The following is a 57,671-nucleotide window of genomic DNA, read 5'->3' as shown; positions in this document are numbered from 1 at the left end:
AGTGGTTTGGCGTGGCGCTGGAGGGCAGGCGGTTTATTGCCGGTGAATGGACGCAAGGGCAGGTCACGTATCCGGGTTATGAACACGTGTTGTGGAATGTGCTGATCGAGCGGGTCGAGCCGCAGCAGTTGTTCTCGTTTCGCTGGCACCCGTATGCGGTGAATCCGAAGATCGACTATTCCCAGGAACCGACCACATTGGTCAGGTTCGAGCTGCAGGATTACGAGGCCGGCACACTGCTCAAGGTTTCCGAGTCAGGTTTCGCGCATATCCCCGATATTCGCCAGAAAGAGGCTTATTTCATGGACAGCCGCGGCTGGGAGGAGCAACTGAGCCGACTTGAACAGTTCCTGACCGAAAGTGCCAAGGCCCGAGCGCGTGACGGTGGCTGACATTTTCCAACCGTGGCTGCAGCGTTGGTCATTGGTGCCGGACGGCGAACCGATCATTACGCTGGGCAGCCGTTTGCTGCCAGTGCGCGTGGGCGATACACCTGCGATGCTCAAAGTGGCGATGGATGTCGATGAAAAAATCGGCAACCAACTGATGTCCTGGTGGGACGGCAATGGCGCCGCGCAGGTGCTGGCGCATCACGAGGATGGCTTGCTGATGGAACGGGCTATGGGCCGGCGTTCGCTGATGCACATGGCGCTGAATGGCGAGGACGACCAGGCCAGCCGGATTCTGTGTGCGGCGCTGGCAAGGCTGCATGCACCGCGCGCGACGCCACCGCCGCCGTTGGTGGAGCTGGGGCCGTGGTTTGCTTCGCTGCGAATCGCTGCGGCCCAGCATGGCGGTCTCTACGGCTTAAGCCTGGAAACGGCAGAAACATTGCTCGCCAACCCGCAAGACGTGGTGGTGTTGCACGGCGACATGCATCACGACAATGTTCTGGATTTCAGCGAGCGTGGCTGGCTGGCCATCGACCCGAAGCGGGTCACGGGCGAACGCGGTTTTGACTACGCCAATTTGATTTGCAACCCCGATCTGCCCTCCGCCACCAATCCCCAACGTTTCCGCCGACAGCTTGAGGTGATAACCGACGCCGCCGGGCTGGATCGCCAAAGACTGCTGCAATGGGTGCTGGCGTTCGCCGGATTATCCGCCGCATGGTTTTTGGAAGATGACGCACTGGAGCAGGCCTCAGGGCAGCTGAAAGTTGCGCAGATTGCCGCTTCCATGCTCGACGCCTGACACGTCTAAGGGTTTTCGGAAGGGTCGCTATGGCGAATGTCCTACACGCGATGGTAGCTATGTCGACTATTGCCGATTGGATCCCACGGTTAATCTAGCCACATCAACTGAGACACAGGGAGTGTTTCAGGATCACGGATGATCGACCATTTGCAAGGATCGCTGCCGACAGGGAGTCGATAATGGTCTTGGGAAAAACCCGCTTCGGCGGGTTTTTTTTTGCCTATGGAAAATCACAGGGAATTTGAGGCGAATGACATTGTGGTGAGGGGATTTATCCCCGATGGGTTGCGAAGCGACCCCCAAAAGAAGGGCCTGCTGCGCAGTCCATCGGGGATAAATCCCCTCGCCACAGGTATAGCGTCAATCAGGAAGCGATGAGTTGGCGCAGGACGTAATGCAGGATCCCTCCTGATTTGAAGTACTCCACCTCATTCAACGTATCGATCCGGCACAGCACCTCGATTTTCTCCTGACGCCCATCTTCGCGCGTAATCACCAATGGCAAATTCATCCGCGGTGTTAGTTCAACCCCGGTCAAACCCTTGATCTCGAACGTCTCCTTGCCCGTCAGATTCAGGCTCTTGCGGTTCTGATCAAGCTTGAACTGCAGCGGCAGCACGCCCATACCCACCAGATTGGAACGGTGAATCCGCTCAAAACTCTCGGCAATCACCGCTTTCACGCCCAGCAGATTCGTACCCTTGGCCGCCCAGTCACGACTTGAACCGGTGCCATATTCCTGCCCGGCAATCACCACCAGCGGCGTGCCCGAGGCCTGATATTTCATGGCCGCGTCGTAGATTGCCAGTTTCTCGCCGGTCGGAATGTAGATGGTGTTGCCACCTTCTTCACCGCCAAGCATCTCGTTACGAATACGGATGTTGGCGAAGGTGCCGCGCATCATCACTTCGTGATTGCCGCGGCGTGAGCCGTAGGAGTTGAAGTCCCGCGGTTCCACGCCTTTTTCACGCAGATACTCGCCGGCGGGGCTGTCAGCCTTGATGTTGCCGGCGGGGGAGATGTGGTCGGTGGTCACCGAGTCGCCGAGCAAGGCCAGAACGCGAGCGCCTTTGACGTCTTTGATTTCCGGCAACGGCCCGGAAATATCGTCGAAAAACGGTGGATGCTGGATATAAGTCGAATCGTCCTGCCAGACATAGGTGGCGGCTTGCGGCACCTCGATGGCTTGCCATTGCTCATCACCGGCGAACACCTCGGCATATTCCTTGTGGAACATCGCGGTGTTGACCTGGCTGACCGCGTCGGCGATTTCTTTGCTGCTTGGCCAGATATCGCGCAAGTACACCGGATTGCCTTGCTTGTCCTCGCCCAACGGTTCGCTGCTGATGTCGCTGCGCACGCTGCCGGCCAAGGCATAGGCGACCACCAGCGGCGGCGAGGCCAGCCAGTTGGTTTTCACCAACGGATGCACACGACCTTCAAAGTTACGGTTGCCGGACAGCACCGAGGCGACGGTGAGATCGGCTTTCTGGATGGCTTTCTCGATCGGCTCGGGCAACGGCCCGGAGTTGCCGATGCAGGTGGTGCAGCCGTAGCCGACCAGCGAAAACCCGAGCTGGTCGAGGTACTGCGTCAGACCGGCAGCCTTGTAGTAGTCGGTAACCACTTTCGAGCCCGGTGCCAGCGAACTCTTCACCCATGGCTTGCGGGTCAGGCCTTTTTCCACGGCTTTTTTCGCCAGCAGACCGGCCGCCATCATCACGCTCGGGTTGGAGGTGTTGGTGCAGGAGGTTATTGCCGCGATCACCACCGCACCGTTTTTCAGACGATAGGTGTGGCCTTCGTATTCATATTCGGTTTCGCCGACCAGATCGGCATTGCCCACCGCCACGCCACCACCGCCCTCACTTTCCAGGCGTCCTTCATCTTTACTGGTGGGTTTGAATTGCAGATCGATGAAGTCGCTGAAGGCTTGCGGCACATTGGGCAGTGACACACGATCCTGCGGACGTTTCGGCCCGGCCAGACTCGCTTCGACGCTGCCCATGTCCAGCGCCAGGCTATCGGTGAACACCGGTTCCTGACCGGGCAGACGCCACAGGCCCTGAGCCTTGGTGTACGCCTCGACCAGTTTCACCGTTTCCGGCGGACGCCCGGACAGACGCAGATATTCCAGCGTCACGTCGTCGACCGGGAAGAAACCGCACGTCGCGCCGTATTCCGGGGCCATGTTGGCGATGGTCGCGCGGTCAGCCAGCGGTAGGTCAGCGAGGCCGTCGCCATAGAATTCGACGAATTTTCCGACAACGCCTTTCTTGCGCAGCATCTGCGTAACCGTCAGTACCAAGTCAGTGGCAGTAATGCCTTCTTTGAGTTTGCCGGTCAGTTTGAAACCAATCACTTCCGGAATCAGCATCGACACCGGTTGCCCGAGCATCGCCGCTTCCGCCTCGATCCCGCCGACGCCCCAGCCGAGTACGCCGAGGCCGTTGATCATGGTGGTGTGGGAGTCGGTGCCGACCAGTGTGTCCGGGAAGGCATAGGTGCGGCCGTCTTCATCCTTTGTCCACACGGTGCGGCCGAGGTATTCAAGGTTGACCTGGTGGCAGATGCCAGTGCCCGGCGGGACGACGCTGAAGTTGTCGAAGGCGCTCTGGCCCCAGCGCAGAAAGGCGTAACGCTCGCCGTTGCGCTGCATTTCGATATCGACGTTCTGCTCGAATGCGCTCGGCGTGGCGAATTTGTCGACCATCACCGAGTGGTCAATCACCAGATCCACCGGTGACAGCGGGTTGATTCGCTGCGGGTCGCCGCCGGCCTTGGCCATCGCCGCGCGCATGGCGGCGAGGTCGACCACGGCGGGAACCCCGGTAAAGTCTTGCATCAATACGCGGGCAGGGCGGTACTGGATTTCCCGATCGGAGCGACGCTCCTTGAGCCATGCGGCAATCGCCTTGAGGTCGGCGCCGGTGACAGTTTTTTCATCTTCCCAGCGCAGCAGGTTTTCCAGCAGGACTTTCAACGACATCGGCAACTTGTCCAGATCGCCCAGGCTTTTGGCGGCATCCGGCAGGCTGAAATAGTGGTAGGTCTTTTGGTCAATCTGCAGTGTTTTGAGGGTCTTCAGACTATCGAGGGACGGCATTACGATCACTCCTTTGAATCCGCACGGCTACGGATTGAGGGGACGGGCAGAGCTATCAACGTAGCCCTGTTTTCATTAGCTGGCTAATAACTGGACTCTATGGGCAAGTCCAAGGTTCCGACATCGGCTATCATGCGCCGGTTTTCGTGACAGGCTTTGCTTCAACGCAAGGCTTGAGCATCGCGCAGGGGCCGAATGATCGCCCGCTGCCCAGGAGTAAGAATGAACACCCTATTCATGCATTGCCGGCCAGGCTTCGAAGGCGAAGTCTGTTCGGAAATTTCCGACCTCGCCGCCCAGCTCAACGTGGCCGGTTACGCCAAGGCCAAAGCAGCCACCGCCTGCGCCGAGTTTGTCTGCACCGAAGAAGACGGCGCCGAGCGCCTGATGCGCGGCCAGCGTTTCGCCGAGTTGATCTTCCCGCGCCAATGGGCGCGCGGCGTATTCATCGATCTACCGGATACCGACCGCATCAGCGTGATCCTTGCGCACATGGCCGATTTCCCGGTGTGCGGCAGCCTGTGGCTGGAAGTCGTCGACACCAACGACGGCAAGGAACTGTCGAACTTCTGCAAGAAATTCGAAGGCCCGCTGCGGAAGGCGCTGACCGGCGCCGGCAAACTGGTCGACGACGCCAGTAAGCCGCGCCTGCTGCTGACTTTCAAAAGTGGCCGAGAAGTGTTTCTGGGTATGGCGGACGCTGGCAACTCGGCGATGTGGCCAATGGGCATTCCGCGCCTGAAGTTTCCGCGCGAGGCACCAAGCCGTTCGACGTTGAAGCTGGAAGAAGCCTGGCACCACTTTATCCCGCGTGATCAGTGGGAAGATCGTCTGCACAGTGACATGACCGGCGTCGACCTTGGCGCAGCGCCGGGCGGCTGGACCTGGCAACTGGTCAATCGCGGCATGCTGGTGACGGCGATCGACAACGGCCCGATGGCGGAAAGCCTGATGGACACCGGTCTGGTGCAGCATTTGATGGCCGACGGTTTCACCTTCAAGCCCAAGCAACCGGTGGACTGGATGGTCTGCGACATCGTCGAAAAGCCTGCGCGTAACGCAGCGATGCTCGAAGAGTGGATCGGCGAGGGGCATTGCCGCGAGGCGGTGGTCAACCTGAAGTTGCCGATGAAGCAGCGTTATGCCGAAGTGAAGCGTTTGCTTGAGCGCATCGCCGATGGCTTCAAAGCGCGCGGGATCAAGGTCGATATCGGCTGCAAACAGCTGTACCACGACCGTGAAGAAGTGACCTGCCACCTGCGCCGTCACGACATCAAGAAACCAAAATCCCGCTGATTCTCCCTGTAGGAGCTGCCGAAGGCTGCGATCTTTTGATCTTGTTTTTGAAGATCCAGATCAAAAGATCGCAGCCTTCGGCAGCTCCTACATAGGATGCGGTTTAACGCTATAGATGACCGAACACCCGGCATTGCGCGACAATGCCGGCCAGTTTCAGGAGTAAATCATGAGTGAAATGATCGATACCCCGGTCGACGGCACCCTCGACGCCACCGGCCTTAACTGCCCGGAACCGGTAATGATGTTGCACCAGCACATCCGTGACCTGGTGCCCGGCGGCCTGCTCAAGGTGATTGCCACCGATCCGTCGACCCGTCGCGACATCCCGAAGTTCTGCGTGTTTCTCGACCATGAACTGGTCGGCCAACACGAAGAGGCCGGCACGTATCTGTACTGGATCCGCAAGAAACACGGCTGACTCCAAGACAAACGCATAACCAAATGTGGGAGCGGGCTTGCTCGCGAATGCGATGTACCAGTCACCATAAATATCGACTGTTACACCGCATTCGCGAGCAAGCCCGCTCCCACATTTTTACCTTGCGTCAGGCCTTAACCTGCCGAACGACTGATCCGAATCCGCTTGCGCGCACTGCGCGTCAGGCGGATCGACAGCATCAACGCCGCGCAGCTCAGGCCGACGATCAAACCCTGCCACAACCCGCTCGGGCCACGTGGCTCGCCGAGCCAGTCGGTCAGGCCGAGGGCGTAACCCACCGGCAAACCAATGCCCCAATACGCAAACAGCGTCAGAATCATCGTCACCCGAGTGTCCTGATAACCGCGCAGCGCACCGGCGGCAGTAACCTGAATCGCATCGGAAAACTGGAACAGCGCCGAGTACACAATCAGCATCGCCGCGATGTGAATCACCGTCGGGTCGGCGGTATAGATCGCCGCAATTGGCTCGCGCAGTAACAGCATCATGCTCGCCGACAGGCAGGCGTAGGCCAGCGCCGTGCCCATGCCGACGCCAGCAGCAAAACGCGCTTCACGCGGCTCTTCACGGCCCAATGCCTGACCGACCCGTACAGTCACGGCCATGCCCAGCGAATACGGAATCATGAACACCAGCGAGCTGACGTTCAGCGCAATCTGATGCCCGGCCACCACCGTGGCGCCGAGGCTGCCGATCAACAGAGCGATCACCGCAAAGATGCTCGATTCGGCAAACACCGCAATGCCAATCGGCAAACCAATCGCCAGTAAACGCTTGATCACCGCCCACTGCGGCCAGTCGAAACGGCTGAACAGTTCGCTCGAACGATAGGCCGGCGCCCAGCGCTCATAACCGGCCAGACCCAGCGCCATCACCCACATCACGATTGCCGTGGCCCAGCCGCAGCCGACGCCGCCCATCGCTGGCACGCCGAAGTGGCCATAGATGAAGATGTAGTTCAGCGGAATATTCAGCGCCAGACCGCACAGACCCAGCACCATCGCCGGGCGGGTTCGGCCGATGCCGTCACTGGTGCAACGCAGCACGTGATAAAACGCTACGGCCGGCAAACCACTGGCGATGCCGTGCAGGTATTGCATGCACGGGCCGATCAGCTCCGGGTCGACCTTCATCAGGTGCAGCACTGGTTCGGCGGCCACCAGCATCGCAGTCGCGATCAGGCCAACCACCAACGCCAGCCACAACGCCTGACGCACGATCGGGCCGATCTCGCTGTGCTTGCCGGCGCCAAAGCGCTGGGCGACTTTCGGCGTGGTGGCGAGCAGGGTGCCGGTCATTAACAGAAACACCGGCACCCAGATCGAGTTGCCCAATGCCACTGCCGCCAGATCCTTGGGCCCGACGCGCCCGGCCATCACCGCATCGACGAAGCCCATGGCCGTGGTCGCCAGCTGCGCGATGATGATCGGCAGCGCGAGGGCGAGCAGGTTTTTGAACTCCAGACGAATCCGCGCGGGGCGGGTCAGGGAGACGGCGACAGGTTGGTCAGTTACAGAATTCACAGGCAAAGCGTCCACAAAGGTTGATGCGCAAGGCGCCGCATTCTACGCGGCTGACGTTACAGTCAGGAAAAATCCTCTGTTGCGGATTTGTAATCGGGTAGGAGCTGCCGCAGGCTGCGATCTTTAGGTTTTTAAGATCACCATCAAAAGATCGCAGCCTGCGGCAGCTCCTACAGTTAAACTGCCGATCCGCCCAAGGAGCCCGCCATGCTGATTGTTGCCGACGAAAATATCCCGCTGCTCGATGCCTTTTTTGCCGGTTTCGGCGAAATCCGCCGGGTGCCGGGCCGTTCCATTGACCGTGCGACGGTCGAGCAGGCCGATGTGTTGCTGGTGCGTTCGGTGACCAACGTCAACCGTGCGCTGCTTGAAGGCAGCAAAGTGCGTTTTGTCGGCACTTGCACCATCGGCACCGATCATCTGGATCTGGAGTATTTCAACGAGGCCGGCATCACCTGGTCCAGCGCGCCCGGCTGCAATGCCCGGGGCGTGGTCGACTATGTGCTCGGCAGCCTGATGACCCTCGCCGAAATCGAGGGTGTCGATCTGACTAAACGCACTTACGGGGTGATCGGCGCCGGTGAGGTTGGCGGTCGCCTGATCAATGTCCTCAAGGGCTTGGGCTGGAACGTCAAAGTCTGCGATCCGCCGCGTCAGGCAGCAGAGGGCGGCGATTACGTCAGCCTCGAACAGATCATCGAGCAGTGCGACGTGATCAGCCTGCACACTCCGTTGACCCGCAGCGGTGACGGCGCGACCTGGCATCTGTTCGATCAGCAGCGTTTGCAGCAACTCAAACCCGGCGCCTGGCTGATCAACGCCGCGCGCGGCCCGGTCGTGGATAACGCGGCCCTGCGCGAAGTGCTGCTGGAACGTGAAGACCTGCAAGCAGTGCTGGATGTCTGGGAAGCAGAACCAGAAGTCGATGTCGAACTGGCCGAACTCTGCGTGCTGGCAACACCGCACATTGCCGGCTACAGCCTTGATGGCAAGCAACGCGGCACCGCACAGATCTATCAGGCGTACTGCGAGTTCATCGGCCAGCCTGCGAACATTCAGCTCAGCGACTTGCTGCCGGCACCGTGGCTGTCGGAAGTTTCCCTGCACGCTGACAGCGATCCGGCGTGGGCGCTGGCGATGTTGTGCCGTGGCGTGTACGACCCGCGCCGCGATGATGCGGATTTCCGCCGCAGCCTTGTAGGCAACGTCGCTGAGCAGCGTGCGGCGTTTGATGTGTTGCGCAAACAGTATCCGGTGCGGCGCGAGATTGAAGGGCTGAAAGTGCGGATTGAAGGGGCGTCGCCGGTGTTGCGGCAGATTGTGGCGGCGCTGGGTGCAATCCTAATCCCGTAACCTCACATAACCCCTGTAGGAGCTGCCGAAGGCTGCGATCTTTTGATCTTGCTTGTAAAAAACAACATCAAAAGATCGCAGCCTTCGGCAGCTCCTACACGGTCCGTCGGCGAATCCCTGACAGAAAAAACCCGGCCAAAATGGGGCCGGGTCAGGAAGACTGTGGCTATATCACTCTTGTTCGGCAGGCTTGACCAATCGCTTCTCCAGTTCGCTGCACGCTTGCTGGATCATGTCTTCAGTGATCGGTACTTCACGCCCATCCTTATCAATAATCGAGCAACCCAGAGGTTGGCCGGGCTTGGTGCGGATCACTTCAATCTTGTCATCGCTGCTGTGTTGCAAGGACATGGCCTGTCTCCTCATCAGGTTATTCGCCAAGGTTAAAACTGCCACGTGACCGGGCTGTTACAACGCCCTGCGGTCTGTCGGCGGCGGCATCTCCACTCAAACAGAAATGACCGCTCGTCTCAACCCGAACTTTAGACCAATAGCCTCTAGGCTCTAGTCGTCACGGGCATATTTAACCTGACTCATTGTGATTTACAGAGTTCCACCCCATTTCAGTGACTAGGCTGGCCCAATTCATCTGCGCAGATGTGAACCCGAATGATCTCGATGCTTTCCTCCCGACACCGGCGCGCCCTGCGTCTGACCAGCCATTTTCTCCTGCCCTATCGTTGGCAGGCCTTTGGCGCGCTGCTCGCATTGATCGTCACCGCCGGCATTACCTTGTCGATGGGGCAGGGCATCAAGCTGTTGGTCGATCAGGGTTTCATGACCCAGTCGCCGCATTTGCTCAACCAGTCGATTGGCCTGTTCATGCTGTTGGTCGTCGGACTGGCGATCGGCACCTTTGCCCGGTTTTATTGGGTGTCGTGGATTGGTGAGCGGGTTGTCGCGGACATTCGTCGCCAGGTGTTCAACCACTTGGTGTACCTGCATCCGGGGTTTTATGAGGACAACCGCAGCTCGGAAATCCAGTCGCGCCTTACCGCTGACACGACATTGCTGCAGTCGGTGATCGGTTCGTCGCTGTCGCTGTTTCTGCGCAATCTGCTGATGGTCATTGGCGGAGTTGTGCTGCTGTTCATCACTAACCCCAAACTCACCAGCATCGTGGTCATCGCGCTGCCGTTGGTTGTTGCGCCGATCCTGATTTTCGGCCGCCGTGTGCGCAATCTGTCGCGCCAGAGTCAGGATCGCATTGCCGACATTGGCAGTTACGTCTCCGAAACCCTTGGCCAGATCAAAACCGTGCAGGCCTACAACCATCAGGTGCAGGACGAGCATCGCTTTGCCTCGACGGTCGAGCAGGCTTTTGAAACGGCGCGTAAACGCATCTTCCAGCGTGCGTGGCTGATTACCCTGGTGATCGTGCTAGTGCTGGGCGCGGTCGCGGTGATGTTATGGGTCGGCGGCATGGACGTGATCGCCGGGAGAATTTCGGCGGGTGAACTGGCGGCATTTGTGTTTTACAGCCTGATCGTCGGCAGTGCTTTCGGCACACTGAGCGAAGTGATCGGCGAGCTGCAACGCGCTGCTGGCGCTGCCGAACGCATCGCCGAACTGCTGCGCTCGGAAAATATCATCCAGCCGCCCACCTCCGGGTTGGTGACGTTGCCTGAGCGCGTGCGCGGCGAGCTGGAGCTGCGGGATGTGCGTTTTTCCTACCCGTCGCGTCCAGAAAGCTACGCCGTCGATGGCTTGAATCTGACCGTCCGCGCGGGCGAAACCCTGGCGCTGGTAGGGCCGTCCGGCGCCGGGAAATCCACGGTGTACGATTTGTTGCTGCGATTTTACGACCCGCGCGAAGGACAAATTCTCCTCGATGGCGTGCCCTTGACCTGCCTCGATCCTCTGGATTTGCGCCGCTGCTTCGCCCTCGTCTCGCAAACGCCCGCGCTGTTCTTTGGCAGCGTCGAGGAAAACATTCGTTATGGCTGCCCGACGGCCACACTGGAGCAGGTCAAGGAAGCCGCGCGAATCGCCCACGCCCACGACTTCATCGAACAAATGCCAGACGGCTACCAAACCCACTTGGGCGACGGCGGCCTCGGCCTCTCCGGCGGCCAACGCCAACGTCTGGCCATCGCCCGGGCGCTGCTGGTGGACGCGCCAATCCTGCTGCTCGACGAAGCCACCAGCGCCCTCGACGCGCAAAGCGAACACTTGATCCAGCAAGCCTTGCCGAGCCTGATGCACAACCGCACGACGCTGGTGATTGCGCACCGTTTGGCCACAGTGATAAACGCCGACCGGATCGCCGTGATGGATCAGGGCAAATTGGTCGCGGTGGGGACACATCAGGAATTGATTGCCAGTAATCCGCTGTATGCACGGCTGGCGGCGTTGCAGTTTAGTGATGGTCAGGAAGCGTCTAAACAACACCTATGAATGATGAGCGCCCGTAGGAAATGCTTGGAGGGGACATGAGTGGTTACCAACCGCCGTTGAACCTGAACACTCGAATGGTTGCTGTGATCGCTAACATCAGCGAGCAAATCGGTCGGAAGCGGATCGGATGGCCGAATCGACACCCTTCGTCGAGTACATGCTTCAAGCCTTAAGTCTTGCGCTGCAAGAAGCAATCAGCAATGAGCCTTCAACCGACCAAGTAACCGACCAAGTAACCGACCAAGTAACCGACCAAGTAACCGACCAAGTAGCGATGTTGCTCGGCGTATTTGATGGGGCTGATCAACTGAGCGTAAACGAGCTCATGAGTAGCCTCGGGCTGGCTCACAAGGCAACATTTCGCGCGAACTATCTGAAACCCGCACTGGCTATTAAATTGATTGAAATGACCGACCCCGATTCGCCCAGGAGCCCTACGCAAAAGTATCGCCTGACTGAGCGGGGTAAAACGACAGCCTCCACATTCCTGTAGGAGCTGCCGCAGGCTGCGATCTTTTGATCTAAAAATGCCCGCATGAAAATGCGGGCATTTTATTTGGAGCAAGATCTAAAGATCGCAGCCTTCGGCAGCGCCTACAAGTCATTGGTCGTCGAAGTAGCGCTCATGCCAATCCACCAGCGGCTGTGGCGAGTTGAGTTTCTGCCCGTAGATCACCGAGTACGACAGTACGTTTTGCACGTACTGGCGGGTTTCGTCGAATGGGATGCTTTCCACCCAGACGTCGAAGCTCAGGTGATCGGCGCCGCGCAACCACTGGCGCACACGACCGGGGCCGGCGTTGTAGGCGGCGGAGGCGAGGACGCGGTTGCCGTTGAACTGGCTGTGCACCTGGCTTAGATAAGCTGCGCCGAGCTGGATGTTTTTGTCCGGATCGAGCACTTGTTGCGGCGAGGCCAGCGGAATGCTGAATTTGCGCGCGGTTTCCTTGGCGGTGGCGGGCATCAGTTGCATCAGGCCGCTGGCGCCGACGCCGGAGCGGGCGTCGTCCATGAAGGCGCTTTCCTGGCGAGTGATCGCGAACACCCAGCTAGAATGCAGGCCACGCACCTTGGCTTCACGCACGAGAGTTTCGCGGTGGGCCATCGGGAAGCGGATGTCCAGGTCGTCCCAATACTGCGCCTGACTGATGGTGCGGATCGCCGGGAAATACCATTTCAGGTCATAAGCCAGTTTTGCCTGCGCGACCATTTCGTCACGATTGAAATGACGGCTGACGTGGTACCACTCGCGGCGACCGTCGACGATCTGCCCGCGCGCATGGAATTCAAGCGCACGGCGTACGCCAGGCGTGTTGCGAACCTTGTTGATCAACGCCTGGCTCAGCACCAGTGGCTTGTTGTTCAACGAATACGGCGATTGCGAGCGGTCGGCGGCGAGGAAACCGTAGAAGTCACGTTCACGCGCCAGATTTTTGTACAGGGTCTGTGCTTCCGGGTTCTGCGGTTGCGCCAGTTCCAGGCTGCGCGCCTGCCAGTAACGCCAGCGGTTGGTGGTGGCGAGATCCTGCGGCAGACGCTTGGTCAGTTGGTAAGCATCGTCCCAACGCGCCAGACGCAACAGCAGACGCAAACGCCATTCGGACACGGTGTTGTCGCGCAGTTCCGGGTCGTATTTGGTCATCACGTCCAGCGCGCGGCTGTCGAAACGCCGGGCCAGGGTCAGGCCTATTTCCCGGGCGATCGCGACTTTTTCATCGCGGGAGAAATGCATGCTGCTGGCGTAACCATCGAGCAGCGCCATGGCCTTGTCCGGATCCTGACGGGCGAGGCGGCGCAGGCCGAGGCTGACCACGTCGGACATCGGTTCATCCGCCGGAGTGAAGCGCGATGGTTGGTTGAGCAACTCGGGTTTCTGCGCGACATCGACCAGCAACCGCCCGCGCGGGGCGAGGGTGGTCAGGCCGTTAACCAGACTGTTGGCGAGCGGATAGTTGCGCGCCTGAGCGGCGAGTTTGGTGCGCTCCCAGCGTTTCTGTTCGGTCAACTGGCCGTCAGCGGCCCAGATGCCGAACAGCGCGTCACACGCGGCGGGCTGCGATTTGCCGGTCAGCCAGAGCTTGTCGGCATTGGCATAACCTTCGGATTTTTTGTCGTGGGTGATCTGGTACTGCGCATTCAGGCAGTCCAGTTCGGTGAAGTTGAGCTTCGGGTCGTAGTACTTGACGAAGGTCGCCCAGTCGCCACGGTCGGCAAGCCAGCGCAACCAGCGCAGCTTCATCCAGTTGGCCTGGGGCAGGTCACCGTGCTCGGCGAGGAATTTCTCGATTTCCTCGTTGCTTGCGCTTTTCAGGCGCGCGGTCAATTCGTCATAAGCCAGATACGGTTCCAGCGGATAATCGGCCAGGGCCTGGCTGTAACGGAAATACGGGCCGGTGTCGCCTTTGGCCAAGGCGCGCTTGGCTTCATCGTAATACTGGCGTTGGGTGGACAGATCCACCGCCTGGGCGGATTGAACGGCAGCGGCGGTAAGTAGCAAGCAGGACAAAACACTGAAAAGGCGACTGCGCATGAGACATCCGGGCAGAGAAATCATGACAAGTGCCGACCTCGGTCAGCACTGAATTGTCTGTAGCTTAGCCTTTTGCCAGCGAGCGGCGAAAGCTTTGCGGGCCTCGCAGCACAAGTTCGCAACAATTGTTGTGCAGAGTGCTTCGACGGACAAATTGCCGGCCTGCTGTAGCCCTAAGTCAGGTAGAATGCGCGCCCGGTTTTTGGAGAAGCTCATGACCCTGCTCAAATTCAGCGATGTGTCCCTTGCGTTCGGCGCTATGCCGTTGTTGGACAAGGTGTCCTGGCAGATCGCCCGTGGTGAGCGGGTGTGCATCATCGGTCGCAACGGCACAGGCAAGTCCAGCATGATGAAGCTGGTCAAGGGCGATCAAAAGCCTGATGACGGCTCCGTGTGGCGTGCCCCCGGTCTGAAAATCGGCGAATTGCCGCAAGAATTGCCAGTGGCCGACGATCGGACGGTATTCGACGTGGTTGCTGAAGGCCTGGATGGTGTGGGCGCGTTGCTCGCCGAGTACCATCATTTGGCGCAGAACTGCGTTACTGAAGAAGACCTGAACAAGCTGATGCACGTTCAGCAAGACCTCGAAGCCCGTGATGGCTGGCGCTTGCAGACGTTGGTCGACAGCACCCTGAGCCGCCTGCAACTGCCGGCCGACAAGACCCTCGCCCAGTTGTCCGGCGGCTGGCGTCGTCGCGTGCTGCTGGCGCAGGCGCTGGTGTCCGAACCGGATCTGCTGCTGCTCGACGAACCGACCAACCACCTGGACATCGGTGCGATTGCCTGGCTCGAAGAAGCGCTGAAAGATTTCCAGGGTGCCGTGCTGTTCATCACGCACGACCGTTCCTTCCTGCAAAACCTTGCCACGCGCATCCTCGAACTGGATCGCGGCGGCCTGATCGACTGGAACGGCGACTACGCCAGTTTCCTCGTGCACAAAGAAGCCGCGCTGGCCGCTGAAGAAACCGCCAACGCGCTGTTCGACAAGAAACTGGCCCAGGAAGAAGTCTGGATCCGCCAGGGCATCAAGGCGCGCCGCACCCGTAACGAAGGCCGCGTGCGCGCCCTGAAAGCTTTGCGCGTTGAGCGCAGTGAGCGTCGTGAGCGCACCGGCAAGGCTAACATTCAGCTGGACACTGCCGACAAGTCCGGCAAGCAGGTGATGGTGCTCGAGAACGTGAGTTTCGCTCACCCGGGCGGCCCGTTCCTGATCAAGGATTTCTCGATGGTGCTGACGCGCGGCGACCGTATCGGTCTGCTCGGCGCTAACGGTACCGGCAAGACCACGCTGCTGAAACTGATGCTCAGCGGTCTGCAACCGACCAGCGGCAAAGTGGAAGAGGGTACGCGGATCGACGTGGCCTACTTCGATCAGTTGCGTCATCAACTGGATCTGGAAAAAACCGTTATCGACAACGTTGCCGAAGGTCGCGACTTCATCGATATCGACGGTCAGAGCCGCCACGTCCTGAGCTACCTCGGCGATTTCCTGTTCAGCCCGCAGCGTGCCCGCACGCCGGTCAAGGCGCTGTCGGGTGGTGAGCGCGCGCGTCTGTTGCTGGCCAAACTGTTCAGCAAACCGGCCAACCTGCTGGTGCTCGACGAACCGACCAACGACCTCGACGTGGAAACGCTGGAGCTGCTTGAAGAAGTGCTGCTGACGTTCAACGGCACCGTGCTGATGGTCAGCCACGACCGGGCATTCCTCGACAACGTGGTCACCAGCACTCTGGTCTTCGAAGGTGAAGGCAAGGTGCGTGAATACGTCGGCGGCTATCAGGATTGGATCCGTCAGGGCGGCTCGCCGCGTCTGCTGGGCGTGACTGAAAGCAAATCCGGCAAGGCTGACCTGAATTCGGCAGTGGTAACCGCTGAGCCAGCTGCGGTGGCTGAACCTGCCGCGACCGCCCCTGCGGCCAAGAAGAAGCTGAGCTACAAACTGCAGCGCGAGCTGGAAGCGTTGCCGGGCGACATCGACGCCAAAGAGCAGCAGATCGCTGCGGTGGAAGCTGAAATGGCGGATGCCGGTTTCTATCAGCGTCCTGCGGCTGAGACGGCCAAGGTGATTGCTTCTTTGGAGCAGTTGCACGCTGAGCTGGATGCGTTGATGGAGCGTTGGGCCGAGCTGGATGCCTGATTGATCCCGTAACAAAAAAGCCCGGCCTCATTTGCGTGAGGCCGGGCTTTTTGTAGGAGCTGCCGAAGGCTGCGATCTTTTGACTTTGTTTTTAAAAGGACAAGATCAAAAGATCGCAGCCTTCGGCAGCTCCTACACGGTTAGCGTTTAACCAGGTGGACAGCGAGCACATCGCAAGGCGCACCGTGCAGTACGTCGTTCGCAGTGGAGCCGAGCAACAAGGCCAGGCCATGACGACCATGGCTGCCAACCACAATCAGATCGCATTGCTGTTCCTTGGCGAAGTGGTGGATTTCCTGACGTGGCTGGCCATAGGTCAAATGGCAGTTGGCGCCTTCGAGCTCGGAGTATTTGAGCTTCAGGCGCTCCAGGCGCTCCTTGGCCTGATCGAACTGCTGTTGTTGCAGTTGTGACAGATCCATCGGCACGTCGCCGCCGAACGCCATGGCCATTGGTTCGACAATATGCACCAGCGACAGCTTGGCGCCGTTGCTCACCGATAGCTCACGGGCGCGGTGAATCACAGGGTCGCACTCTTCAGTCAGATCTACGGCGACCAGGATATGGGTGTAGGGCATGAGGTGCTCCTCGTGACGGTTCAATATTGTTAAGTATGGCTGGTTTCAAGCGCATTGGTTCCGAAGTGGAGCAATGGCTCATCAAAAATCGGGAGTAGAGATATGACGGTCTGGTTGGTGGTGTCAATCCTGTTGGTGGTTTTGAGTCCGCTGGCGTGGTTGCGTCCATCGCGTGCACAAAGCGGTCGCATCGCCCTGCGCATGGAGGCGCGCCGCATCGGTCTGGCCATGCAACTGGCGCCTCAGGAGTGGCCGCACTGGATGGCGCAAGAGCCGCCGAGCCCGTGCGCGCAATATCATCGGCCGCGCCGTGGCAAGCAGCCGGCGTGCTGGACGTATTGGCAGAAATCGCCGGGTGCGTGGGTCAATCAATGGCAGGAAGCCTGCGAAGATCCGGCGCTGCTTAATCATTTCGAAAAGTTGCCGGGCAACGTTTTCAAAGTCGAAGCCGACAAGCAGATGATCGCCTTGTATTGGGGTGAGAAGGGCGAAGCCTCGGTTTTGCTGGATATCGACGCGACTCTGAAAGCGCTGGCATGACGCGCGGACTTTTCCCACTGCAACGGTGGGGATCGTCCGGCAGACACGCATTAAAAAGCCCGACATGATTCATCGGGCTGGGTTGGCCAGGCAGGCCGGTAAATCTTTTTACAACGAATCTCGCTTGCAGCGTTCAGCGCTTTTCCCTGTAGTCCAGCCAGCGTAGCCTGTTAAACAAGGCTCGGCGCTAATTAGGGCGACTTTTCTAACTATTGATTCTATGAATGGCTTCTCATGCAGGCGCGTGTTGCCGGTCTGCATGGTGCGGAAATGACCGCAAAGTCGCATTTCAACCCGTATTTTGGGCGATTGACAATTGTCGGAAATTCCGTGAAGGTGACGTACCCAAATCAAACGGGCGTATGAATTGAGCGTTTGTCTTACTGACCGCTCCTACAGAATCCCGACTATCGCGTTGGCGGGTGTGCCGGGTGAATGGGTATCAGCAGTGACGAAGAAGCGTCCTGCCAAACCATTCGCTTGCGTCCGACGTGTACTGTTCAGCTTCCATATCGTGGAGATCAGTTGATGATTTACGAAGGTAAAGCCATCACGGTTAAAGCTCTTGAAAGTGGCATCGTCGAATTGAAATTCGACCTCAAGGGTGAGTCCGTCAACAAGTTCAACCGTCTTACCCTGAACGAACTGCGTCAGGCCGTAGACACCATCAAGGCAGATGCTTCGATCAAGGGCGTGATCGTCAGCAGTGGCAAGGACGTATTCATCGTCGGCGCCGACATCACCGAATTTGTCGAGAACTTCAAGCTGCCGGATGCCGAGCTGGTTGCTGGCAATCTCGAAGCCAACAAGATCTTCAGCGATTTCGAAGACCTCAATGTTCCGACCGTAGCGGCCATCAATGGCATCGCTCTGGGCGGTGGTCTGGAAATGTGCCTGGCGGCTGACTATCGCGTCATGTCGACCAAAGCCAAGATCGGTCTGCCGGAAGTCAAACTGGGCATCTACCCAGGCTTCGGCGGCACCGTGCGTCTGCCGCGCCTGATCGGTGTCGACAACGCTATCGAGTGGATTGCCTCCGGCAAGGAAAACCGCCCTGAAGACGCGCTGAAAGTCAGTGCCGTCGACGCTGTGGTTGCTCCGGAAAAACTGCAGGAAGCGGCTCTTGAACTGATCAAACGCGCCATCTCCGGCGAGTTCGATTACAAGGCCAAGCGTCAGCCGAAGCTGGATAAGCTCAAGCTGAACGCCATTGAACAAATGATGGCTTTCGAAACCGCCAAAGGTTTCGTTGCCGGTCAGGCTGGCCCGAACTACCCGGCGCCGGTTGAAGCGATCAAGACCATCCAGAAAGCCGCGAACTTCGGTCGTGACAAGGCGCTGGAAGTCGAAGCCGCCGGTTTCGTCAAACTGGCCAAGACCTCTGCTGCGCAGAGCTTGATCGGTCTGTTCCTGAACGATCAGGAGCTGAAGAAAAAGGCCAAGGCCTACGACGAAATCGCCAAAGACGTGAAGCAGGCTGCCGTACTCGGCGCAGGCATCATGGGTGGCGGTATCGCTTATCAGTCGGCCTCCAAAGGTACGCCGATCCTGATGAAGGACATCAACGAGCACGGTATCGAGCAGGGTCTGGCCGAAGCCGCCAAACTGCTGGTTGGCCGAGTTGATAAAGGTCGCATGACCGCTGCGAAAATGGCTGAAGTGCTCAACGCCATTCACCCAACCCTGTCCTACGGCGACTTCGGTCACGTCGATCTGGTTGTCGAAGCTGTTGTCGAGAACCCGAAGGTCAAGCAAGCCGTATTGGCTGAAGTTGAAGACAAGGTCAAAGAGGACACCATCCTCGCATCCAACACCTCGACCATTTCCATCAGCCTGCTGGCGAAAGCCCTCAAGCGTCCGGAAAACTTCGTCGGCATGCACTTCTTCAACCCGGTGCACATGATGCCGCTGGTAGAAGTGATCCGTGGCGAGAAGTCGAGTGAGCTGGCTGTTGCCACCACCGTTGCTTACGCCAAGAAAATGGGCAAGAACCCGATCGTCGTCAACGACTGCCCGGGCTTTCTGGTCAACCGCGTACTGTTCCCGTACTTCGGCGGTTTCGCCAAACTGGTCAGCGCCGGTGTGGACTTCGTCCGTATCGACAAGGTCATGGAAAAATTCGGCTGGCCAATGGGCCCGGCATACCTGATGGACGTGGTCGGCATCGACACCGGTCACCACGGTCGTGACGTAATGGCTGAAGGTTTCCCGGATCGCATGAAGGATGACCGTCGTTCGGCCATCGACGTGCTGTACGAGGCCAAGCGTCTGGGTCAGAAAAACGGCAAGGGCTTCTACGCCTACGAAGCCGACAAGAAAGGCAAGCAGAAGAAAGTCGCCGATCCATCGGTACTCGAAGTGCTCAAGCCGATCGTTTACGAGCAGCGCGAAGTCACTGACGAAGACATCATCAACTGGATGATGATCCCGCTGTGCCTGGAAACCGTGCGTTGCCTTGAAGACGGCATCGTTGAAACCGCCGCCGAAGCCGACATGGGTCTGGTCTACGGTATCGGTTTCCCTCCATTCCGTGGCGGTGCACTGCGCTACATCGATTCGATCGGTGTTGCCGAGTTCGTTGCCCTGGCTGACCAGTACGCTGATTTGGGCGCGCTGTACCACCCGACCGCGAAGCTGCGTGAAATGGCCAAAACCGGCCAACGGTTCTTCGGTTAAGCGTCCCAACTTTTGAGCGAGAGTGAAATTTTATGAGCTTGAATCCAAGAGACGTCGTGATTGTCGACTTCGGTCGTACTCCGATGGGCCGCTCCAAGGGCGGCATGCACCGCAACACCCGCGCCGAAGACATGTCGGCGCACCTGATCAGCAAACTGCTGGAACGCAACGTCAAGGTCGATCCGGCGGAAGTCGAAGACGTGATCTGGGGCTGCGTTAACCAGACCCTGGAGCAGGGCTGGAACATCGCGCGCATGGCGTCGCTGATGACCCAGATCCCGCACACTTCGGCCGGCCAGACCGTCAGCCGTCTGTGTGGCTCGTCGATGAGCGCGCTGCACACTGCTGCGCAAGCGATCATGACCGGTAACGGTGACGTGTTCGTGGTTGGTGGCGTCGAGCATATGGGCCACGTGAGCATGATGCACGGTGTCGATCCGAACCCGCACATGTCTCTGTACGCGGCGAAAGCCTCGGGCATGATGGGTCTGACCGCTGAAATGCTCGGCAAAATGCACGGCATCACTCGCGAGCAGCAAGATGCTTTCGGCGTGCGTTCCCACCAGTTGGCCCACAAGGCCACCGTGGAAGGCAAGTTCAAAGACGAAATCATCCCGATGCAGGGCTACGACGAGAACGGTTTCCTGAAACTGTTCGACTATGATGAAACCATTCGTCCGGAAACCACCCTGGAAAGTCTGGCGGCCCTCAAGCCTGCCTTCAATCCAAAGGGCGGCACCGTGACGGCGGGTACTTCGTCGCAGATCACCGATGGTGCTTCGTGCATGATCGTGATGTCGGCGCAGCGCGCACAAGATCTGGGTATCCAGCCAATGGCGGTTATCCGTTCGATGGCAGTGGCAGGTGTGGATCCGGCAATCATGGGCTATGGTCCAGTTCCGGCAACACAAAAAGCCCTGAAGCGTGCCGGTCTTGGCATCAACGATATCGACTTCTTCGAGCTCAACGAAGCTTTCGCTGCACAGGCTCTGCCAGTGCTGAAAGATCTGAAAGTACTCGACAAGATGAACGAGAAGGTTAACCTGCATGGCGGCGCGATCGCCCTGGGTCACCCGTTCGGTTGCTCCGGTGCCCGTATTTCCGGCACCTTGCTGAACGTGATGAAGCAGAATAGCGGCACCTTCGGGGTAGCCACTATGTGCATTGGTCTCGGCCAAGGCATCTCCACCGTCTTCGAACGCGTTTAAGCGTCTCGTCGATGGAAGCCGGGGCCAAGTGCCCCGGTTTTTGTTTTTCTGGATTTATTTTTGTTTTTATTTTGAAAAAATTTGAGTGAGGGCCAAAACATGCCGATACAACCTGGGCTCTACCAACATTACAAAGGTCCGCAGTACCGTGTATTCAGTGTTGCGCGGCATTCGGAAACCGAAGAAGAAGTGGTCTTTTACCAAGCCCTGTATGGCGATTACGGCTTTTGGGTACGCCCCTTGAGCATGTTTCTCGAGTCGGTCGAGGTTGACGGCGAGCAGGTGCCACGCTTTGCTTTGGTGCAAGCTGAACCGAGCCTTTTTTCCAAGGCATAAGGCGAGTGCGCACAGAACCCTGTGCTTGACCTCACCTTGTATCAACTATATATAGCGGTGCCGCGTCAGGCGCCAACCGCCTTTCACTTCTAGAATTCAGGAATTTTCTGATCCATGGGCAAATCGCTGGTCATTGTGGAATCCCCGGCTAAGGCCAAGACCATCAACAAGTATCTGGGTAACCAATACGTGGTGAAGTCGAGTATCGGCCATATCCGAGACCTGCCCACCAGCGGTTCGGCTAGCGCCAGCAAAGAGCCAGCCGCCAAGCGCGGCAAGGCTGCTGCGGGCGAAGGTCCGGTGCTCTCGCCGAAAGAGAAGGCGCGCAAGCAGCTCGTCTCGCGTATGGGTGTCGATCCCGATCATGGCTGGAAAGCCAAGTACGAGATCCTCCCGGGTAAAGAGAAGGTCATCGAAGAGCTGCGCCGGCTCGCCAAAGATGCTGACACCATCTATCTCGCAACCGACTTGGATCGCGAGGGGGAAGCCATTGCCTGGCACCTGCGCGAAGCCATCGGTGGTGACGACAGCCGCTACAAGCGCGTGGTGTTCAACGAAATCACCAAGAAGGCGATTCAGGAAGCGTTCTCCAAGCCGGGCGAGCTGGACATCGATCGTGTCAACGCTCAGCAGGCGCGTCGGTTCCTCGACCGCGTTGTCGGTTACATGGTCTCGCCGCTGCTGTGGGCGAAGATCGCCCGTGGCCTGTCCGCTGGCCGCGTGCAATCTGTAGCCGTGAAGCTGGTCGTTGAGCGTGAGCGCGAAATTCGTGCGTTCAACCCGGAAGAGTACTGGGAAGTGCATGCCGATCTCGGCACCACCAAAGGCTCGACCGTGCGTTTCGAAGTGGCTCGCGAAAAAGGCGAAGCTTTCAAGCCGCTGAACGAAGCCCAGGCCACGGCCGCGCTGGAAAAGCTCAAGGCTTCCAGCTACAGCATCGTCAAACGCGAAGACAAGCCGACCAGCAGCAAGCCTTCGGCGCCGTTCATCACGTCGACCCTGCAACAGGCTGCGAGTAATCGCCTGGGCTTCGGCGTGAAGAAAACCATGATGATGGCCCAGCGTTTGTATGAAGCCGGCTACATCACGTATATGCGTACCGACTCGACCAACCTCTCGGCCGATGCCGTGACGATGGCGCGTGCTTACATCGAAGACGAGTTCGGCAAGAAGTACCTGCCGGAAACGCCGAACGTCTACAGCAGCAAGGAAGGCGCACAAGAGGCTCACGAAGCGATTCGTCCTTCAGACGCCAACACCATTCCAAGCAAGCTGGCGGGCATGGAGCGCGATGCAGAGCGTCTCTACGAGCTGATCTGGCGCCAGTTCCTGGCTTGCCAGATGCTGCCGGCCCAATACCTGTCGACTACCGTCAGCGTCGGCGCTGGCGATTTCGAGCTGCGCGCCAAGGGCCGCATCCTCAAGTTCGACGGTTACACCCGTGTCATGCCGCAAATTGCCAAGCCGGGCGATGACGACGTTCTGCCTGATATGGCGCAGGGCGACGTGATGAAGCTGATCAAGCTCGATCCGTCGCAGCACTTCACCAAGCCGCCGGCGCGTTACTCCGAAGCCAGCCTGGTGAAAGAAATGGAAAAACGCGGCATCGGTCGTCCTTCGACTTATGCGGCGATCATTTCGACCATTCAGGATCGCGGTTACGTGACCCTGCACAACCGTCGTTTCTATTCGGAAAAGATGGGCGACATCGTTACCGAGCGTCTGTCGGAGAGCTTCTCGAACCTCATGGACTACGGCTTCACCGCCGGCATGGAAGAGAATCTCGATGACGTGGCGCAAGGCGAGCGCGACTGGAAAAACGTGCTGGACGAGTTCTATGGCGACTTCAAGAAGAAGCTCGAAGTAGCCGAGAATCCGGAAAACGGCATGCGTGCCAACCAGCCGGTGATGACCGACATTCCGTGCACCACCTGCGGCCGTCCGATGCAGATTCGTACCGCATCGACCGGCGTGTTCCTCGGTTGCTCGGGCTACAGCCTGCCGCCGAAAGAGCGCTGCAAGGCCACCGTCAACCTGGTGCCGGGCGATGAAATCGCTGCGGACGATGAGGGCGAGTCGGAGTCGTTGGTACTGCGCGGCAAGCATCGTTGCCCGATCTGCAGCACAGCGATGGACGCTTACCTGCTCGACGAGAAGCGCAAACTGCACATCTGCGGTAATAACCCGGATTGCGCTGGCTACGAAATCGAAGAGGGCAGCTATCGCATCAAGGGTTACGAAGGCCCGAGCCTGGAATGCGACAAGTGCGGCAGCGAGATGCAGCTCAAGACCGGCCGATTCGGCAAGTTCTTCGGTTGCACCAACCCTGAGTGCAAGAACACCCGCAAGCTGCTGAAAAGCGGTGACGCGGCGCCGCCGAAGATGGATCCGGTGAAGATGCCTGAGCTGAAATGCGAAAAGGTCAACGACACCTACATCCTGCGCGACGGTGCCTCCGGCCTGTTCCTCGCGGCGAGTCAGTTCCCGAAAAACCGCGAGACCCGTGCTCCGCTGGTGATCGAGATTGTGCCGCACAAGGACGAAATCGATCCGAAGTACCACTTCCTCTGCGACGCGCCGAAGAAGGATCCTGATGGTCTGCCGGCGGTTATTCGCTACAGCCGCAAGACCAAGGAGCAATACGTGCAGACCGAAGTCGACGGCAAGCCTACCGGTTGGAAAGCTTACTACGACGGCGGCAAGTGGACGGTTGAAGACAAGCGTACGAAGGCCAAGGCCGAGTAAGCGTTAGTCCGATACTGAAAAGGCCGCATGCAAACCCTCGGGTTTTCATGCGGCCTTTTTGTTTTCTGCTTGCGGTGGGATCGGCTGATCCACGACACTGTCCGGCCTGTGTGAAGCAATTATTTCGTTGTGGAGAGCGCCGTCATGGCTCACGAACTCTATACCCGTACCAATCAGAAGATCTATTTCGCCGGTCTGTCGCTGGAAGCCCTGGCTCGCGCTGAAGAAGGGCGGGCGATGAATTCTCTGGCGCTGATTCAGGCCGGGCGTGAATCGGCGTTATTCCACCTCTACGGCGCTTTGCTGGGCCTGTGCCACGAGATCGCCGGGTTCTATCGTCTACCTCAGGCCAATGCGCCACGGGCAGAGATGCTGCTGACGCGCGAAGTGCTGGAGTCGATCGCGATTCCCGAAATGGCTGAAATGGTCGAATTGGCGGGTAATCCTGAAACCTGGCTGGCGAAACTGTTGGCGGCGCATTCGGCACTGTTTCAGCCTCCGCGGGTGCCGCATAAGCCGAAGGGCGACGTGACCCAGCCGCTGATTCAGGCGATCAATCTGGATGAAGAAGAGGCGCCAGAAGAGTTGAGCCGAGAGGAGCTGGAAAGCTGGCGGCAGAATCTGAAAGGCTTGGCGATTCGTTTTCGTGAAGGATTGAACGAGTGCTGAGACTGATTGAGACGGTGGCAATCTGAAACATGCTGCTGGTCAAGATCCCGAGCGAATCCTGAATGATGTCTATATAATCCCTGCCTTTCGTGGAGAACAGACCTATATGCCAACGTCCTTTCTAGAAATTGTCGAGTTACCAGACGGCCGAATCGAACTGCGCAGGGCGGAGGACGAAGGTTCTTTGGTGACTCTGGATTTCTCCGAGGATGCCAAGACTTTCCTTCAGGGTCAGCACGTGGAAATCGCCAAGGCGATGTTGAGCGTCGGCGTGCAGATGGCCGGCCGGATGATTGAAGGTGAGTTTGATAAGGAAGAGGGGCCACGGGTTCTTCACTGATCCCTGCCTGCTTTTCGTTTTTATCGGTACCGCTTCAGATCGGCTTCTCTGTCCTTGGAGAAGCCCTGCGCTTCACACAGCGCATTTCACCTGCGAATCAACCCAAGCGAATGTTCAGGCTTTGAGCGTCGCCCGTGCGGGCCGCGCTGATCAGTTGCTGACGTGAGGTTGTGTTCAGCGGGTTGAGCCAGGTCACCACTGTGTGACTGCGGCCCAGACGCAATGCCTCGCACGCCAACTGTTGAGCACTTTGCGTGCCGCGCGGTTGCAGCAGCAGAATGCGTTCGCGGTTCAGGCCGGCATCGCGCAGCCAGGTTTGCGTCAGGCTGGCAGGCGGCGCGATCAGCGTCAGCCAGCGAGCGTCCTGATCTTCGCTGAGTTCGCGAAGGATCGGGGCGAGCAGGTTCAGGCAGTTCCCGGCCGCACCGCGCAGAGACAGCTCACTGAATACTTCAGGTTCGGCATTCCATTCACGCTCGACCACTTCTTTGAGGATCGGCGCCATCGGTTGCGCCAGAAACGCTTCGAATAAAGGCAGTTGTGTTTGCTGAGGTGTGTGTGGGAACTGCATAAAGCCTCCTTTAGCGGCGGATAACGCCGACACTCAAGCCTTCGATCACCAGTTCCTGATCTTTCAGGTCGACTTCGATAGGGGCGAACTCAGGGTTTTCGGCCATCAGCCAGACTTTGCTGCCTTCACGCTTGAAGCGTTTGACGGTCACTTCATCGCCGATACGGGCGACAACAACCTGGCCGTTACGCGCTTCGCGGGTGGTGTGGACGGCCAGCAGGTCACCGTCGAAAATGCCGATGTCCTTCATGCTCATGCCGTGCACGCGCAACAGATAGTCGGCACGAGGGTGGAAGAAGGCGGGATTGATGTTGCAGGATTCTTCGATGTGCTGCTGAGCGAGGATCGGCGCACCGGCAGCGACACGGCCAATGACCGGCAGGGTAGAGTCGTCAGCCTTGGCTTCGAAGCCAGGGATGCGAATGCCACGAGAGGCGCCCGGGGTCATTTCGATGGCGCCTTTGCGGGCCAGCGCCTTGAGGTGTTCTTCTGCCGCGTTAGGCGACTTGAAGCCCAGTTCCTGAGCGATTTCCGCACGGGTTGGCGGATAACCGTTGTCTTCGAGGCAACGTTTGATAAAGGCCAGAATCTCGGCTTGGCGTGGCGTCAGCTTTAGCATAATGATCGCTCTGTCTTTTTATACAGTGACTGGGATTATATACAGTGAAACGCTCTTGGCAATGCCCGTTTTTTTGCCTGCCGCCGGACGGTCGGCAGCACTGCTTATAAAAGCGTCGGGCTTGTGTGGTTAAATAGCTGACCGACCATTCCCAAAACGAACTGGCAGGCTTGACAAGGCATAGGCTGAAACGTATGTTTCAAACAAGTGTTTGTCAGGCGGAGTAGCCATGGCCCAGTCGGAAACCGTTGAACGCATTCTTGATGCTGCCGAGCAGTTGTTCGCGGAGAAAGGTTTCGCGGAAACCTCATTGCGTTTGATCACCAGCAAGGCTGGCGTCAACCTGGCAGCAGTGAACTATCACTTCGGTTCGAAGAAGGCCCTGATACAGGCGGTTTTCTCGCGCTTCCTCGGGCCATTCTGCCTCAGCCTCGATAAAGAGCTGGAGCGCCGTCAGGCCAAGCCTGAGAACAAGCCGACCCTCGAAGAACTGTTGGAAATCCTCGTCGAGCAAGCCCTCGTGGTGCAGCCACGCAGCGGTAACGACCTGTCGATTTTCATGCGTTTGCTCGGCCTCGCGTTCAGCCAGAGTCAAGGCCACTTGCGCCGTTATCTGGAAGACATGTACGGCAAGGTATTCCGTCGCTACATGTTGCTGGTCAACGAAGCCGCGCCGCGTATTCCACCCATCGAACTGTTCTGGCGCGTGCACTTCATGCTCGGCGCTGCGGCCTTCAGCATGTCCGGCATCAAAGCGTTGCGGGCGATTGCCGAGACCGATTTCGGCGTCAACACTTCCATTGAACAAGTCATGCGCCTGATGGTGCCGTTCCTCGCCGCGGGCATGCGCGCAGAAACCGGCGTCACCGACACGGCCATGGCTACCGCGCAACTGCGTCCGCGCAGCAAATCAACGCCGGTCGCCGCCAAGGTTTAACCGCGCACGGGTGGGCGCGGCAGCTTGTATCCGCTAAGCTAGCCGCCCATGCCGACTCTCGTTCTGAACCCGATCCAAACAGAAATTGCCGACCTGCCGAGCACTGCTCACGGTAGCGATTTTCTGCGCATCGGGTTTTTCGTTTTCAAGGAATCTCTATGACTGCTGGCCTGCAAGGCTCGTTGATGGTGGACGTCGCCGGTACCTGGCTGACGGCCGAAGATCGCCAATTGTTGCGTCAGCCCGAAGTGGGCGGCCTGATTATTTTCGCCCGTAACATCGAACATCCACGCCAGGTGCGTGAGCTCAGCGCCGCGATCCGCGCGATTCGCCCGGATCTGCTGCTGGCGGTGGATCAAGAGGGCGGTCGTGTGCAGCGTCTGCGTCAGGGCTTCGTGCGCCTGCCGGCCATGCGTGCCATCGCCGACAACCCGAATGCCGAATACCTAGCCGAACAATGTGGCTGGATCATGGCCACCGAAGTGCTGGCGGTCGGCCTCGACCTGAGTTTCGCCCCGGTACTCGATCTCGATTACCAGCGCAGCGCCGTGGTCGGCACCCGTTCCTTTGAAGGCGATCCCGAGCGCGCCGCAGTCCTTGCCGGGGCATTTATTCGCGGCATGAACAGCGCGGGCATGGCGGCCACCGGCAAGCACTTCCCTGGTCACGGTTGGGCCGAAGCCGATTCCCACGTGGCGATCCCGAATGACGAACGCAGCCTCGACGAGATCCGCGCCAACGACCTCGTGCCGTTCGCCAGACTCAGCAAACAACTGGCTGCGATCATGCCGGCGCACGTCATCTATCCGCAGGTCGATTCGCAGCCAGCCGGCTTCTCCCGCCGCTGGTTGCAGGACATCCTGCGCGGCGAGTTGCAGTTCGACGGCGTGATCTTCAGCGACGACCTGTCGATGGCCGGCGCCCACGTGGTCGGCGACGCCGCCAGCCGCATCGAAGCTGCGCTGACTGCCGGCTGCGACATGGGCCTGGTGTGCAACGACCGCGCCGCTGCCGAGCTAGCCCTCAGCGCCGCGCAACGGATGAAGGTCAAGCCCTCCGCCCGAATTGCGCGCATGCGCGGTCAGGCCATTGCCAGCACCGAATATCGCCAGGATCCGCGCTGGCTCACCGCCATCGGCGCGCTCAAAGACGCTCAACTGATCGATTAAGGATTTTTCGTTATGACCGTTTACGCAATCATCGGTGGCACCGGCCTGACTCAACTCGAAGGCCTGAGCATTCGTCAGTCGCTGGCAGTCGATACGCCTTATGGCGCGCCGTCGGCCGAAGTGCAGATCGGCGAATACGCCGGCAAGGAAGTGCTGTTCCTCGCCCGTCACGGCCACCCGCATCGCTTCCCGCCGCACAAGGTCAACTACCGCGCCAATCTGTGGGCGCTGAAGCAGGCCGGCGCCGAAGCGATCATCGCGGTGAATGCCGTCGGCGGGATTCATCCGGCGATGGGCACCGGGCATTTCTGCGTGCCACATCAGATCGTCGACTACACCAGCGGCCGCGAGCACACCTATTTCGCCGATGATCTGGAGCACGTCACCCACATCGATTTCAGCTTTCCCTACAGCGAACCGCTGCGTCAGCAATTGATTGCCGCCGTGGCTGCTGAAGGTTGCGAGTTCAGCGATCAAGGCGTTTACGCCTGCACCCAAGGCCCGCGTCTGGAAACCGTGGCGGAAATCGTGCGTCTGGAGCGCGATGGCTGCGACATCGTCGGCATGACCGGCATGCCGGAAGCCGCGCTGGCGCGTGAGCTGGATCTGGATTACGCCTGTCTGGCGCTGGTGGTGAACCCTGCGGCGGGCAAGACCACCGAAGTGATCACCATGGCCGAGATCGAGCAGGCGCTGCATGACGGCATGGGCAAGGTGAAGTCGACATTGGCGCGGGTGTTGGCCGGCTAAGGGCTGCCCATGAGCATTTTCATCGAGCGGCTCAAGTCGTCGGCCTGGACTCAGGCATTCACTAGCAGCGCGCTGGCCAAGGCTCGCGCTTATGCCGCCGATGATCGAGTAGAGATCATCGAGATCGATGACAGAAAGATCGAGGCGTTCTGCGTCGGTTCGCAAGATCAGGCGTATCAACAAACCCTATACCTGTCCGAAGATCGGCTAGGTTCCGTCAACCTGCGTTGCCTGTGCACCTGTCCTGTCGCTATCGATTGCAAGCATTGCGCTGCGGTGCTTTATCACCTGCAGGGCAGTGATCATAGTGCGTCTGAAAGTGACGCACAGATCCCGCTGGGGCGGGCGCTGGAACATTGGCTTTCGACAATTCCGGTTCCCACCAAGCCCGCCGTAGAAGGCGCGCAAACCGCAGGCACGCGCCTGTTTTACAAGCTCAAGCCAACGTCAGTGAGCGGCAAGTGGCTGCTCGATATTTTCAAGGTTTCCCAGCTCAAGAGCGGCGAGTTACGCGAAGTCAAACCGATGTATTCGCTGGCGGAAATGCTCATGCGTCAGCCCGGCTACCTGTCCGAGCTGGATCTGCGCGTCGCCAGGCTGCTGGTAGCCATGCACTCGCACCACGCCTATTACAGCGGCTATCCGCTGGAAGGCAGCAGCGGCGCCGAACTGCTGGACATGCTCCTGCGCACCTCGCGGCTGTTCCTCGATTTCGAAGATCTGCGCCCGTTGGTGTCGGGGGCGAAACGCACCGGCCAGTTCGCCTGGGCCGAACAGGCCGACGGCGGCTTCCGTGCGCAGTGGAGCAGTGCCGAGGCGGCGCAAGAAACCGTGCTGGCGCTGGAGCCGCTTTATTACCTCGATCGTGAGCAGCGGCAGATTGGCCCTCTGTTCAATGAACTGGAAGAAAAACTGGCCAGTCATTTGACGCTGGCGCCGGACGTTCCGGCGCGTCAGGCCATGCAGTTCAGCCATCGCATGAGCACCGCAACGAGAATCCCGCCGCCACACCAACTGACCGAACGAGTCATCGACGACGTACTGCCGCAGCCACAACTGACCCTCGTCAGCGGTCGGGAGCGCTCGCGCTGGGAATACGTTCTGGAGCACCGCGCCGCCCTGGTGTTTACCTACAACGGCCAGCCGACGGTGGATCGCAATCCGGAAGTGATGATCCTCAACGGCACCGAAACCCAGCGTATTCAACGCCAGCCTGCGGTGGAAAAGCAGTTGCGCCAGATCCTGCAAAAGCACGGCTTCAAGAAGGCCACGCGCAAGAGTTCGCTGGATCGTCGCGGCGAGATGTTCACTTTGCCGGATGATTCCGCCTGGCTCGGGTTTATGCACGAAGGCCTTGCCACGCTGCGCGCCTCAGAATGGCAAGTCGAGATCAGTGATGGCTTTCATTTCAATGTGCAGCCAGTCGAGCATTGGTACGCCGAGGTCGAAGAAGAGGCTGGGCATCAGTGGTTTGATTTGCAGTTGGGTATCGTCGTCAATGGCCAGCGCTACAGTTTGCTACCGATCCTTCTGCACTTGTTGCGCACCCAGCCGCGCTTGCTCGACCCGGTCAATCTGGCACAACGCAGCGATGACGAAAAACTCCTGATCGAACTGAAACCCAGCGGTTTTGGTGACTCTTCGGGCGCCAAGGTCGCGCTGCCGCTGAGTCGGGTCAAGCCGCTGATGGCCACGCTGGGCGAGTTGTACTTGGGCGGTCATCAGGGCGATGCACTGCGCTTGAGTGTCCCGGACGCCGCGCGCTTGAGTATGCTCGATGGCGTGCCGCTGGATTGGCAGGGGGGCGAGCGGCTGCGCACCTTCGCCAAGCGCTTGCAGAATTCCAGTCACACCCACGTCGTTGCGCCGGCCGGTCTTAACGCGCAATTGCGCCCGTATCAGCTCGAAGGCCTGAACTGGATGCAGACCCTGCGCGAGCTTGAGGTCGGCGGCATTCTCGGCGATGACATGGGGCTGGGCAAAACCCTGCAAACCCTGGCGCATCTGCTCACGGAAAAACACGCCGGTCGCCTCGATTGCCCGGCTCTGGCGGTGATGCCGACCAGCCTGATTCCAAACTGGCTCGACGAGGCCGAGCGTTTCACCCCGCAGTTGAAAGTTTTGGCGCTGCACGGCACGGGACGGCAAAAAGATTTCGCTAATCTGGCCGAGTACGATCTGGTGCTGACCACTTACGCGTTGCTGCCGAGGGATCTCGAGGTTCTACAGCCGCAGCTGTGGAGCGTGATGATTCTCGACGAAGCGCAGAACATCAAAAATCCGATCAGCAAAGCGGCGCAAGCGGCCCGTGATCTGCAGGCCCGTCAGCGCTTGTGCCTGAGCGGCACGCCATTGGAAAACCACTTGGGCGAGCTGTGGTCGCAGTTTCATTTCCTCATGCCCGGCTGGCTTGGCGACAGCAAATCCTTCAATCGCGATTACCGCACGCCAATTGAAAAGCACGGCAATGTTCAGCGCATGCAGCACCTGACGGCACGGATCAAGCCGTTTTTGTTGCGTCGCAAAAAGGATCAGGTCGCCACCGAGTTGCCGCCGAAAACCGAAATCGTCCATTGGGTCGATCTCAGCGACGGCCAGCGCGATGTCTATGAAACGGTTCGCGTCGCAATGGACAAAAAAGTCCGCGACGAGATTGCCCGCAGTGGCGTGGCGCGCAGTCAGATCATCATTCTCGATGCCTTGCTCAAGCTGCGGCAGGTTTGTTGCGACTTGCGCCTGATCAAGATGCCAATGACAGCCAAGGCACTGCGTTCCGGCAGTGGCAAGCTGGTCAGCCTGATGGAAATGCTTGAAGAGTTGCTCGGCGAAGGTCGCAGAATCCTGCTGTTCTCCCAGTTCACTTCGATGCTCGCTTTGATCGAGGAAGAATTGCAGCAACGGGACATTGCCTATTCGCTGCTGACCGGTGACACCACGGATCGGCGCACGCCGGTCAAGGATTTTCAGGGCGGCAAGGTGCCGTTGTTTTTGATCAGTCTGAAGGCGGGCGGTACCGGTTTGAACCTGACCGCTGCGGACACGGTGATCCACTTCGACCCGTGGTGGAGCCCGGCAGTGGAGAATCAGGCCACCGATCGCGCGTATCGCATCGGGCAGAACAACCCGGTGTTTGTTTACAAGCTGATTGCCCGTGGCACCGTGGAGGAGAAGATACAGGCGTTGCAGCAGGAGAAGGCTGCACTGGCCGGGGCGGTACTGGAGGGCGGGACGACGGGTGGCTGGAAGCTTGAGCAGAGTGACATCGAAGCGCTGTTTGCGCCGTTGCCTGTTTCCAAGGGCTGAGCCTAGGTTTTAACTGTTAGACCGAGGTGAGTCATTCGCGAGCAGGCTCGCTCCCACAGTTGGAATGCATTCCCCTGTGGGAGCGAGCCTGCTCGCGAAAGCTATCTAACCAGCACTGCAGGTCTCAACGCTTATCGAGCTTATCCGGCAGCGGCGCAAACAGCGCTTCAATATCATCACTCTGCAACTTCCAGTCCCCAGCCCTACGCCCATCCAGCACGCCTGCCGCCAAGTCGGATTTTTCCTTTTGCAGGTGCTGAATCTTCTCTTCCACCGTGCCCCGGGCAATCATCTTGTAAACGAATACCGGTTTCTCCTGACCAATCCGGTACGCCCGATCCGTCGCCTGATTCTCGGTCGCCGGGTTCCACCACGGGTCGTAGTGAATCACCGTGTCCGCTTCCGTCAGGTTCAGACCAACGCCACCGGCCTTCAGGCTGATGAGAAAAATCTGACGCTTGCCGCTCTGGAATTCCTTCACCGGTGTACGCCGATCGCGGGTCTGGCCGGTCAATAGCGCGTAGGAAACATTACGCTTTTTCAGCTCTTGCTCGATCAAGGCCAGCATTGAGGTGAACTGCGAAAACAGCAAAATCCGCCGTCCTTCCTCAAACAACTCCTCAAGCATTTCCATCAAGCTGTCGAGCTTGCCTGAGGTGCTGCCGCGAGCGGGCAGGGTGGCGTCGTTGACCAAGCGCAAATCACAGCAAACCTGACGCAGCTTCAACAGCGCCTCAAGAATGATGATCTGACTGCGCGCCACGCCTTTGCGGGTGATCTCGTCGCGGACTTTCTTGTCCATCGCCAAACGCATGGTTTCGTACACATCGCGCTGCGCTTCGTTGAGATCGACCCAATGGATGATATCGGTTTTCGGCGGCAGCTCGGTGGCGACCTGCTCTTTGGTGCGGCGCAGCAGGAACGGTTTTATCCTACCGTTGAGGTGCTGAAGTCTGACTTCACTGCCGCGCTTTTCAATCGGCACACGGTAATCGGCGTTGAAGCTTTTCACGTCGCCGAGCCAGCCCGGCAGCAGGAAGTGAAACAGCGACCACAGCTCGCCCAAGTGGTTTTCCAGCGGCGTACCGCTCAGGCACAGACGCTGGCGTGCGTTGAGCTCACGCGCCGCTTGCGCAGCTTTGCTGTTGGGATTCTTGATGTACTGCGCCTCATCCAGCACCAATACATGCAGCGGCTGCTTGGCCAGACGTTCGACGTCTTTGGGCAGCAGCGCGTAGGTGGTTAGGATCAGGTCGAAGTCGGCCAGATTGTCGAAATGTTTTTTGCGCGTGGCGCCGTACAGCGCGACAACTTTCAGCTGCGGGGTGAAGTGTGCCGCCTCATCCAGCCAGTTCGGAATCAGGCTGGTCGGCATCACCACCATGCACGGGCGATCCAAACGTCCGGCATTTTTCTCGCTGAGAATATGCGCCAGGGTCTGTAGGGTTTTACCCAAACCCATGTCATCCGCAAGGATCCCGCCGACTTCCAGTTGCCGCAGCGATTGCATCCAGCTCAGGCCTTCGAGCTGATACGGACGCAGCGTCGCGTTCAGTCCTTCCGGTGCTTCAGCGCTGAAATCACGGATGTCGCGCAAGCGTTGGGCGAACGTGCGGATCTGCTCGCCGCCCTCCCACAGCAGGGGCAGGCCTTCCAAAGAGTTGAGGCGTGTGGCGTCGGCCTTGCTCAGGCGCAGGGTGGTTTCGCCCGGCTCCTGCAAATAGAACTCACCGAGCGTCATCAGCACAGGTTTCAACCGGCCCAGCGGCAACGCCACCTGCAGTGGCCCGTGCTCGATATTGCGTTGTGGCACGTTGACCAGAATCAGCTCGTCATCGCGACGCCGCGCAAGGCGTTCCGGATTGAGAATCTCCGCGTGCGAGCGCATCAGGTTGAGCAGGATCGGCAGCAGACTCAGGCGCTCACCGTTGACGATGATCCCCAGTTCCAGATCAAACCAGTCACGCTCCGGCGCCTGCTCGACCGTGGCGTACCAGTCATCCACGGCAGTCAGGTCAAAGCCAAACTCCTCGTCGATCTGCAATTCCCAGCCTTGGGTGCGCAGCTTCGGCAAATCGTTGAGGGTAAACGTCAGCCAGGCGCTGTCGTTGACCATCTCATACAGTTCGCCCGCGCTTTCTGGCAGCGCTTTGCTCTGCCGCGTGGCGATACGAAAGCCGAGGATTCTTAACTGTTCGCGGTAGGACTGTTCGACTTCCGGGTGGCGTTTTATCCGCAGTGTCTGGGTTTCCTGGCGGATCAGGATGTCGCTGTTCTTCTGCCCGCTGACGTACTCATCCAGATAGCTGAACGACAGCGCCGCTCGGTGCTGAATGTAGCGCTGCATCTTGCCGTTGCGCGGTTCGAAAGCGCTGAACTCGACACTGGCCAGCCACAGCCGTGGCATCGGCTGCACATTGTCGACCAGCACTTGCGGCGGCGCTTTCGGGCCACGGTTTTCCAGCACGGCTTGAAGTTTCTCCAACAGCTCGGCGTCTTTGGCGGCGGCGGGGTAATCGAGGGTTTCCTGCACTTTCAGCAACACCGCTGCGCAGTGTTTACAGTTGTTGCGCACCGGGCAGGTGCAGCCGGCATCGACCAGCAGCAAAGTGCCTTTAGCTGACTCGCGAAGATGAATCGTCTGACGGTAAACGTTACCGCCAGAGCCTTCGCAGCTGGCGGTGATCGTTGCATCGCCGACCTGGGCGATGCGTACCCGGTTTTCCAGGGCGTAGCGGCGGCCACGCTCCAGGCTCTGTTCCTTGAATCGGCTGACCCAGGAGGGCGCCAACGGTTTACTCAGCGGCGGGTTCATAAGGACTTCGATCAGTCCGGAATCGCTTCAGGCGCTTCCCGTGGCGCAGGCGCGGTCAGGGAAGTGATCTTGATCAGCAGGGCCAGATGGCCGTTGTCGAGATAGTTGAGCTGGCCGTTCTTGGTGTGGCTGTCCTGTTTCAGGCGTTCACTGGCGGTGACCAGGCCATTGGTGTCGATCTGATTGACCCAGAAATCGGCAGCCACGTCGGTGAAGCGCCCGAGCTTCATCTCCAGCGTGCCCTCGATCGGGAACTGGCCGTATTGCTCCTGACCGTCGCTGACCGCGACTTTCGCCGGTGCTTCGCCGAGGGTCTGCTGCCAGGCCTTGTGCATCAGGACTGTGTAGTCGCCACTGGCGGTGAGTTTAGTCACCACGTCATTCAGCGCCGGGGTGCGTTTGCTGTCATCGCCCAAACGCTGGGCGCCTGCGGCCCAGTCTTCCGGCGCGGCACGGCTGACGATGGCCGGCACGGCGTTCTGGCGCACCAGAATCATTTCGACCTGATACAGGTCATCGGCAAAAACCGAAGGTGCTACCAGGGTGAGTAGCAAAGTCAGCGAGCGAAACAGGCGCATGCGGCGTCCTTTAAACAGATTTCGGGAGGAGGCGCTCAAACAGCGCCTCTACAGTATTAAAGCGCTCTTCCGGGCGTTCCATCGGCACCTGGAACTTGAACATCGTGGCGCCTTCGAATTTGTAGCGTTTCGGCTGGCTCTGGATCAGCTTGATCAGCGTCATCGGATCGACCGGCGTCTGCGCTTCGAACTCGATGCGTCCACCTTGCGGCCCGCCATCGACTTTCTTGATGCCCAACTGCTCAGCCTGCAACTTCAACGCCGTGATGCGCACCAGATTTTTCGTCGGTTCCGGCAACAAGCCGAAACGGTCGATCATCTCGACTTGCAGATCCTTCAAACCTTCCTCGTCGGTCGCCGAAGCAATGCGTTTGTACAGAATCAGGCGCGCGTGGACATCCGGCAGATAGTCTTCCGGAATTAACGCCGGTACCCGCAAGTTGACCTCCGGGCCACCGCCGAGCGGTTGATCGAGGTTCGGTTGCTCGCCCTTGCGGATCGATTTCACCGCGCGCTCGAGCATTTCCATGTACAGCGTAAAACCGACGGCTTGAATCTGCCCACTCTGGCCATCGCCAAGCAGTTCGCCGGCACCACGGATTTCCAGGTCGTTGGTCGCCAGCACGAAACCGGCACCGAGATCCTGAGTATTGGCGATTGCTTCCAGACGCTTTTCCGCGTCCGAAGTGATTTGCTGGCGCGGCGGCGTCAGCAAATACGCGTAAGCCTGGTGGTGACTGCGGCCGACACGACCACGCAACTGGTGCAGTTGCGCCAGGCCGAATTTGTCAGCGCGCTCGATGATAATGGTGTTGGCGCTCGGCACGTCGATGCCGGTCTCGATGATGGTCGAGGCGATCAGCACGTTGAAGCGCTTGTGATAGAAGTCGCTCATCACTTGTTCGAGTTCGCGCTCGCGCATCTGTCCGTGGCCGATGCCAATACGCGCTTCCGGTACCAGTTCGGCGAGGTCGGCGGCGCATTTCTCGATGGTTTTCACATCGTTGTGCAAGTAATAAACCTGACCGCCGCGCAGCAGTTCACGGAGCAGGGCCTCTTTCACCGTGCTCTTGTTCTGCTCCATGACGAAGGTGCGCACCGACAGGCGTCGCGCCGGCGGCGTGGCGATGATCGACAGGTCGCGCATGCCCGACACCGCCATGTTCAGCGTGCGCGGAATCGGCGTGGCGGTCAGGGTCAGAATGTCGACTTCACTGCGCAGGGCCTTGAGCTGTTCTTTCTGGCGGACACCGAAGCGGTGTTCTTCGTCGATGATCACCAGCCCGAGGTTTTTGATTTTTACATCGTCGGACAGCAGCTTGTGCGTGCCGATGACGATGTCGATCTTGCCTTCCGCGAGATCGGCGATCGCCGCATTCACTTCCTTGGCCGACTTGAAGCGGCTCATCACTTCCACAGTCACCGGCCAGTCGGCGAAGCGATCACGGAAGCTGTTGTAGTGCTGCTGGGCGAGCAGGGTGGTCGGCACCAGAATCGCCACCTGGCGGCCACCGTGGACGGCGATGAACGCCGCGCGCATGGCCACTTCGGTCTTGCCGAAGCCAACGTCGCCGCAGACCAGGCGATCCATCGGTTTCGGCGCGAGCATGTCGGCGCGCACGGCTTCGATGGTGGTTTGTTGATCCGGAGTTTCTTCGAACGGGAAACCGGCGCTGAACGTCGCGTAGTCGGCTTTCGGGTCGGCGAACGCATAACCTTCGCGAGCGGCGCGGCGAGCATAGATGTCGAGCAACTCAGCGGCGACGTCTCGTACCTGTTCGGCGGCTTTGCGTTTGGCTTTCTGCCAGGTTTCCGAGCCGAGACGGTGCAGCGGGGCCAGCGCATCATCGCTGCCGGTGTAGCGCGCGATCAGATGCAGGTTGGCCACCGGCACGTAGAGCTTGGCATTCTCGGCGTATTCGAGGGTGAGGAATTCGGCGGCTTGATCGTCGATTTCCAGAATGGTCAGGCCGAGGTAGCGACCGACACCGTGATCGATGTGCACCACCGGCGCACCTTCGCGCAGTTCGGTGAGGTTTTTGATCACTGCATCGTTGTTGCCGTCGGCACGCTTCTCGCGACGGCGACGTTGCATGACGCGTTGGCCGAACAGCGGACTTTCGGCGACCAGTGCCAGCGCCGGATCATCCAGCATCAGGCCTTCGTCGAGCGGGGCGATGGTGATCGCCAGACGATCCTTGCTCGCAACAAAGTCCGGCCAGCTATCGACAGTTTTCGGTCGCAGCTTCAGACGTTCGAGCAACTCCAGCAGCACTTCGCGACGGCCCGCGGATTCAGCAGTGAACAGCACGCGTCCGGGAAACTCATCGAGGAAGCCAGCCAGCGCGGCCAGCGGTTGCGTAGCTTTGGCTTCAATCGCCAGATTCGGCAGGGCTTGCGCCGGGAAGCGCTCGCGACCGGCGCCGCTTTCGACGTCTTGCTGACTGGCAACCACACGCGGCCAGCTCTTCAGGCGCGCGAAGCAGTCTTCCACCGGCAGGAACAATTCGGCGGGCGGCAATAAAGGACGCGATGGATCGACGCGGCGCTCTTCATAACGATTGCGCACGTCGTTCCAGAAATTCTCCGCCGCTTGCTCGATGCCCGGCAGCGAGAACACTTGCGTGTCTTGCGGCAGGTAATCGAACAGCGTCGAGGTTTCGTCGAAGAACAGCGGCAGGTAGTACTCGATACCGGCCGGGGTAATTCCGCTGCTCAGATCCTGAAAGATCGGGCAGCGCCGGAAGTCGACGTCGAAACGCTCGCGAAAGCGCGCCTTGAAGCGGGTGACTGCGTCTTTCTGCAACGGGAATTCGCGGGCCGGCAGCAGCTTGACCGAGTCGACCTTGTCGATGGAGCGCTGGTTTTCCGGATCAAACGTGCGCAGGGTTTCGATTTCGTCATCGAACAGGTCGATGCGATACGGCAACTTGCTGCCCATCGGGAACAGGTCGATCAGCGCGCCGCGCACGGTGAATTCGCCGTGCTCATACACCGTGTCGACGTAGCGATAGCCGCTGGCTTCGAGCCGCGCGCGCATCTGTTCGACGTCGAGTTTCTGCCCGACATCCAGTACCAGACTGCTGCCGAGCAGGAATTTGGTCGGCGCCAGACGGTGCAGGGCCGTGGTGATCGGCACCACCAACACACCGTGTTCCAGTTCCGGCAGCCTATATAAGCTGGCAATGCGCTGGGAAATGATGTCCTGATGCGGCGAAAACAGGTCGTAGGGCAGGGTTTCCCAGTCGGGGAAATGCAGAACGGGCAAATCCGGGGCGAAGAAACTCAGCTCCTGTTCCAGTCGTTCAGCACTCTGGCTGTCGGCGGTCAGTAGCAGGGTGAAGCGCTTGGCAGCGCTGGCAGCCTCGGCAATCGCCAGACTGAGGGCAGCGCCGGGCAAATTGCCCCAATGCTGTTTACCTGCCTCGGCAGGGAGTTGCGGTAGACGCAGAACGGGCACGGAAGGTTGAGCTCCAGGCTTTGCGACAAAGTCGGTAATTGTAGCGGCGTCGGGTGTCGCCTGTCAGTTGCAGACTACGTCTATCTTCACTGTTTTGGCGAAATGTAGTGGTAACCATAAAAACGAGCACTTTTTTAGTGGTTATGTAGTGCCGAAATTGGCTCGTGTTACGGAGGGTTACAGACATCGTCTAACAGTCGACGAAAAATTGACTGCGCTGGAAGCCGCGTATTTACTGGGCTGGCGCGGGGCGTGATTTTTTTGAAAGGAATTTTGTTACCGATTTCGCGACAAGCGCGCATTGCTGAATGAGGTTGTGGGCGGCATAATGTAGCCCCTTTTTTCTGCCCCTACATGTGGAAGGTTACCGTGACTCAGAAGCCCGACCAGTGTCTTGGTGAATGGATCGACCGTGAAGCACTCGCAGAAGCGATGATCCCGCTTATCGGTCAGCTCTACCGCAATAACAACGTGGTGAGCTCGATCTATGGCCGCAGCCTGATCAACCAGTCTGTCATCGCGATTCTCAAAGCTCACCGCTTTGCGCGCCACCGTTCTTCCGACGACAGCGAACTCTCCGTCCACGAAACATTCCCACTGCTCAAAGCCATGAGCGAGCTCAAGCTCGGCGCGGCTTCGGTAGATCTGGGCAAGTTGGCGTTCAAATTCCGCAACGAAGGCAATGGCCGCACCGCCGAGCAATTCGTTCGTGAAGAAATGGCCGATGTGGTTGGCCAGCAAAACGCTTCCGCACGTAAAGGCACCGACGTTGTGCTGTACGGCTTCGGTCGTATCGGCCGTCTGCTGGCGCGCATCCTGATTGAGAAAACCGGTGGTGGCGACGGTCTGCGTCTGCGTGCCATCGTCGTGCGCAAAGGCGCCGACAACGACCTGACCAAACGCGCCAGCCTGCTGCGTCGCGATTCGGTACATGGTTCGTTCAACGGCACCATCACCATCGACGAAGAAAACAACACCATCACCGCCAACGGTAACCTGATTCAGGTGATCTACGCGAAGAACCCGACTGAAGTGGATTACACCCAGTACGGCATCAAAGACGCGCTGCTGGTGGACAACACCGGTGTATGGCGTGACGCTGATGGCCTGGGCCAGCACTTGCAGTGCCCGGGTATCGACCGCGTTGTTCTGACTGCACCTGGCAAAGGCAAGCTGAAGAACATCGTTCACGGCATCAACCACGGTGAAATCACCGCTGATGACAAGATCGTCTCCGCTGCTTCCTGCACCACCAACGCCATCGTGCCGGTGCTGAAAGCTGTGAATGACAAGTTCGGCATCATCAACGGTCACGTTGAAACCGTTCACTCGTACACCAACGACCAGAACCTGATCGACAACTTCCACAAAGGCGATCGCCGTGGTCGTAGCGCCGCGCTGAACATGGTGATCACCGAAACCGGTGCTGCCACTGCTGCTGCCAAGGCCCTGCCTGAGCTGGCCGGCAAGCTGACCGGTAACGCGATCCGCGTTCCAACGCCGAACGTGTCGATGGCCATTCTCAACCTCAACCTTGAGAAAGCCGCCACCCGTGAAGAGATGAACGAGTACCTGCGCTACATGGCGCTGCACTCCGATCTGCACAAGCAAATCGACTTCGTTAACTCGCAGGAAGTGGTTTCGACCGACTTCGTTGGTTCGCGCCATGCTGGTGTGGTCGACGCTGAAGCGACCATCGTTCAGGACAACCGCGTTGTTCTGTATGTTTGGTACGACAACGAGTTCGGTTACAGCTGCCAGGTTATCCGCGTGATGGAAGACATGGCTGATGTGAATCCGCCAGCGTTCCCGCGCTAAGCGATAGCTGCACATGAAAACGCCCCGACTTTGGTCGGGGCGTTTTTGTTTGTGTGCCTTTTAGAGCTGTGTTGTCAGTACCGGCCCCTTCGCGAGCAAGCTCGGCTCCTACAAGGGATTTGTGAGCGCCACATCTCCAATGTAGGAGCAAAGCTTGCTCGCGATAGCGTTCTATCGGGCGCCGCCAGGGATAGCCGCTTGCGCCGTGCGCAGTTCATGCTTGTTACCACGAAACAGCACCAACGTTGCAATCAACCCGAGTGCCGCCGCACCACTCAGCCAGATCCCCGGCGCAGCCTTGTTATCCAGCACATGAATCAGATAAGTACACGCCGCCGGGGTAAACCCGCCAAACGTCGCCGTCGCCAGGCTATAGGCCAGCGAGAACCCGGTCGTACGCACTTCCACCGGCATGATCTCGGTCAGCGCCACCACCATCGCGCCGTTGTACGAGCCGTACAGGAACGACAACCACAACTCGACGATCAGCAAATGGCTGAAGCTCGGATTCGCCACCAACCACGACAGCGCTGGATACGCGGTCAGAATCGCCAGAATAGTCGCCGCCAGCAGTAGGGGTTTACGTCCAATCTTGTCGGACACCGCGCCCATCACTGGCAGCCAGAAGAAATTCGACAGGCCGATACACACCGTCACCAGCAACGCATCGAAATCCGACAAGTGCAGCTCAGCCTTGCCGAAGGTCGGGGTGTACGCAGTGATCAGATAGAAGGAAACCGTGGTCATCACCACCAGCGCCATGCCAGCGATAACGATGCCAAAGTTCTGACCGATCGAGCGGACAATTTCCCGCAGGGTAGGGCGATGTTTCCGCGCCTGGAATTCCGGGGTTTCTTCCAGCGAACGACGAATGACGAAGATCACCGGCACAATCATGCAGCCGATCAGGAACGGCACGCGCCAGCCCCAGTCACCCATCTGTTCCGGACTCAGCCAATGATTGAGGCCGACGCCGAGCAAACCGGCGAACACCACTGCCGCTTGTTGGCTGGCGGACTGCCAACTGACGAAAAAGCCCTTGCGGCCCGGTGTGGCGATTTCAGCCAGATACACCGACACGCCGCCCAACTCCACGCCCGCCGAGAAACCTTGCAGCAAGCGGCCAAACAGCACCAGCAAAGGAGCGGCAACGCCGAGGGTGGCGTATCCCGGAACACAGGCAATCAGCACCGTACCGGCGGCCATCAATGCCAGCGTGATGATCAAACCCTGGCGACGGCCATGACGGTCAATGTAGGCGCCGAGGAAGATCGCCCCCAGCGGTCGCATCAAGAAACCGGCACCAAAAGTCGCCAACGACAGCATCAGCGAAGCGAAGGCACTGTCAGTCGGGAAGAAGGTTTTGGCGATGGCCGTGGCGTAGAAGCCATAGACCATGAAGTCGAACATTTCGAGGAAGTTGCCGCTGACAACGCGAAAGATCGCTTTGCCTTTGCCCGTGGAAGTGGACATTTTTAGATACTCTTTATTGGATTTTTAGAAGCGCGTTGCATCCGTTGGGAGCGAGCGGGCCCTTTGATTCATAATGGCCGGCGCGGTTTTGCGGGGAGATGAAGAATTGTTCACTGGACGGTTTGTGGGGTTCGTGGTTTTGGCGGGGTTTTTGGCGGCCTGCGGCGAGGGTGAGTCGATGGAAAGCTTTGGCGGGCCAACCATGGGCAGCACGTATTCGATCAAGTACGTGCGTCATGCGGGTGATGCCGATTCCGCGCAAGTTCGCAGTGAAGTAGAAGGGATCCTCGCCGAAGTTGATCAGCAGCTGTCCACTTACCGCAATGATTCAGATATCGAGCGTTTCAACGCTTTGCCCGCCAATAGCTGTCAGACAATGCCCGCGTCGATACTCGAATTGATCCGCGTCGGCGAACAACTGTCAGCGCAAAGCGAAGGTTCCTACGACCTCACCGTTGAACCGCTGATGAATCTCTGGGGCTTCGGCCCGCAAGGCCGCGAAGAAAAAGTCCCCGATGCCGCCGCGCTGGACGAGGTGATGCAGCGGGTCGGTCATCAGCATCTGCACATCAATGGCGATCAGTTGTGCAAGGACGCCGCTGTCGAGGTCGACTTCAATAGTATCGCCGCTGGTTACGCCGTCGACACCATCGCCGCAAGGCTCGACACGTTGGGCATTCACGATTACCTCGCTGAAGCCACGGGCGAATTAAAGGCAAAAGGCAAAAAGCCCGACGGCTCCCCGTGGCGCATTGCTCTGGAAGAACCCCGCGACGATCAGCAGATCGCCGAGCGCATCATTGATGTCGACGGCTACGGCGTTTCGACCTCTGGCGACTACCGCAACTATTTCCTGCAGGACGGTCGGCGCTATTCCCACACCTTCGATGCCCGCACCGGTGCGCCCGTCCTACACGACCTGGCGTCAGTCACGGTAATTCATCCTTCAGCGTTGATGGCCGATGGACTATCGACGCTGTTGCTTATTCTCGGCCCCGAAAGGGCTATGGACTATGCCGAAAAACATGACATCGGTGCATTCTTGGTGATTCGTGCCGATACAGGTTTCGTCATCCGCACCAGTCCGGCGTTCGAACGCCTCAGTGGCAAAAAAACTGACTGAGAACAATACGAAAGCTGGCGTTGTAGTGCAGGCAAAAGTAGCCTACGACGCGACCAAGGGTTAATGTGCGCGGCGTTGACGCTTCTATAGACTGTGTCCGGGTTCTTGATTGACCCCCAATTGTTCCTTCGCGCCGCCGTTCGGCGTGATTTAGCCGTAGGTGCTGCTGGCACCGCGGCCTGTTCTGAGGAGTACGCATGGCTGTCTACAACTACGACGTGGTGGTACTGGGTTCCGGCCCGGCGGGAGAAGGCGCGGCAATGAACGCCGCCAAAGCAGGGCGCAAGGTCGCGATGGTCGACAGCCGTCGTCAGGTCGGCGGCAACTGCACCCACCTCGGCACCATCCCGTCCAAGGCACTGCGTCACTCGGTGCGGCAGATCATGCAGTTCAACACTAATCCTATGTTCCGGGCGATCGGCGAGCCACGCTGGTTCTCCTTCCCGGACGTGTTGAAAAGCGCCGAGAAAGTCATTTCCAAACAAGTCGCCTCGCGCACTGGCTACTACGCCCGTAACCGCGTCGACGTGTTCTTCGGCACCGGCAGCTTCGCCGACGAGCAAACCATCGAAGTGGTCTGCGCCAACGGCGTGGTCGAGAAACTGGTGGCCAAGCACATCATCATCGCCACCGGTTCGCGTCCTTATCGCCCGGCGGACATCGATTTCCACCACCCGCGTATCTACGATAGCGACACCATCCTCAGCCTCAACCACACCCCGCGCAAACTGATCGTTTACGGCGCCGGCGTGATTGGTTGCGAATACGCGTCGATCTTCAGCGGTCTGGGCGTACTGGTTGAACTGGTCGATAACCGTGGTCAGTTGCTGAGCTTCCTCGACTCGGAAATTTCCCAGGCGTTGAGCTACCACTTCAGCAACAACAACATTACCGTGCGCCACAACGAAGATTACGATCGCGTTGAAGGCGTCGACAACGGCGTGATCCTGCACCTGAAGTCCGGCAAGAAGATCAAGGCCGACGCCTTGCTCTGGTGCAACGGCCGTACCGGCAACACCGACACGCTGGGTCTGGAAAACATCGGCGTCAAGGTCAACAGCCGTGGCCAGATCGAAGTCGACGAGGCTTACCGCACCTGCGTACCGAACATTTACGGTGCCGGTGACGTGATCGGCTGGCCGAGCCTGGCCAGTGCCGCTCACGACCAAGGCCGTTCGGCCGCTGGCAGCATTGTTGATAACGGCAGCTGGCGCTTCGTGAATGACGTGCCGACCGGCATCTATACCATTCCGGAGATCAGCTCGATCGGCAAGAACGAGCAGGAACTGACTCAGGCCAAAGTGCCGTACGAAGTCGGCAAGGCGTTCTTCAAGAGCATGGCGCGTGCGCAGATCGCCGGCGAGCCGCAAGGCATGCTGAAGATCCTGTTCCACCGTGAAACCCTGGAAGTGTTGGGCGTGCACTGCTTCGGTTATCAGGCGTCGGAGATCGTCCACATCGGTCAGGCGATCATGAGCCAGCCGGGTGAACTGAACACCCTGAAGTACTTCGTCAACACCACGTTCAACTACCCGACCATGGCGGAAGCCTATCGGGTAGCGGCGTACGACGGCCTCAACCGGCTTTTTTGACGGGCTCCGGCCGGTGGCCTGAGCCGGCCGGGGAGACCGATTTCAGCAATTCTCGAGCGTGGCAGTGGCCAAACCGGGAAAGTCTGTAATCAGGCTGTCAACGCCGAAGTCGGCGAGTCTGCGCATCAGCGCAGGCTCGTTGACGGTCCACACCGACACATGCAGCCCCTGACGCTGCGCCTTCTGCAGGCGTTCCGGCGTACACAGCGTCCAGTTCAGCGCAAGAATCTCGCAGCCGTAACTAGCCGCGACCTTCAACGGGTCGAGCCAGGCGTATTCGGCGACCAGTCCGCGCGACACGTCCGGCACCAGATCCAGCGCCGCTTTCAGCACTTCCCGCGAACTCGAGGTGATCGTCACCTTATCGAGCAGGCCGTGGCGCTGGGCCATTTCACGAATCGCCAGCACCGTGGTTGCGGCGCGCGTGCGTGAAGCGCTTTTCACTTCGAGCTGCCAGTGCTCGAAATCACATTGCTCGAACAACTCTTCCAGCGTCGGAATCGGGCATGGCTTGATCCAGCCCGGGCCACCCTTGCGCGCGTCGTAAGTCACCAGCTCGGCGGCGGTGTGCTCGACGACTTTGCCGCGCCGATCCGTGGTGCGCTTGAGGGTCGGGTCGTGGATGACCATCAACTCGCCGTCCTTGGACAGGTGCAGATCGAGTTCGCAACGGCGCACGCCGTGCTTGAGACATTCCTGAAAGCTGCTCAGGGTGTTTTCCGGTGCTTCGCCCTTGGCGCCGCGGTGGCCGTAGATGAGGGTCACGGTTCTTCCTTAAATTAAATGCCTGATTCGTTCTGTTCGCGGGCCAGACGTCGTTCCTGGGCCTGCTTCTGCAAGATATAGCGGGCGAGCAATTGGCGCTGGGCATCGGTCAAGTGTTCGAACTCGGTGCCGACGTCGAATCCGTTGCCCTTGGGGTCGCAATGGGTGACGCGGGCGCGCAGCAACAGGCCCAGCGCTTGCGGCATCAGCACCAGTTTCACCGACAGGTGCGCGCCGGCGGCGATCGGCGTCGGGTACTGAAAGTCGATCCCGCCTTCGGAAATGATCACCGGTTGCGGCTCGCCGATCTGGCCGAGCACGGTCAGGGCGACCACCTGGCTGAGCAGGTCGATGCGTTTGTTCTGGGATTTCAGGAACGCGGCGATGGCGCGGTCGCGCTCGCTGATCTGGCGCAACAAGTGCTGCGACTCGAATTCGCTCAGGTGCAGTTCGCTGAGCAGGTTGAACAGCGGGGAAGCATCCTGCAACACTTCCTGGCCTGCGGCTTCGGGAGCGGACAGGGGCCGAATTTCCAGTGCGATCGTGTCCTCGATACGGTAGTATTCGCGGCGATCTTCTTCATCTAATGTCGACATGGCGAACCCATGGTAGCGGCGGTGGTCTGAGTGTAAAGCTGGTTATCGACCCCCGCCACAAGGACGTTCCTTTTCCCTCCGAACAAGCCCCGACATGTTCAGACCTCTCTTCGTATTTATCGGCACGCGTTATACCCGTGCAAAGCGTCGCAATCATTTTGTGTCATTCATTTCCCTGACTTCGATGATCGGGCTCGCCCTTGGCGTGGTCGTGATGATCGTCGTGCTGTCGGTGATGAATGGCTTCGATCATGAGATGCGCACCCGCGTGCTGGGCATGGTGCCCCACGCGACCATTGAATCCACTGAGCCGATCAACGACTGGCAAAGCCTGGCCACCAAGGTCAAGCAGAACCCGCAGGTGACGGCGGTTGCGCCGTTCACCCAGATGCAGGGCCTGCTGACCAATAACGGTCAGGTCTCCAAGGTGTTGCTCAATGCCATCGACCCTGCGCTCGAGCGCAAGGTGTCGATCATCGACAACTTCATGAAGCAGGGCAAACTCGACGATTTAACGCCGGGCAGCTTCGGCATCGTCATCGGCGACAAGGCCGCGACCAAGCTGGGCGTCGGCATCGGTGACAAGGTCACCTTCGTCGCGCCGGAGGTCAGCGTGACCCCGGCCGGGATGTTCCCGCGCATGAAGCGCTTCACCGTGGTCGGCATCTTCCATGTCGGCGCCGGCGAGCTCGACGGCTATCTGGGCGTCACCAACCTGCAGGATCTGGCGAAGATGCACCGCTGGAAGCCTGATCAGGTGCAGGGCATCCGCCTGAAGTTCGACGACTTGTTCCAGGCGCCGCGTGTGGCATGGAACATCGCCCAGCAACTTGGCGAAGACCATTACTACGCTCGTGACTGGACGCGCACCCACGGCAACCTGTATCAGGCGATCCGTATGGAAAAAGCCATGATCGGCCTGCTGTTGCTGCTGATCGTCGCCGTTGCCGCGTTCAACATCATTTCCACGCTGGTGATGGTGGTCAACGACAAGAAGGGCGACATCGCCATTCTGCGCACCTTGGGCGCAACACCGGGCACGATCATGCGCACGTTCATGGTGCAAGGCACGGTGATCGGTGTAGTCGGCACGGCGATTGGCGCAGTGGTCGGGATTTTCGCGGCGCTCAATGTCAGCGCGGCGATCTCGGCACTGGAAGGGCTGATCGGCCACAAATTCCTTAATGCTGACGTGTATTTCATTGATTATCTTCCGTCGCAGGTGCAGAGCCAGGACGTGGTCATGGTCTGCGCGGCGGCGTTGGTTCTGAGTTTCCTCGCCACCCTGTATCCCGCCTGGCGTGCCGCGCGCACCCAGCCGGCGGAGGCGCTACGTTATGAGTGAGTCGGGCATGAGTGAACAAGCAATCTTGAGCTGCCGCAACCTGGGCAAATCCTACGAGGAAGGCCCGGAGTCGGTAGAAGTGCTGGCCGGTCTGCAACTGGAGTTGCACCCGGGCGAGCGTGTGGCGATTGTCGGCACCTCGGGTTCGGGCAAAAGTACTTTGCTCAACCTGCTCGGTGGACTGGATACGCCGACCAAGGGCAGCGTCTGGCTCGACGGCGAAGAATTGTCGGCACTGAGCGAGAAGAAGCGCGGCCTGCTGCGTAACCGTTCGCTCGGTTTCGTTTACCAGTTCCACCATTTGCTGCCGGAATTTACCGCGCTGGAAAACGTGTGCATGCCGCTGCTGATCGGCAAGACGCCGATCCCGGAAGCCCGTCAGCGCGCCACCGCATTGCTGGAGCGCGTCGGCCTCGGCCATCGCCTCGAGCACAAACCCTCGGAACTGTCCGGTGGTGAGCGTCAGCGTGTGGCGATTGCCCGTGCCTTGGTGAACAAGCCAGGCTTGGTGATGCTCGACGAGCCGACCGGCAACCTCGACTCCCACACCGCGCAGGGCATTCAGGATTTGATGCTGGAGCTCAGCACCTCGATGCGCACCGCGTTTTTGGTGGTGACTCACGACATGAACCTGGCCCGTCAGATGGATCGCGTACTGCACCTGCAAGAAGGTCGCCTCACGCCTATCTGATTGGCTGAAACCCGACCCTGAAAAGGCGTCGGGTCTTTTATTTTTATACGGTGCCCCAGCGAATGTTCAGACCGTTATCGATCTTTATCGGCACGCGCTATACCCGCGCCAAGCGCCGCAATCGCTTTGTTTCGTTCATTTCGATGACCTCGATGATCGGCCTCGCCCTCGGCGTGCTCGCAATGATCGTGGTGTTGTCGGTGATGAACGGCTTCCAGCGCGAAATGAGCTCGCGCATCCTCGGCATGGTGCCGCACGCGACCATCGTTGGCGTGAAGCCGATTGATGACTGGCAGCCAGTGGCCGCCGCCGCGATGAAAAATCCCGAAGTGACTGCCGCTGTGCCGTTCACCGAAATGGAAGGCATGCTCTCCTATAAAGGCATGATGCAGCCGATTCAGATCAGCGGCGTCGATCCTGCGCAGGAAGGCAAGGTCTCGATCGTTGCCCAGCACATCGTGCAGGGCCGTCTCGATGCGTTGAAACCGGGCGAGTTCGGTGTGGTGATCGGTGAAATCACTGCGCGACGTTTCCGTCTCAACGTCGGCGACAAAATTACCCTGATCGTCCCGGAAGTCAGCACCGCGCCGGGTGGCATCACCCCGCGCATGCAGCGGCTGAACGTGGTCGGCGTGTTCAAGGTTGGCGCTGAACTGGACGGCTCGATGGGTCTGATCCATGTCGCCGATGCCGCGACCATGCAGCACTGGGAACCGAATCAGGTACAGAGCGTGCGTCTGGCAGTCAAAGACCTGTACGCGGCGCCGAAAGTCTCCGCAGACATCGCCGCCAGTCTGGGCGCCGAGTTCAAGGCTGACGACTGGACGCACACTCAGGGCAGCCTGTTCAGTGCGATGAAAATGGAAAAAACCATGATCGGCCTGCTGTTGCTGATGATCGTCGCGGTGGCGGCGTTCAACATCATCGCGACGCTGATCATGGTGGTGAACGACAAGGGCGCGGACATCGCGATCCTGCGTACCATCGGCGCGACGCCCCGGCAGATCATGGCGATTTTCATGGTGCAGGGCACGGTGATCGGGATTGTCGGTACGATCATTGGCGGCGTGTTGGGCGTGATTGCGGCGTTGAATGTCAGTCAGATCGTCGGCTGGATCGAGCGAGTCAGTGGGCAGCACATCTTCAGTTCTGATGTGTATTTCGTCAGCAATTTGCCGTCGGAATTGCAGGGCGGGGACGTGCTGTTGATCTGCTCGGCGGGGTTTATTTTGAGCTTCCTGGCGACGGTGTATCCGGCGTGGCGAGCGGCGAAGATCGAACCGGCTCATGCCCTGAGATATTCGTAAGCGACCTAAGCTCGTTCCCACGCAGAGCGTGGGAACGATCAGCTTCGAGGCAACTCAATCACAAACCGCGTCCAACCCGCCTCTGATTCGCAACGAATCTGCCCCCCATGCGCGCGGACAATCGATTGAGTAATCGCCAACCCCAACCCCGCATGCTCACTGCTGCCTTCCTGCCGCGCCGGATCGGCCCGATAAAATCGGTCAAACAGCCGTGGCAACAACTCCGCAGAAATCCCATCCCCAGTGTTTTCAACCGAAACCCGCACAGCGCTCGGTAATTCAGCGATCCGCAAACTCACTGAGCCCGCCGCCGGGGTAAACCGCAACGCGTTATCCAGCAAATTCGACAAGGCCCGCCGCAACATATTGCGATCCCCTTCGATCTGCGCGTTACCTTCGCGGCTCAGCGTGACGCCGGCGTCCTCCGCCAGCGGCGCAAAAAACTCCAGCAACACATCGGTCTCATCCGCCAATTCCAGCGGCTCACGCTTGGGCATCAGCAAACCGTGGTCAGCCTTGGCCAGGTACAACATGTCATTGACCAGTTGCGCCATCCATTGCAGTTCTTCGAGGTTGCTGTGCAGCGCTTCGCGGTAATCCTCGATCGGCCGGGGGCGGGTGAGGGTGACCTGGGTGTGAGTCAGCAAGTTCGACAGCGGCGTGCGCAGTTCGTGGGCGATGTCGGCTGAAAACGCCGAGAGTCGCTGAAACGAATCGTCGAGACGGCCGAGCATGGCGTTGAAGCTGTTGGCCATTTCCGCAAGCTCTGGCGGCATTTGCGCTTCCGGCAGTCGGGCATTCAGCGATTGTGCAGAAATCCCACGCGCCACCGCGCTCATGCGCCGCAATGGACGTAATCCGCTGCGGGCGGCCCACGCGCCGAGCAACGCTGTGGCAAGTGCCGAGAGGCCGACGGTCAGCCAGATCAAATGCTGCATGCGTTGCAGGAAGTGCTGGTGATGGGTGATGTCGAGCAACAGGCTCAATTGCGGCGAATCGGACTTTTCCGGGTAGAGCGGGGCATTGAGCACGCGGTAATCGGTGCCGTCAGTGCTGATCGTCGACAGCCCGTTTTGCGACGGCAAATCCTTAGGGATCTGCGTCGAGCTGTCGTACCAGCGCTGGCCGTCAGCACCGGTGATGCGCAGCGACAAATCGGCCTGACGGCTGAGCTCATCCGCCAGTCGCGCTTCACGCTGAGTCGGCTGAACGTCCTGCAGCGCGCGGCGCAGGCCAATCAGTTTGCCATCCAGTTGTTGCTGGTCGAGCTCAATGAAATGCACCTCGCTGGCGCGGTTGAACAGCACCCCGGCGAACAGCGAGACCACCGCGGTGCAAGCGGCGAACAACAACGCCAGGCGCGAACTCAGGGACAAACGGCGCATCAGACGCTGCGCTCTTCAAGCACGTAACCCATGCCGCGCACGGTGTGGATCAGTTTGTTGGGGAACTCGTCGTCGATTTTCAGACGCAAACGGCGGATCGCCACTTCGATGACATTGGTGTCGCTGTCGAAATTCATGTCCCAGACCTGCGAGGCGATCAGCGATTTCGGCAACACTTCGCCTTGGCGACGCAAAAGCATTTCCAGCAGGGCAAACTCTTTGGCGGTCAGGTCGATGCGCTGGCCGCTGCGTTCTACACGGCGGCGAATCAGATCCAGACGCAAGTCGGCGAGTTGCAGACTGGTTTCCTGTGGCGTGGCACTGCCACGACGCAAGAGACTGCGCACCCGCGCCAGCAACTCGGAGAAGGCGAACGGTTTGACCAGGTAATCGTCAGCACCGAGTTCGAGGCCGTGAACCCTGTCCTCCACCGCGTCTTTAGCCGTGAGAAAAAGTACCGGTGTGTCCAGTCCGGCACTGCGCACCGCTTGCAGAATCTGCCAGCCACTGCGACCGGGCAGCATCACGTCGAGGATCAACAGCGCATAATCACCAGTCAGTGCCAGTTGCTGGCCGCTGTTACCGTCGGCCACCAGTTCGGTATTAAACCCGGCCTCGGTCAGGCCCTGACGCAGGTATTGGCCGGTTTTCGCTTGGTCTTCGACGATCAACAGTTTCATGGGCGACTCGGGTTATTCGGGGATGATTCAGTGAAGGCTTTATACCGTGAGAGCACGCGTGAGGCGCCAACCTGACAAAGTTGTAATCTGCCTGTCAGGTTGATGCCAGTGCAGGGCGGCTAAAGTTTCCCACAGGCTGAACCTTATCTTGTTGGAGAACGACCATGTTTTTACGCCAATCCCTGGCCTTGTATTTGTTGGCGTTGAGCTCGCCGGTATGGGCGGCCCCCGCGCACACCTACGACTTCGGCCAGCCAGCGCCCGCCGCCAAAGCCACGCGCAGCGTTGAAGTGGTGCTGAACGACATGTCGTTCGACCCCAAGGCGATTCAGGTCAAGGCCGGTGAGACCGTTCGTTTTGTGCTGGTGAATAAAGGCCAGTTGCTGCACGAATTCAACCTCGGTGACGCAGCGATGCATGCCAAACACCAGCAGGAAATGTTGCAGATGCAGCAAAGCGGCATGCTTACGCCTACCGGCATGAAGGAAATGTCCCACGACATGGCGGGCATGGATCACGCCGCGATGGGCCATGGCATGAAGCATGACGACCCGAACAGCGTGCTGGTTGAGCCGGGTAAAACGGCGGAACTGACCTGGACGTTCAGCAAAGCCACGAGCCTGGAATTTGCCTGCAATATTCCGGGGCATTATCAGGCGGGGATGGTGGGTAAGTTGACTGTCAGTCAGTAACCACTCAAAGCCGCGCGCAAAGGCTGGTAGAATCCGCTGATTCTTCAGTCAGGTTTCCGCCATGCATCCCGCAGCCGAACATTCGCCGCTGGGCAAGTCCAGCGAATACATCGCCACTTACACGCCATCCTTGTTGTTCCCGATTCCGCGCACTGCGAAGTGGGCGGAGCTGGGGCTGACCGCCGAGACCCTGCCTTATAAAGGTGTGGATTTCTGGAACTGCTTCGAGCTGTCGTGGTTGTTGCCGTCGGGCAAACCGGTGGTGGCGATTGCCGAGTTCAGCATTCCGGCGGATTCGCCGAATATCATCGAGTCGAAGTCGTTCAAGCTGTACTTGAACTCGTTGAATCAGTCGCCGTTTGCCGACGTCGCCACGCTGGAAGCGACGCTGGTCAAGGATCTCTCGGCCGCTGCCGGGAAACCGGTGGGCGTGCGGGTGCGCAGTTTGAAAGACGTTGAAGCCGAAGGCGTTGTGGCGTTGCCGGGCGTGTGCATCGATGATCTGGATATCAGTGTCAGCAACTATGAGCATCCGCGTCCGGAGCTGCTGCGTTGCGATGAGTCGCGGATCGTCGAGGAGACTGTTTACAGTCATCTGCTTAAATCGAACTGCCCGGTGACCAGTCAGCCGGACTGGGGCACGGTGGTCGTGGAATATCGCGGCTCGGCGCTGGATCACGCCAGTTTGCTGGAGTACATCGTGAGTTTCCGTCAGCACTCGGACTTTCATGAGCAGTGTGTGGAGCGGATCTTTCTTGATCTGCAGCGACTGTTGAAGCCGGAGAAGCTGACGGTGTTTGCGCGGTATGTGCGTCGCGGTGGTCTGGACATCAACCCGTACCGCAGCACCGAAAGCGTACAACTGCCGAACGACCGGCTCGTGCGACAGTAAGATCAAAAGATCGCAGCCTTCGGCAGCTCCTACCTTTGGAATGCACTCCCCATGTAGGAGCTGCCGAAGGCTGCGATCTTTTAAATGTCAGAAATGAAAAAGCCCTGCCGGTGATGGCAGGGCTTTTTTTGTGCGGCCGGAAATCCTAGATCCCCATGCTACCCAGCGCATTGACGATATTGCGCAGGGTGCCGGCGATCGCCGGGTGCTCGACTTCGAAGCGCTCGACCGCCAGGTTCACGCCATCGGCGATGCTGGCGTCCTGAGTAGCGTTCTCCAATTGTATTTCAGACTCGATTTGCGCCATCAACACGCGCAGATCTTCACGTTCGGCTTCCGACAGTGGCGGATTCTGCTCCAGTTGCTCGCGCAGGGTTTCGAGCTGTTTTTGCAGTTCTTGGGCCGGCATTGGTGTTTTCCTTTTATCGAGAGGCACTGGCATTGACCGCAGCCGCGCGCCAAAGGTCTGTGGCTGACCTTTAGATTAATCCACTCTCGTTCAAACTGCATGATCCCGATCAGGGCTTTTCGCCTTTGAGGCGGCGCAGGCTGATGTCGGCGAGGCAGGTGTCGAGTTCGCCCAGGTGATCGATCACTGAATGCACGCCAAGCCCGAACAATTGCACCGTTGCCTTGCCCCGCAGTTGTTCGCGTTCTTTTTGCGTCAGCGCTTGCCATTCACTCGGCGCCAGACCGCACAGTGAACCGCAGGAGGCGAGGCCGATCGTCCACAATCCGGCATTCAGCCCGGCTTGCAGCAAACGAGGTTCGCCGCTGACCAGCACGCAGCCATCGAGTCGATCGACGTTGAGTCCCATTAGTGCTTGCCAGCAAGCATTCGGCGCGGGCCATGGATTGTTTGTTGCTGAATGTTGCGGAGGTTTGATCCACTCCGGTAAAGCGGCCGACAGCGGTTTTGCCAGGGCAGGGGGGAGTTCATCGATCCATGCGCAGGGGATTTTACGACGCTGCAGACTGAGCAGGCTATCGAGTGCGCCGGGAGTCGTTATGGCGTGCTCCGGGTCGCTGCCGCCAAGTTGCAGCGCACGTGCGCCGAAATCCACCAGACAGCCACTGAGCCCGAACAGCACGGCGGTCAGGCTGGGTGTGGCGAGCGGTAAGGTTTCGGCCTGTGACATGGAAGCGTCCCTGAAATAGCGTCAAGGCTAGGGCGCGACAATGACAGTTGGATGACAGGGTTTGCGGAAGGGAATGAAGGAAACTTCCTACAGACAGTCTCATGCCAGACTGCCCAAAATGCCGATTGCGCTTATACTAGCGTTCTTACGCGTGGCCTCAGCTGCCCGTGCCAGAATCAAATCCAAGGAGTTTTCTATGCGCTGGAGCAATCCTCTCGCTCAGCTTTGTGTATGCGCCAGTGTCATGCTGGTTCCGTTCGCCGCCAACGCTGCGACGGAAGAAGACCCTTGGGAAAGCGTTAACCGTCCGATCTTCCAGTTCAACGATTTCGTTGATACCTACGCGCTGAAGCCGCTGGCACAGGGTTATCAGTTCGTGACGCCGCAGTTCGTTGAAGACGGCATCCACAACATGTTCCAGAACGTTGGCGACGTCACCAACCTGGCGAACAACATTCTGCAAGCCAAACCGGCTGCCGCTGGCGTTGATACGGCGCGTCTGATCTTCAACACCACTTTCGGTCTGCTCGGCTTCTTCGACGTCGGCACTAAGATGGGCCTGCACCGCAGCGACGAAGATTTCGGCCAGACCCTCGGTTACTGGGGCGTGAGCAGCGGCCCGTACGTGATGCTGCCCTTGATGGGCCCGAGCACCCTGCGTGACGCACCGTCCAAGTACGTCGACAGCTTCACCGGCATGTATCGCTACATCGACGACGTACCGGCGCGTAACTCGATCTTCGGTCTGAACATCGTCGACACCCGCGCCAGCCTGCTGTCGAGCGAGAAGCTGATCAGCGGCGACAAGTACACGTTCATCCGCAACGCTTACCTGCAGAACCGCGAGTTCAAAGTTAAAGATGGTCAGGTTGAAGACGATTTTTAATCTCGACCTGTAGAAACAACAAGGCGACCCTCGGGTCGCCTTTTTTGTGTGCGCTTATTTCATCTTCAGAATGGTCAGGCCGAGCTTCTGAGCGCCGCCGTTTTGGGCGCTGACCCAGACCACTTCGGTCTCGGCCTCAAGGCCAGTGAGCGCTGCATGGTCGGAGTCGATCCGCACGCGCAAACGGTCGCCGACCGCGAATTGTCTGGGTGCTTCGACCTGCATGCCACTGCTCGATAGGTCGATGCACACCCCTGAAACCTCATCACCCTCATGAATCAACACGACATCGGCATCGACCCGCATGCGGATGAAATCGCGCTTTTCGCTGTAGTCCCGACCGGTTTGACTCATGCCTTCGTCCTTCCATTGGGTTACGGTTTGAGCTGTTCTTATAACTCTCAGTGATTTGACAAGTAAAGTCGTCAAGCGACCATCGGCGCATGCTTGAAACGCTCTGCGGATGGGAGTACCGTCTGCGCCTTAGAAGGGCACCTCTGAAGTAACTGCGTTTCGGCCTATGCTCGAAAGCGGTGCGACAGAGAGGCTAGAAAGCGAATCCAGTAGTCCGCGCAGGGTTGTTACCTTGCCCACTACGCCAACCTAATTCTGGCGCCGTTTGCCCACATGCCAAAAACCAGTGCCACGCTGCTGATAATCGATGATGACGAAGTAGTGCGTGCGAGCCTCGCGGCCTATTTGGAAGACAGTGGTTTCAGCGTCCTGCAGGCCAGCAACGGCCAACAGGGTCTCAAGGTATTCGAGCAAGAACAGCCCGATTTGGTTATCTGCGATCTGCGTATGCCGCAGATGGGCGGACTCGAATTCATTCGCCAGGTCACCGAGCGTTCGCCGCAGACGCCGATGATCGTGGTATCGGGTGCCGGCGTGATGAACGACGCGGTCGAGGCCTTGCGCCTGGGCGCGGCGGATTACCTGATCAAGCCTCTCGAAGATCTGGCCGTGCTCGAGCACTCTGTGCGCCGGGCCCTCGATCGTTCGCGTCTGCTGCTGGAAAACCAGCGCTACCGCGAGAAGCTGGAAAAGGCCAATCGTGAGCTCGCCGCCAGCCTGAACCTGCTCCAGGAAGACCAGAACGCCGGTCGCCAGGTGCAGATGAACATGCTGCCGGAAAGTCCGTGGAGCATCGACGAGTTCAAGTTTGCCCACCAGATCATCCCGTCGTTGTACTTGTCGGGTGATTTTGTCGACTATTTCCGCGTCGACGAGCGCCGGGTTGCGTTTTACCTGGCGGATGTTTCCGGGCATGGCGCCTCTTCAGCCTTCGTCACGGTGCTGTTGAAGTTCATGACCACGCGCCTGCTGTTCGAATCCAAGCGCAACGGCACATTGCCGGAATTCAAGCCTTCAGAAGTCCTTGGTCATATCAACCGGGGGCTGATCAGTTGTAAGCTGGGCAAACACGTCACAATGGTCGGTGGAGTCATCGACGAGGAGACCGGTTTGTTGACCTATAGCATCGGCGGTCATCTGCCTTTGCCAGTGTTGTACACGCCTGACAGTGTTCGTTATCTCGAAGGGCGCGGTTTGCCGGTGGGCCTCTTTAATGAAGCCACCTATGAAGACCACGTGCTTGAGCTGCCGCCGACGTTCAGCCTGACGCTGATGTCCGATGGCATTCTGGATCTGTTGCCAGAACCCACGCTCAAAGAAAAAGAAGCTGCTTTGCCCCAACGGGTGAAGTCGGCGGGCGGCAGCCTGGATGGTCTGCGGCAAGTGTTTGAATTGGCCACGCTAGGGGAGATGCCGGATGATATCGCCCTGTTGGTGTTGAGCAGGAATCTTTAATGAGTACCGGTAGAATCCAGTTCGCCGAGCAGGACGGCACCTTCGTCCTGAAATTCGTCGGTGAAGTTCGCCTGACCCTGTGTTCGGCGTTGGATGCGACTATTGAGAAAATCTTCACCGCGCTGAATTTCAACGCGATCGTGATCGATTTGACCGAAACCCGCAGCATCGACAGCACCACCTTGGGCTTGCTGGCCAAACTG

48 protein-coding genes (2 of these 48 running past the window's edge) are annotated in these 57,671 nt (G+C 59.0%); 30 read left to right on the top strand and 18 right to left on the bottom strand.

From position 1 onward, the window contains the following. Both AD669_RS17825 and AD669_RS17820 read left to right on the top strand, forming a co-directional pair. Positions 1 to 392, top strand: the 3' portion of a protein-coding gene (locus tag AD669_RS17825) for an SRPBCC family protein (RefSeq protein WP_053122116.1). 97 nt of this gene lie to the left of the window's left edge; the window shows 392 of its 489 coding nt (coding positions 98-489); its start codon lies beyond the left edge, outside the window; the stop codon is at positions 390 to 392. Then, entirely contained in the window at positions 379 to 1,194 is an 816-nt protein-coding gene (locus tag AD669_RS17820) for an aminoglycoside phosphotransferase family protein (RefSeq protein ID WP_082341464.1), read from the top strand. Before AD669_RS17825 ends, AD669_RS17820 begins: the two co-directional genes overlap by 14 nt. A gap of 367 nt (positions 1,195 to 1,561) precedes the next feature. Here the strand turns inward: AD669_RS17820 and acnA are convergent, their stop codons facing one another. Continuing rightward, positions 1,562 to 4,303, bottom strand: a complete 2,742-nt coding sequence (gene acnA, locus AD669_RS17815; RefSeq protein ID WP_053122114.1) for an aconitate hydratase AcnA — start codon at positions 4,301 to 4,303, stop codon at positions 1,562 to 1,564. A 222-nt stretch (positions 4,304 to 4,525) separates the two neighbouring features. Here acnA and rlmM point away from each other — a divergent pair, with 222 nt between their 5' ends. Both rlmM and tusA read left to right on the top strand, forming a co-directional pair. Next, positions 4,526 to 5,599: a 23S rRNA (cytidine(2498)-2'-O)-methyltransferase RlmM gene (gene rlmM, locus AD669_RS17810; protein WP_053122113.1), complete on the top strand. Its 1,074-nt coding sequence runs from the start codon at positions 4,526 to 4,528 to the stop codon at positions 5,597 to 5,599. Between the two features lie 169 nt (positions 5,600 to 5,768). After that, positions 5,769 to 6,020, top strand: a complete 252-nt coding sequence (gene tusA / locus AD669_RS17805; protein WP_053122112.1) for a sulfurtransferase TusA — start codon at positions 5,769 to 5,771, stop codon at positions 6,018 to 6,020. Positions 6,021 to 6,154: 134 nt separating this feature from the next. On the opposite strand, the gene AD669_RS17800 is transcribed toward tusA, so the two are convergent. Beyond that, positions 6,155 to 7,564, bottom strand: a complete 1,410-nt coding sequence (locus tag AD669_RS17800) for an MATE family efflux transporter (protein WP_053122110.1) — start codon at positions 7,562 to 7,564, stop codon at positions 6,155 to 6,157. 207 nt (positions 7,565 to 7,771) lie between these two features. On the opposite strand from AD669_RS17800, the gene pdxB reads away from it, so the two are divergent. Next, positions 7,772 to 8,917, top strand: coding sequence for a 4-phosphoerythronate dehydrogenase PdxB (pdxB, locus tag AD669_RS17795; RefSeq protein WP_053122108.1), 1,146 nt, complete (start codon positions 7,772 to 7,774; stop codon positions 8,915 to 8,917). A gap of 171 nt (positions 8,918 to 9,088) precedes the next feature. Here pdxB and AD669_RS17790 read toward each other — a convergent pair whose 3' ends face one another. Further along, the gene (locus AD669_RS17790) at positions 9,089 to 9,268 is read right to left on the bottom strand and encodes a PA1571 family protein (RefSeq protein WP_053122106.1); all 180 of its coding nucleotides are present in this window, start codon (positions 9,266 to 9,268) and stop codon (positions 9,089 to 9,091) included. Between the two features lie 258 nt (positions 9,269 to 9,526). Between AD669_RS17790 and AD669_RS17785 the strand changes: the two genes are divergently transcribed. Continuing rightward, entirely contained in the window at positions 9,527 to 11,314 is a 1,788-nt protein-coding gene (locus AD669_RS17785) for an ABC transporter transmembrane domain-containing protein (protein ID WP_172680131.1), read from the top strand. 127 nt (positions 11,315 to 11,441) lie between these two features. Next, the gene (locus AD669_RS17780; protein ID WP_053122102.1) at positions 11,442 to 11,807 is read left to right on the top strand and encodes a Fic family protein; all 366 of its coding nucleotides are present in this window, start codon (positions 11,442 to 11,444) and stop codon (positions 11,805 to 11,807) included. 108 nt (positions 11,808 to 11,915) lie between these two features. Here the strand turns inward: AD669_RS17780 and AD669_RS17775 are convergent, their stop codons facing one another. Beyond that, on the bottom strand, positions 11,916 to 13,844 hold the full coding sequence (locus AD669_RS17775; RefSeq protein WP_053122100.1) for a transglycosylase SLT domain-containing protein: 1,929 nt from the start codon (positions 13,842 to 13,844) through the stop codon (positions 11,916 to 11,918). Positions 13,845 to 14,058: 214 nt separating this feature from the next. On the opposite strand from AD669_RS17775, the gene AD669_RS17770 reads away from it, so the two are divergent. Next, positions 14,059 to 15,981: an ATP-binding cassette domain-containing protein gene (locus AD669_RS17770; protein WP_053122098.1), complete on the top strand. Its 1,923-nt coding sequence runs from the start codon at positions 14,059 to 14,061 to the stop codon at positions 15,979 to 15,981. Between the two features lie 140 nt (positions 15,982 to 16,121). Here the strand turns inward: AD669_RS17770 and AD669_RS17765 are convergent, their stop codons facing one another. Then, positions 16,122 to 16,559, bottom strand: coding sequence for a universal stress protein (locus AD669_RS17765; RefSeq protein WP_053122097.1), 438 nt, complete (start codon positions 16,557 to 16,559; stop codon positions 16,122 to 16,124). Between the two features lie 102 nt (positions 16,560 to 16,661). Here AD669_RS17765 and AD669_RS17760 point away from each other — a divergent pair, with 102 nt between their 5' ends. The 7 genes from AD669_RS17760 (at position 16,662) to AD669_RS17730 (ending at position 25,073) form a co-directional block, all read left to right on the top strand. Then, a complete protein-coding gene (locus tag AD669_RS17760; protein WP_053122096.1) occupies positions 16,662 to 17,099 on the top strand; it encodes a hypothetical protein in 438 nt (145 codons plus the stop codon). A 528-nt stretch (positions 17,100 to 17,627) separates the two neighbouring features. Continuing rightward, positions 17,628 to 19,775 (top strand): fatty acid oxidation complex subunit alpha FadB, encoded by a 2,148-nt coding sequence (gene fadB, locus AD669_RS17755; protein WP_053122095.1) that lies wholly within the window; start codon positions 17,628 to 17,630, stop codon positions 19,773 to 19,775. 32 nt (positions 19,776 to 19,807) lie between these two features. After that, positions 19,808 to 20,983: an acetyl-CoA C-acyltransferase FadA gene (gene fadA / locus AD669_RS17750; RefSeq protein ID WP_053122093.1), complete on the top strand. Its 1,176-nt coding sequence runs from the start codon at positions 19,808 to 19,810 to the stop codon at positions 20,981 to 20,983. Between the two features lie 99 nt (positions 20,984 to 21,082). Beyond that, positions 21,083 to 21,319, top strand: a complete 237-nt coding sequence (locus AD669_RS17745) for a DUF1653 domain-containing protein (protein ID WP_007910467.1) — start codon at positions 21,083 to 21,085, stop codon at positions 21,317 to 21,319. 114 nt (positions 21,320 to 21,433) lie between these two features. Continuing rightward, on the top strand, positions 21,434 to 24,064 hold the full coding sequence (gene topA / locus AD669_RS17740) for a type I DNA topoisomerase (protein WP_053122091.1): 2,631 nt from the start codon (positions 21,434 to 21,436) through the stop codon (positions 24,062 to 24,064). 144 nt (positions 24,065 to 24,208) lie between these two features. Next, positions 24,209 to 24,733 carry a DUF6586 family protein gene (locus AD669_RS17735; RefSeq protein ID WP_053122089.1) on the top strand — a complete coding sequence of 175 codons (525 nt, stop codon included), beginning with the start codon at positions 24,209 to 24,211 and terminating at the stop codon, positions 24,731 to 24,733. A gap of 106 nt (positions 24,734 to 24,839) precedes the next feature. Next, complete coding sequence (locus AD669_RS17730; RefSeq protein ID WP_008082203.1) at positions 24,840 to 25,073, top strand: hypothetical protein; 234 nt, start codon at positions 24,840 to 24,842, stop codon at positions 25,071 to 25,073. A gap of 97 nt (positions 25,074 to 25,170) precedes the next feature. Here AD669_RS17730 and sulA read toward each other — a convergent pair whose 3' ends face one another. Continuing rightward, the gene (gene sulA / locus AD669_RS17725; protein WP_053122087.1) at positions 25,171 to 25,644 is read right to left on the bottom strand and encodes an SOS-induced cell division inhibitor SulA; all 474 of its coding nucleotides are present in this window, start codon (positions 25,642 to 25,644) and stop codon (positions 25,171 to 25,173) included. Positions 25,645 to 25,654: 10 nt separating this feature from the next. Continuing rightward, positions 25,655 to 26,263, bottom strand: a complete 609-nt coding sequence (gene lexA, locus AD669_RS17720; protein ID WP_053122085.1) for a transcriptional repressor LexA — start codon at positions 26,261 to 26,263, stop codon at positions 25,655 to 25,657. Positions 26,264 to 26,492: 229 nt separating this feature from the next. On the opposite strand from lexA, the gene AD669_RS17715 reads away from it, so the two are divergent. The 4 genes from AD669_RS17715 (at position 26,493) to AD669_RS17700 (ending at position 32,422) form a co-directional block, all read left to right on the top strand. Next, on the top strand, positions 26,493 to 27,200 hold the full coding sequence (locus AD669_RS17715; protein ID WP_019648307.1) for a TetR/AcrR family transcriptional regulator: 708 nt from the start codon (positions 26,493 to 26,495) through the stop codon (positions 27,198 to 27,200). A 158-nt stretch (positions 27,201 to 27,358) separates the two neighbouring features. Next, the gene (gene nagZ / locus AD669_RS17710; protein ID WP_053122083.1) at positions 27,359 to 28,369 is read left to right on the top strand and encodes a beta-N-acetylhexosaminidase; all 1,011 of its coding nucleotides are present in this window, start codon (positions 27,359 to 27,361) and stop codon (positions 28,367 to 28,369) included. A gap of 12 nt (positions 28,370 to 28,381) precedes the next feature. After that, positions 28,382 to 29,119 carry an S-methyl-5'-thioinosine phosphorylase gene (locus AD669_RS17705; protein WP_053122081.1) on the top strand — a complete coding sequence of 246 codons (738 nt, stop codon included), beginning with the start codon at positions 28,382 to 28,384 and terminating at the stop codon, positions 29,117 to 29,119. A gap of 9 nt (positions 29,120 to 29,128) precedes the next feature. Continuing rightward, the gene (locus tag AD669_RS17700; protein ID WP_053122080.1) at positions 29,129 to 32,422 is read left to right on the top strand and encodes a DEAD/DEAH box helicase; all 3,294 of its coding nucleotides are present in this window, start codon (positions 29,129 to 29,131) and stop codon (positions 32,420 to 32,422) included. Positions 32,423 to 32,546: 124 nt separating this feature from the next. On the opposite strand, the gene AD669_RS17695 is transcribed toward AD669_RS17700, so the two are convergent. The 3 genes from AD669_RS17695 to mfd are packed head-to-tail and all read right to left on the bottom strand — an operon-like array spanning position 32,547 to position 39,275. After that, positions 32,547 to 35,237, bottom strand: coding sequence for a DEAD/DEAH box helicase (locus AD669_RS17695; RefSeq protein ID WP_053122078.1), 2,691 nt, complete (start codon positions 35,235 to 35,237; stop codon positions 32,547 to 32,549). Between the two features lie 11 nt (positions 35,238 to 35,248). Further along, the gene (locus AD669_RS17690) at positions 35,249 to 35,815 is read right to left on the bottom strand and encodes a CsiV family protein (RefSeq protein ID WP_053122077.1); all 567 of its coding nucleotides are present in this window, start codon (positions 35,813 to 35,815) and stop codon (positions 35,249 to 35,251) included. Positions 35,816 to 35,825: 10 nt separating this feature from the next. Beyond that, the gene (gene mfd / locus AD669_RS17685) at positions 35,826 to 39,275 is read right to left on the bottom strand and encodes a transcription-repair coupling factor (protein ID WP_053122075.1); all 3,450 of its coding nucleotides are present in this window, start codon (positions 39,273 to 39,275) and stop codon (positions 35,826 to 35,828) included. 354 nt (positions 39,276 to 39,629) lie between these two features. On the opposite strand from mfd, the gene AD669_RS17680 reads away from it, so the two are divergent. Beyond that, positions 39,630 to 41,093 (top strand): glyceraldehyde-3-phosphate dehydrogenase, encoded by a 1,464-nt coding sequence (locus tag AD669_RS17680; protein WP_053122073.1) that lies wholly within the window; start codon positions 39,630 to 39,632, stop codon positions 41,091 to 41,093. Between the two features lie 171 nt (positions 41,094 to 41,264). On the opposite strand, the gene AD669_RS17675 is transcribed toward AD669_RS17680, so the two are convergent. Next, on the bottom strand, positions 41,265 to 42,566 hold the full coding sequence (locus AD669_RS17675; protein WP_053122071.1) for an MFS transporter: 1,302 nt from the start codon (positions 42,564 to 42,566) through the stop codon (positions 41,265 to 41,267). 73 nt (positions 42,567 to 42,639) lie between these two features. On the opposite strand from AD669_RS17675, the gene AD669_RS17670 reads away from it, so the two are divergent. Continuing rightward, positions 42,640 to 43,689: an FAD:protein FMN transferase gene (locus AD669_RS17670; RefSeq protein ID WP_172680130.1), complete on the top strand. Its 1,050-nt coding sequence runs from the start codon at positions 42,640 to 42,642 to the stop codon at positions 43,687 to 43,689. Positions 43,690 to 43,886: 197 nt separating this feature from the next. Next, on the top strand, positions 43,887 to 45,281 hold the full coding sequence (gene sthA, locus AD669_RS17665; protein ID WP_038362239.1) for a Si-specific NAD(P)(+) transhydrogenase: 1,395 nt from the start codon (positions 43,887 to 43,889) through the stop codon (positions 45,279 to 45,281). Between the two features lie 42 nt (positions 45,282 to 45,323). Here sthA and AD669_RS17660 read toward each other — a convergent pair whose 3' ends face one another. After that, positions 45,324 to 46,046 (bottom strand): glycerophosphodiester phosphodiesterase family protein, encoded by a 723-nt coding sequence (locus AD669_RS17660; protein WP_008087738.1) that lies wholly within the window; start codon positions 46,044 to 46,046, stop codon positions 45,324 to 45,326. A 14-nt stretch (positions 46,047 to 46,060) separates the two neighbouring features. Beyond that, a complete protein-coding gene (locus AD669_RS17655; protein ID WP_053122069.1) occupies positions 46,061 to 46,642 on the bottom strand; it encodes a PilZ domain-containing protein in 582 nt (193 codons plus the stop codon). Between the two features lie 94 nt (positions 46,643 to 46,736). Here AD669_RS17655 and AD669_RS17650 point away from each other — a divergent pair, with 94 nt between their 5' ends. From AD669_RS17650 to AD669_RS17640, 3 genes are all read left to right on the top strand, one after another. Next, the gene (locus tag AD669_RS17650; protein ID WP_053122066.1) at positions 46,737 to 47,987 is read left to right on the top strand and encodes a lipoprotein-releasing ABC transporter permease subunit; all 1,251 of its coding nucleotides are present in this window, start codon (positions 46,737 to 46,739) and stop codon (positions 47,985 to 47,987) included. Beyond that, the gene (gene lolD / locus AD669_RS17645) at positions 47,980 to 48,678 is read left to right on the top strand and encodes a lipoprotein-releasing ABC transporter ATP-binding protein LolD (RefSeq protein WP_053122064.1); all 699 of its coding nucleotides are present in this window, start codon (positions 47,980 to 47,982) and stop codon (positions 48,676 to 48,678) included. Before AD669_RS17650 ends, lolD begins: the two co-directional genes overlap by 8 nt. Positions 48,679 to 48,740: 62 nt before the next feature. Then, positions 48,741 to 49,985 carry a lipoprotein-releasing ABC transporter permease subunit gene (locus AD669_RS17640; RefSeq protein ID WP_053122062.1) on the top strand — a complete coding sequence of 415 codons (1,245 nt, stop codon included), beginning with the start codon at positions 48,741 to 48,743 and terminating at the stop codon, positions 49,983 to 49,985. Between the two features lie 38 nt (positions 49,986 to 50,023). Here the strand turns inward: AD669_RS17640 and AD669_RS17635 are convergent, their stop codons facing one another. Together AD669_RS17635 and AD669_RS17630 are read right to left on the bottom strand one after the other, a co-directional pair. Then, positions 50,024 to 51,370, bottom strand: a complete 1,347-nt coding sequence (locus tag AD669_RS17635; protein ID WP_053122060.1) for a heavy metal sensor histidine kinase — start codon at positions 51,368 to 51,370, stop codon at positions 50,024 to 50,026. Beyond that, positions 51,370 to 52,050, bottom strand: coding sequence for a heavy metal response regulator transcription factor (locus tag AD669_RS17630; RefSeq protein ID WP_053122058.1), 681 nt, complete (start codon positions 52,048 to 52,050; stop codon positions 51,370 to 51,372). The genes AD669_RS17635 and AD669_RS17630 overlap by 1 nt, the downstream gene beginning before the upstream one ends. A gap of 164 nt (positions 52,051 to 52,214) precedes the next feature. Here AD669_RS17630 and AD669_RS17625 point away from each other — a divergent pair, with 164 nt between their 5' ends. Both AD669_RS17625 and queF read left to right on the top strand, forming a co-directional pair. Further along, positions 52,215 to 52,742, top strand: coding sequence for a plastocyanin/azurin family copper-binding protein (locus tag AD669_RS17625; RefSeq protein WP_053122057.1), 528 nt, complete (start codon positions 52,215 to 52,217; stop codon positions 52,740 to 52,742). A gap of 61 nt (positions 52,743 to 52,803) precedes the next feature. Next, positions 52,804 to 53,634 (top strand): NADPH-dependent 7-cyano-7-deazaguanine reductase QueF, encoded by an 831-nt coding sequence (gene queF, locus AD669_RS17620; protein ID WP_053122055.1) that lies wholly within the window; start codon positions 52,804 to 52,806, stop codon positions 53,632 to 53,634. A 145-nt stretch (positions 53,635 to 53,779) separates the two neighbouring features. Here the strand turns inward: queF and AD669_RS17615 are convergent, their stop codons facing one another. After that, the gene (locus AD669_RS17615; protein WP_053122053.1) at positions 53,780 to 54,043 is read right to left on the bottom strand and encodes a DUF4404 family protein; all 264 of its coding nucleotides are present in this window, start codon (positions 54,041 to 54,043) and stop codon (positions 53,780 to 53,782) included. Positions 54,044 to 54,152: 109 nt separating this feature from the next. Then, positions 54,153 to 54,773, bottom strand: a complete 621-nt coding sequence (locus AD669_RS17610; RefSeq protein WP_053122051.1) for a hypothetical protein — start codon at positions 54,771 to 54,773, stop codon at positions 54,153 to 54,155. 196 nt (positions 54,774 to 54,969) lie between these two features. Between AD669_RS17610 and AD669_RS17605 the strand changes: the two genes are divergently transcribed. Continuing rightward, the gene (locus tag AD669_RS17605) at positions 54,970 to 55,659 is read left to right on the top strand and encodes a VacJ family lipoprotein (RefSeq protein WP_053122049.1); all 690 of its coding nucleotides are present in this window, start codon (positions 54,970 to 54,972) and stop codon (positions 55,657 to 55,659) included. Positions 55,660 to 55,713: 54 nt separating this feature from the next. On the opposite strand, the gene AD669_RS17600 is transcribed toward AD669_RS17605, so the two are convergent. Then, positions 55,714 to 56,013 carry a PilZ domain-containing protein gene (locus AD669_RS17600; RefSeq protein WP_053122047.1) on the bottom strand — a complete coding sequence of 100 codons (300 nt, stop codon included), beginning with the start codon at positions 56,011 to 56,013 and terminating at the stop codon, positions 55,714 to 55,716. Positions 56,014 to 56,286: 273 nt separating this feature from the next. Between AD669_RS17600 and rssB the strand changes: the two genes are divergently transcribed. Together rssB and rssC are read left to right on the top strand one after the other, a co-directional pair. After that, positions 56,287 to 57,468 (top strand): two-component system response regulator RssB, encoded by a 1,182-nt coding sequence (gene rssB, locus AD669_RS17595; protein ID WP_053122045.1) that lies wholly within the window; start codon positions 56,287 to 56,289, stop codon positions 57,466 to 57,468. After that, positions 57,468 to 57,671 carry the 5' portion of an anti-sigma factor antagonist RssC gene (rssC, locus tag AD669_RS17590; protein WP_042560140.1) on the top strand. It continues 279 nt past the right edge of the window, so the window shows 204 of its 483 coding nt (coding positions 1-204); the start codon lies at positions 57,468 to 57,470; its stop codon lies off the right edge, out of view. Before rssB ends, rssC begins: the two co-directional genes overlap by 1 nt.

This window comes from Pseudomonas sp. P1.31 (genome assembly GCF_001269815.1).
Lineage (GTDB): Bacteria > Pseudomonadota > Gammaproteobacteria > Pseudomonadales > Pseudomonadaceae > Aquipseudomonas > Aquipseudomonas rustica.
The sequence above is the reverse complement of the archived record's forward strand: the minus strand, read 5'-3'. Positions and strand labels throughout refer to the sequence as shown.

Coding starts and splice junctions, on each gene's coding strand:
- acnA (WP_053122114.1), bottom strand. CDS start 4,303: ATGCCGTCCCTCGATAGTCTGAAGACCCTCAAAACACTGCAGATTGAC.
- rlmM (WP_053122113.1), top strand. CDS start 4,526: ATGAACACCCTATTCATGCATTGCCGGCCAGGCTTCGAAGGCGAAGTC.
- tusA (WP_053122112.1), top strand. CDS start 5,769: ATGAGTGAAATGATCGATACCCCGGTCGACGGCACCCTCGACGCCACC.
- pdxB (WP_053122108.1), top strand. CDS start 7,772: ATGCTGATTGTTGCCGACGAAAATATCCCGCTGCTCGATGCCTTTTTT.
- AD669_RS17790 (WP_053122106.1), bottom strand. CDS start 9,268: ATGTCCTTGCAACACAGCAGCGATGACAAGATTGAAGTGATCCGCACC.
- AD669_RS17785 (WP_172680131.1), top strand. CDS start 9,527: ATGATCTCGATGCTTTCCTCCCGACACCGGCGCGCCCTGCGTCTGACC.
- AD669_RS17780 (WP_053122102.1), top strand. CDS start 11,442: ATGGCCGAATCGACACCCTTCGTCGAGTACATGCTTCAAGCCTTAAGT.
- AD669_RS17775 (WP_053122100.1), bottom strand. CDS start 13,844: ATGCGCAGTCGCCTTTTCAGTGTTTTGTCCTGCTTGCTACTTACCGCC.
- AD669_RS17770 (WP_053122098.1), top strand. CDS start 14,059: ATGACCCTGCTCAAATTCAGCGATGTGTCCCTTGCGTTCGGCGCTATG.
- AD669_RS17765 (WP_053122097.1), bottom strand. CDS start 16,559: ATGCCCTACACCCATATCCTGGTCGCCGTAGATCTGACTGAAGAGTGC.
- AD669_RS17760 (WP_053122096.1), top strand. CDS start 16,662: ATGACGGTCTGGTTGGTGGTGTCAATCCTGTTGGTGGTTTTGAGTCCG.
- fadB (WP_053122095.1), top strand. CDS start 17,628: ATGATTTACGAAGGTAAAGCCATCACGGTTAAAGCTCTTGAAAGTGGC.
- fadA (WP_053122093.1), top strand. CDS start 19,808: ATGAGCTTGAATCCAAGAGACGTCGTGATTGTCGACTTCGGTCGTACT.
- AD669_RS17745 (WP_007910467.1), top strand. CDS start 21,083: ATGCCGATACAACCTGGGCTCTACCAACATTACAAAGGTCCGCAGTAC.
- topA (WP_053122091.1), top strand. CDS start 21,434: ATGGGCAAATCGCTGGTCATTGTGGAATCCCCGGCTAAGGCCAAGACC.
- AD669_RS17735 (WP_053122089.1), top strand. CDS start 24,209: ATGGCTCACGAACTCTATACCCGTACCAATCAGAAGATCTATTTCGCC.
- AD669_RS17730 (WP_008082203.1), top strand. CDS start 24,840: ATGCCAACGTCCTTTCTAGAAATTGTCGAGTTACCAGACGGCCGAATC.
- sulA (WP_053122087.1), bottom strand. CDS start 25,644: ATGCAGTTCCCACACACACCTCAGCAAACACAACTGCCTTTATTCGAA.
- lexA (WP_053122085.1), bottom strand. CDS start 26,263: ATGCTAAAGCTGACGCCACGCCAAGCCGAGATTCTGGCCTTTATCAAA.
- AD669_RS17715 (WP_019648307.1), top strand. CDS start 26,493: ATGGCCCAGTCGGAAACCGTTGAACGCATTCTTGATGCTGCCGAGCAG.
- nagZ (WP_053122083.1), top strand. CDS start 27,359: ATGACTGCTGGCCTGCAAGGCTCGTTGATGGTGGACGTCGCCGGTACC.
- AD669_RS17705 (WP_053122081.1), top strand. CDS start 28,382: ATGACCGTTTACGCAATCATCGGTGGCACCGGCCTGACTCAACTCGAA.
- AD669_RS17700 (WP_053122080.1), top strand. CDS start 29,129: ATGAGCATTTTCATCGAGCGGCTCAAGTCGTCGGCCTGGACTCAGGCA.
- AD669_RS17695 (WP_053122078.1), bottom strand. CDS start 35,237: ATGAACCCGCCGCTGAGTAAACCGTTGGCGCCCTCCTGGGTCAGCCGA.
- AD669_RS17690 (WP_053122077.1), bottom strand. CDS start 35,815: ATGCGCCTGTTTCGCTCGCTGACTTTGCTACTCACCCTGGTAGCACCT.
- AD669_RS17680 (WP_053122073.1), top strand. CDS start 39,630: ATGTGGAAGGTTACCGTGACTCAGAAGCCCGACCAGTGTCTTGGTGAA.
- AD669_RS17675 (WP_053122071.1), bottom strand. CDS start 42,566: ATGTCCACTTCCACGGGCAAAGGCAAAGCGATCTTTCGCGTTGTCAGC.
- AD669_RS17670 (WP_172680130.1), top strand. CDS start 42,640: ATGGCCGGCGCGGTTTTGCGGGGAGATGAAGAATTGTTCACTGGACGG.
- sthA (WP_038362239.1), top strand. CDS start 43,887: ATGGCTGTCTACAACTACGACGTGGTGGTACTGGGTTCCGGCCCGGCG.
- AD669_RS17655 (WP_053122069.1), bottom strand. CDS start 46,642: ATGTCGACATTAGATGAAGAAGATCGCCGCGAATACTACCGTATCGAG.
- AD669_RS17650 (WP_053122066.1), top strand. CDS start 46,737: ATGTTCAGACCTCTCTTCGTATTTATCGGCACGCGTTATACCCGTGCA.
- lolD (WP_053122064.1), top strand. CDS start 47,980: ATGAGTGAGTCGGGCATGAGTGAACAAGCAATCTTGAGCTGCCGCAAC.
- AD669_RS17640 (WP_053122062.1), top strand. CDS start 48,741: ATGTTCAGACCGTTATCGATCTTTATCGGCACGCGCTATACCCGCGCC.
- AD669_RS17635 (WP_053122060.1), bottom strand. CDS start 51,370: ATGCGCCGTTTGTCCCTGAGTTCGCGCCTGGCGTTGTTGTTCGCCGCT.
- AD669_RS17630 (WP_053122058.1), bottom strand. CDS start 52,050: ATGAAACTGTTGATCGTCGAAGACCAAGCGAAAACCGGCCAATACCTG.
- AD669_RS17625 (WP_053122057.1), top strand. CDS start 52,215: ATGTTTTTACGCCAATCCCTGGCCTTGTATTTGTTGGCGTTGAGCTCG.
- queF (WP_053122055.1), top strand. CDS start 52,804: ATGCATCCCGCAGCCGAACATTCGCCGCTGGGCAAGTCCAGCGAATAC.
- AD669_RS17615 (WP_053122053.1), bottom strand. CDS start 54,043: ATGCCGGCCCAAGAACTGCAAAAACAGCTCGAAACCCTGCGCGAGCAA.
- AD669_RS17610 (WP_053122051.1), bottom strand. CDS start 54,773: ATGTCACAGGCCGAAACCTTACCGCTCGCCACACCCAGCCTGACCGCC.
- AD669_RS17605 (WP_053122049.1), top strand. CDS start 54,970: ATGCGCTGGAGCAATCCTCTCGCTCAGCTTTGTGTATGCGCCAGTGTC.
- AD669_RS17600 (WP_053122047.1), bottom strand. CDS start 56,013: ATGAGTCAAACCGGTCGGGACTACAGCGAAAAGCGCGATTTCATCCGC.
- rssB (WP_053122045.1), top strand. CDS start 56,287: ATGCCAAAAACCAGTGCCACGCTGCTGATAATCGATGATGACGAAGTA.